The organism is Nitrosomonas communis, from assembly GCF_900114745.1.
GTDB lineage: Bacteria > Pseudomonadota > Gammaproteobacteria > Burkholderiales > Nitrosomonadaceae > Nitrosomonas > Nitrosomonas communis_A.
In genome coordinates this window covers 1-41,909 of sequence record NZ_FOUB01000031.1, presented here as the reverse complement: position 1 = coordinate 41,909, position 41,909 = coordinate 1, and the positions used below count along the sequence as shown (strand labels likewise).

Below are 41,909 nucleotides of genomic sequence, written 5' to 3'. Positions count from 1 at the left end.
CGGGTACATCAAGGCCGTGCCTGGATTGGTGATGTTGAAATTGATGCCCCTGAGCACGCCGAAGCCGAAAATCTTGCCGCGATTGCCTACGTACGGCCGCACGATATTGAAGTCGACCGTGTCATTAATGGTGAATCGGCATTGCCAGCACATGTTGTTCATATTCTCTCGGTGGGTCCGGTCGTCAAACTAGAATTGGCGCAAGAAGATAACCAAAACAAGAATCTCATTCAAGTTGAAATCAGCAAGGAGAGATTCCGGGATTTGCAGTTAGTAAAGGGTGATCAGGTTTTTATCAAACCACGCCGTCTTGATTTGTTCCCCCATCAACTGCATTAATATAGCGCAATTCAATATTAGCAAAGGGATCAGCCATTGAATTTTCAGCAACTTCGTATCATAAGTGAAACCGTTCGTCAGCATTACAATCTGACGGAAGTCGCCAATGCCTTATTTACCTCACAGTCTGGTGTCAGCAAGCATATCAAGGATTTGGAAGATGAATTAGGTATTGAATTATTCATTCGCAAAGGCAAGCGAGTGATTGGGTTAACTGAGCCTGGTAAAGAACTGATCAAGATCGTTGAGCGTATCTTGTTGGATACCCGGAATATCAAACGCTTGGCTGAGCAGTTTAGTCAGCACGATCAGGGTCAGCTAACGATCGCTACTACCCACACCCAGGCACAATATGCCTTGCCCCCCATGGTGCGACAGTTCAAGAAAGCATTTCCCAAGGTGCACCTGATACTGCACCAATCCAGCCCAAGCGAAATCGTATCCATGTTGCTTGACGGCCAGGCAGATATTGGTATCGCAACCGAAGCATTGGAAAGCACAGCTGATTTAATTTCTTTTCCCTACTATACATGGCATCATGTCATTATCGTACCGGCAGGACATCCGCTGCAGTCGGTTCACCCTCTTACGCTCGAAGCCATCGTAGAATTTCCGATCATCACCTATCACCACGGATTTACCGGACGGTCAAAGATCGATCAAGCATTCGCTCAGGCAGGGTTAGAGCCTGATATCGCCATGTCTGCTTTGGATGCCGATGTGATTAAAACCTATGTCGCACTAGGACTGGGTATTGGCATTATTGCATCGGGAGCGTTTGTACCAGAGCGAGACTCCATATTGGTCAAACTAGATGCCTCACATTTATTTGAACAGAATACTACTTACATTTCGATTCGCCAGAACCACTATTTACGTGATTTTGCCTATTACTTCATAGAACTTTGCATTCCCACCGTCAGCGAATCTATTAAGATTCGATCATGCCTTCGTCAGGGTTAAACAAGTATTATATGCAGATTCAACATGATATCCAATTCACCGAATTCAATTGACAGTAAATCTCATAAATGCTACCGTCCTATAGCTGTTTTCCCGGTATTTCTGTTAGTTATTCCATTTCTCAATCAAAATGGACTTTGTCGGCTTCACCTAGCCGTATTATTTATACAGTCTGCGGCTTACCTTCGCGTCATTTTTGATTTGGAAATGAAATTACTAATGATGCGCAGTTATTTGGAACATGAAATCGGATATGCCAAAAAATCATAAACCGGAAATTTGAAGAATATCAAATTTTAGGAGAAGACAGGTTTTAATCTCCTGAATATTGCTCGATCCACTCTTATTTCTTTTCCATGGCAGAACCTTCCGGAACACATGTTTCCCCTTAAAACGCCAGCAAAAAGGAGGTTATAACGCCATGAATGAAGCATTAACTTCTCAAAGCAAAGTCCTGGTTACAGGACCGACCAGTTTTCTCGGTTATCATGTTACTCAATGCTTGAACAAACGGGGTATCCGCCCACGCGTCCTGGTATCCCAAGACGCGGATGCCACTTCCCTGCGCAATCTGAATGTAGATATCGTTCAGGGAACGGTTATGGATGAAGCTTCGCTACGTGCTGCCTGCGAGGGCATCAATATAATATTCCATCTATCCTTTCTGGTCAGTATTGGTGGAGGACTTGAGACGCGCATGCAGGAATTCAATGTAGGCGGTACGCGCCGAGTACTAGATGCGGCTGCCAGCGCAGGCGCGAGCCGCGTAATCATAGCCAGCAGCGCGCTTGCCGTAGGGGTCAACCGCAATCCGCAAGCAATCGACGAAACAGCAGATTGGCGTATTCATCATTTTGACTTGGACTATGCCCTAACCCGGCGGCAAGCCGAAGAGGAAGCACTTGCCCGTTCAAGTCCTGGCTTTGCTGTCATCGCAGTTAATCCTTCTTTTACTATGGGTCCTGAGGATTATGTCGGTGCACCTGCTAATAAGCTATTGCAGGTTGTCAGTGATGAGAAACTACCGATGACCTTTACGGTCGGTTTTGGTTGCCTGGATGTGCGTGATTTTGCGGAAGGGATGGTGCTGGCTGCCGAACGCGGACGTCCCGGACAGCGGTATCTGTTGAATGGTCATAATGTAATGGTGGACGATCTCCTGAAGCAGGTTGCAGCCATTGCCGGCGTTAAACCGCCCCGTTGGCATGCACCAATTTGGGTAGCCTATGTCATAGTTACTTTGCTTCAGATCGTTAAATTCCTGACGAGAAAGCCAGCTGCCATCACTACCAGCGTACTCCAGATTCTAGGCCGCTATGCCTGGTATGACACTAGCCGCGCACAGCAGGAACTCGGCTGGACGCCACGTCCGCTTCGGGAGACACTCGAGGATACCCTGCGCTGGTTACGTGAAAACAAAACTCAATAATGCAAGAATTGCGAAGAGAACGGATTGGATGCAACCGGTATCCAATCCATCATCAGAAACCAATCTGAAGACTTATCGCATACAAATTCTGCTCGTCCATTTTCAGCTCGCTACGTCGCTCCAGCGAACCGAGTCTGAGCATCGCACGTAGCGATTCCTGCATCGTGATCTCCGAAGCATAGCGGCCAAGGCACTTATGCCGCCCATAGCCGTGCTGCAGGTAAACCAAGCTTTGAGGCGCTTCTCGGACACGCTCCTGATCCTGCAAATAAGGCCGCAACTGCTCATCACGAGTGATATCAAAGGCTGTTGGATTCGGCACCACTTCCGGATCCAGCATGGCCGCAGCATAGGCGGCAAAAACGAGTGTCCCTTTACGCAAAGGAACGCCAGCGAGCACATCATTGTCTTTTACGCACATCCGTAATAACACCTCTCCTTGGGGCCTTAGACGTAAGGCTTCCAGGGCATATTTACGGAGCTCCTCCAGACTTTGCGCATAATCTGGTTCATCCGGTTCCACTGCGGCCCAATGTAATGCTTGTTCAAAACTGGTGCTGTCTAACATTTCGTACTTACCTTCCTTCAAGCAAAGCATGGAATCGAGAATACGCGCAGTCGCTTCCTGAGGATTCACTACTGCACCGACCACCGTACCAAACACATTGGATCGGATCATTGAATCTGACAAACGTCGTGTTAACTCACCCGCAGGCAGCGATGCACCCAGTAACATGGCAAATTCCTTTTCCAGCTTATCTGCATCTCGGTTCAACTCAAGCTGCATGCGAAGCAGTCTTGTCAGCATGGTATCAGGTACTGCTTCCCCCTGCTGCAAGCGTGCTTTGTAGTGTTGAATTAAAGCGAATACATAAGCGCTCAGGTATTCGGTCGCAATAATGCCGCGCTCACGGAATTCAGCAAATTTAGGATAAGCTTGATTAAAGTTATTGAAGATATTGCGAAAAGCATCTTTCACCCAGCTGAATAGATCCTCCGCAGTAGGCACCATACCTTCTTTTATCTTCGTAAAGGTAAAAACTTTCTGCAGATTTTCGTCAAGGGGAAAATGATCTCCTCCTCGCAGTCCAGTTAACACTGACGGGGCGCCTGCATCATAATAGTGGATCCCCAGATAATCGCCTACGATACGTAGTGGTACAAACTTAGCGACTGTGGAGACCACATCAATTTTACCTACACCCTCGGCTTGCGCCTGGCGTGTCCAGCGTTCAGCCTCATCACGTGTCAAGCGTAAGAGCGTATCTTTGTCAGCGCGTGACACTGCGCGCCGCAATATCACATCATCCAGCCGGTAAAGATCATCTCGGTCATTACCCAGCATGAAATGCGAATAAGCATCGGGATGCTTCGCCTTGTCATCCGTGGCCCGCGCCATTTCTGCTGCGTATGGATCCACAGTAAAGAGATCTGTGCGCTCCAGGCAACGGATGACTTCCGGATGACGCATAACCACTACAGGGCCAATCGCTGGTTTGAAGATTGGCATGGTATCCCTTGGTTGCGCTAGCAATTCGTGGAACATCGCATAGGGCATAGTAGCTAACCATTGGGAAATCACTTGCGCGACAGCGGTGCCACGTACCTTCGCGGCGGCGGTAAAAGCCGCAGCTGCTGCTTCCGCCGCTTGCTTATCTCTGGTGTAAGCATCAGGATCGTTGACATACTTGGGATCATCTGGACTGGGAAAAACAGGAGGCGGTGAAGGTAAAGGCGAGCCTGCTTCAGATTTCGCAATATCATTTAAAAAGCTTGCACTTTGTATTGGCTGAGGTGGTGAATCCGGCGTTTCCCCTTCCCCACGCAATAGAACACCCTGTTTCTTTCCTAAGGCGATTTTGATCAGCTTGATTATTCTGCAAGCCATACCATAAAACTGATCCTTTATCGTCATCCTATTGGGTTTGGCCATAGCGCCTCCCGTCTTTATAACGTTTTCATGTATTCGATGACAGCACGAACCTGATCATCGTTCCATTCACTGCCATAGGTATGACCAGCATTCGAGTTTCCGCGCAGTGTCGTATCATGTTCAGCAAAATGCACGGTATCGCCAGGGCCATATTCATCGAGCGCCGGTGCCTTGTCCCAAATAAAGCCAACCTTCTCTTCGTCATACCTGATATTTCCGCGAATAAACTTGGCTGGCCGTTCAGCAGGTCGGAACAGATGCCACAAAGTCGGGACCGAACCGTTGTGGAGATAAGGTGCCTGCGCCCAAATACCATGGAGAACATCAGCTTTATAGCCCGATTCGTCACCGCGTGGCGTGATGAAATACGCCTCATCATCAGCAGCGCGGCTACCTCGCTTAGGTAGGCACCAATCACTGCCGTCCTCCTTCTCCACGTAAAGCTCGCAAGCCTCACGAGTCAACTCAAGCAATCCTAGACGTGCTGTTGGCGTGATCTGTGTTGCTCGATTCATGTCAGTACCTACCTTATAGACCTTTTTATTCTGAGAAAAATGGCACGCAGATGCACACTGTTGCTCGAAAAGCGGCTTGCCTTTGGCGGCCAGATTGAGATCTACTGTAAAGGGATAAGGAGCTGGAGGCAAATCATTGATAAATGGATTCATCGCTTCATGAATGCGAACATTTACCTTAGATGGATCACCTACCGAAGAAACACCCGATGCGAGCACCCGAGCCTCGGGTGCCTGATTTGAGTCCCAATTAGCAAAGCCATGGTCACGAGAAAACCATAAGCTCTTAATATCAGAAGCACCTGGATCATGCGGCATCCATTCAGCAGCGGTCTTAAATAATCGCTCGCCAGCTTGCTTGATCCGCTCTTCCTTTGAGAGGTTTTCCAGGCCGGCAAAGAAGGGGTGATCATCCGGCAAGCGCGCAAAGAAGCTGTCTCGTTTTGCATGCAAGGCGACCAAACCAGCAGCAATACCAAATGCATCCATGCGCCCCGGACGAGGGCCAAATACATCGGGTGCTTTTTGTCCATTTTTGTCGGTATACATCAGCTTGGAAGCTAGCGCCAGATACATTAATTCCGTCTTTTTGGCCGAACTAATCAGAATCTGGGCTGCATCTTCCATGCGACTTAATATACGTGCCACCTGAATCTTGGCACGCTCGGCATTTGCCAATCGCTGCTCCGGTGTCTTGCCACCATAAAACCAGGTAGGATCAGCTTCAACTTTACTCTGGAGAAAGGTGGCAATCTTGGCAACCTCATCAGAATTAACCTCTATTTTGCTTGGATCGGAATTAACTTTGATGAGCTTTTTACCGGTCTGATATAGGAGTTTTGCATAAGCTTGCGCATCGATTTCGCTGTTAGGCGCACCTATAAAATGCCGCACACGATCTTTAACGTATACCCTGCCAGTATGACATGCGCTGCATGAGAAAAAGACATTGTCAGTTCGGCTATCTTCCGGCACATCCGTATCTGGCACAGTAAAGAATCCGTAAGGCAGAGGATGACGCTGCTCTGGCGGAAGCAGCTTACCTGACTCAGGATCATAATCGTCCGGATGAGGACCGAACCCCAGCTTACCTAATGAACCTTCACCTTCCCATATATCAGGATACACTTCGATTACAGCACGTAACAGTACAAAAGGCACTCCATTGAAAGCGAGCGGATAGGCTTTGAACCATTCGTAGCCCAACTGATTGCTGTACCAGGGTGTACGGGTTTCGCCGTCAGTTTCGATTCGCTTGATAGTAGTATCTTTTATATAGGTAGCCTGCTGTTGTTCCCGTTGCGCTCGCTCCTCATCCCAGCTACGGACCTGCTGACCGGGTAGCTGGCCATCCCCTGTCTGGGAGTCTTTACACGAAATGAGCACTGCAAGGGTAAACATGATCACTCCGCAGCGGATCATGGTCGAAGTGAAAAAGCTCGGATTCTTCATTAAAGCCTCCCGGCTAGTTAGTGGAAAATTATTCTAACCTACTTTTTCCATAATGACAGTGTCAATTAAATAATGAAAAAACTTGTGGGAATAGCTGTATTTCTAAATTTGATTTTTATTACGTTCATTTCAATTCTGGCGGCCATTGCAAACGTTGAATTCCTTTTTTTTGCCCTCGGTCAGGGCTATCTAGCGCGACATTTGCCAAATAAATACCGCTGGATACAGGCACAGCAGATGCAATCGAGGCAAGTTCAGGACCTTTATAGAAAGCCGAATATAATGGCTTACTTCCATCTGGACTCAATACAACAACACCAGTTCGCTGTGTTTGCGACAATAGCAATGAAGTTGGCAAACGCATCAATAGTGGTTTGATCCAGGCATTCTCATGCATCCACGTCAGCAATGGGCTTCTTTCGGTGAACATTGATAGCCAGATTCGCCCCTTTACATCCCGATCCATTCCATCGGGCATCCCCGGGAGAGTATCAATTACGACTTCGAAATTTCCCGCCTTAGGGCCGTTGACATAAAACCGTGTTACCTGAAAGAGCGATGTTTGGGTGACAATTACCGACTCTTCACGGGCAAGACCTGGATGTGGGTCATAGAGTATGCCATTGATAAAGTGAAAACCTTCAGCAATAAGCCGGGTCGCACCACTCTCGATATCATAACGCCATAAACGGCCATTGGGAGCAAGCGCAATGGCTTCATCAATTGCGTCATCTGCTGAAGCATTCTCATAATAGAAAGGCTCGGAAAAGTAGATACGACGACCATCTTCACTTACTTCCAGATTGTCACAGACAGCAATCTTGCGACTTGGAGCGCCGCTGCCATCGCTCGCTATTTCTGGAGCATTTGTATCGTTATCAGCGTAGACAATGGGCTGCTGGAGATTAATTTTTGTATCCGGGACTTTCAGCACAAGCGGTTCTATTGAACGCGTACTGATATCGAGTCGATATAAACCAGCCACTTCACCAGGCGGTCTATTTTTATAAGAACCGGAAGAACAGAAATAGATATAGGACGGATTGCCTGGAGCCTCATGAATACCCCAAGCCATCAACGGCACATCGACTAGAGGTTCAGCGACAATTCCAGCCAAATCGACTTTCCAGATTTTCCCATCATGCGCAGTAACCAGCGCGGTTATTCCATCATCCAGGAAGACGGCATCATCATATGCCGGAAGTTCCAGAGGAAGCGTTTCTAAACCAGTAGGAAACTTCTCAGATTGGTCTACTGCAACAATCTTTTGAGCAATCGCTGGATTGAAAGCTATGGAACCTGCAATGCAACAACCAATCTCTTCCCGTGGTGCAGCCATATTCCACCATGCTACCAATACACCGACTAATGTTAAAGCAATAATCCATTTTTTCATCTATCCTCCCTCTTATTTCATCCTGGTCAGAAAAATTGCGAAACAAACAATCTAATAACTCGTGGAAAGAATCGGGTCAAATCAATAAATGATCTCTGACGGTTTCTAATATTGCTCTATTACCGGAATATTTTTGTCTGTCATATTTCTATCATACATTTAATTTAATATCTATCTCATAATATTTTATTGTATCCATATCATCAACAATACAGCTCATCTACCAGTACTTATTTTTTACTTACTTAGCAGATATTATTCAATCTAAGAGGTTAGATTTAGCCAAAATTGAATAATGAAACAGGGTTAATGTATTAAAAATAATAACCTTATTATTAATAATCTTAATTATGCTCGATTTTAGGTGATGACGCAGCACACCACGTCTAATCGGTATAACAAGCAAATTAATTACCAATATGTTTCCTGTAAAGAACGTATTCATAATATGGTTATTCTCAACTTCTCAACAAAGTAGCTAAACAATAATTTTTAAAGATCGAAAGGAGTGAAATTTAAGTTGTTTAATGGAGGTATCATTATGAAGGGAAGATTCTTTTTGTTGGCTGGGCTGATGCTTGTGTTTTTGTCTGCTTGCGCACAAATGAGTCCTGTAGGAAGTGTTCAAAATAACGAAATCCGTACTACTCACCGTCTTGCCATAGACCATAGCAATCACGAGTCTTTAGCAAAATATCATGAAAATATAGCTAAAGAGATGCAAGGGAAATTACAAAAGCAAAAGAAACTACTTCAGGAATATGAAGATCATAGCCAATACTATGGCAGAAGGGGTTTAGATCTCAAATCCCATGCCAAGGCCAATATACGCTATTATGAGCAATCATTAAAAGATAACCTAAAAGAGGCCGCAATTCATAGCAAAATGGCAAAAGAGCAAAAAGAGCTCAATTATACTGACGCAGAGAAAAACGCAATTCCGATTCAATTAAAAGAGGAAGCAACAAAACCACTTAAAGCTAAAGCCTCCGAAAAATCTGAAGAATCATTATAGAAATTAAAAATTGAGCAAGCTGCGTTATCAACAGCTGAGCGACATCCGTAGCTTGCTTCATAGTTTTTTATTCTATTTCCGAATAAAACATGACGCGAAGACGAGCCGCAGACAGTAATACGAGAAGAAAAAATCAACAAAGGTAGATTTGATTTAGAAAAAAAAGGGAGCTAAATTTTAATAGTATCTTCTAAGCTTCACATTGAAAAAAAATTATTAAAAAGGCAGTATAAAATCAAGTGAAAATAAAATTTGATCCTTATTGCCAGCAAAAGGTCGATAAGCAGGCGCTTTATAAGCATCGACCCTATCATAGCGTATATTAGGGCTGATATTGAGTTTTTTTAATGCCTTCCATTTAAGTTTCAGTGCCTTAGCCACTTTCCAGTTCATTCCAATAGTAACTGCATAATAATCGGCAGGCGTGACCGTTACGCTGCTAATATCGCCAGCAAAACTGGTTGCTCTCCCCTCAACAATATTAGTAGCAGCCGCGATTCGGAAAGGTGATGGATTACGGAAACCATCAGCATCACGAAACCATTCGCCACGAATACCTACTGATAAATTATCAGTTAGATCATAATACAAATGCATGATGAAACTATACCATTCAGCATCTTTAACGACATTGGTATATTTCAAATTGTTCAGCAAAACCCTGCCAGCATGACCATATACATGATGGAGAACTAGCAAGGTTTTAGGGGTGAGTTTGTGCTGCAACACAATGTTATAGAATCCCCATGGCTCGCTGCTGCGCGTGGAAGTTTCACTATAGGTGCCAGAGAGATGAAGTGACGTAGCGCGATTATCACTGGTCCAGGTAAAACCGCCAATCCCCCCCAGTTACCCAATTCTTTATCCCACCCACCGTCCCACCCACCCATAGCGCTACCAGTAATCCCACCCTCCATAATTAACCAATTCTCATTAAGATTATAGTTTGCCAGAAAACCTGTGTGGGTAAAAGGTTCACCGATATTCAAAGTATAAGCGCGTGAATAAAAAAAGTTGTCGGGTGCTGGAACTGTTTCAAAGCCTGTTGGCGTATAGAAGTGACCTAGCTTGACATTGAGACCATTTCCAATAGGTGCATAAGTCTCTATGTAGGCCTGTGGAAGTGCAATCCCGTAGGTACGTGTAGAAGAGCAGCACAAGTCCAGATCCCAATTACTTCTATTCAATGGTTCCCCTGTATTGACATCAAAAGCCGGCACACCAAAAGCTTGAGTGAAAATGGCGTCTGTACCAAACATGAAGTCGAAGCGCCCGCCAAGATCCCATACATTTCCCGTTGACACCACAGGACGCTGCATAAACACATTAAATTGATTGAGCTGAAACTTGTCGGCTTGATCATTAAAAATGACAGGACCATTATATCCATCAATTTGACTGGGGTTAAAAGTTGCCCCCGCATTAAACCAGCCACCAAATTCTATCCGCTTCTCTTTAAGAAAGTTTATTAGATTATTAGCCCTAAGGTTATCACAGTGCGAAGCGATAAATAGCATACTGGTTGTTAGGACAAATAACAGCCATTTGAGGTGTTTCAGCATGTATTCCAGCTTAACAACTACTCCGAAAAATCAAGGATAAAAAGCTCTGTTACTTAACAAATGAGAGTTGCTCACTCTATTATTGCAAGTGGAGCAACTCATTGGGGCAGGATATTATGGAAATAATTATTAACTGTAGTCAGTCATATAAAGAAACATACCCATTATATTTTATACGGCATTCTCGATTTCACTTTCTTTTCAACCAATGGCCAATGCCGATTAATGAAAAAAGCCAAGCAATGGGCAAGAAATCAATTTAAATACTATACTTAGCTTTATTCTGAGAAAAATTCCCGTGCTTTTTCCATCCATGATTTTGCCCGTGGACTATGACGGGAATCATCCTTCTGGCTAATATCCTCGAGTTCCTGTAATAATTCTTTCTGTCGTGACGTTAGATTGACAGGTGTCTCTACTACGACATGACATAGAAGATCGCCCGCAGCATGGCTACGAACACCTTTTATTCCCTTGCCTCGCAAGCGAAAAATCTTACCGGTTTGCGTTTCTGGAGAAATCTTGATCTTTGCATGACCATCCAGTGTTGGCACCTCAATTTCTCCTCCCAATGCTGCAGCAGTAAAACTGATGGGTATCTCACAATGTAAATCATTACCATCCCGCTGGAATACAGAGTGGCTTGATAAATGAATCACAACATACAAATCCCCTGGCGGACCGCCATTGATCCCTGCTTCACCCTCACCAGATATGCGAATACGATCACCTGTATCAACACCTTCTGGGATTTTAATACTCAAGGTTTTATGCTGCTTGACTCGACCTGCACCATGACACGATGAACATGGCGTACTAATAATTTTACCACTGCCATGGCATTTGGGGCATGTTTGCTGAATAGAGAAAAAGCCTTGTTGCATTCTCACCTGACCATGTCCATCACAAGTCGTACAGGTTTTAGGAGTAGTCCCAGGCTTGGCACCATCACCGTGGCAAGTATCGCAAACCACCATAGTAGGAATACGAATTTTAGTTTCAGCACCGCGAGCGGCTTGCTCCAAGGTGATCTCCAAGTTATAGCGTAAATCAGCGCCGCGCTGAATATTAGATCGCCCACCGCCACCCCGCATACCAAAGATATCAGTGAAAATATCGCTGAATACATCACCAAATCCTTGCGCTCCGGCTCCTGCCGCACTCGCATCTACACCTGCATGACCATACTGGTCATATGCCGCCCGTTTGCTGGAATCAGACAGTATCTCATAGGCTTCTTTAGCTTCTTTAAAACGCTCCTCAGCCTTGGCATCACCAGCATTTCGGTCTGGATGATATTTCATTGCTAGCTTACGATAAGATTTTTTTATTTCACTTTCGTCAGCATCTCTGCTGACACCAAGAACGTCATAGTAATCGCGTTTACTCATAAAAGTTTCCGACTTATCAAGATATAACATCAAAGCAGTAAAATTTATTTATCAAATACTCTGCTAGATACAATAATATCCCGATTTAATTCTGGTTTATAAAGTTAACCATATTTTAATAAACACCAAAACGCAGAGTAAGCAAGGAGTCCTTTTATACCCTTGCATCTCTGCGTCCTGGCACTAATACAACAAACTGGGAAAATTATTTCTTGTCTTTTACTTCTTCAAATTCAGCATCAACCACTTCACCTTCTACTGGCTTCTCCTCTTTTTTTGCAGAGGCTGATTCAGTGGTCGATTGTGTGGACTGTGCCTGTGAATAAATCTTTTCTGCCAGTTTTTGAGAAGCTTCAGTCAGCGCTTGAGTCTTTTTATCAATAACAGCTTGGTCATTCGATTTAAGCGCTTCTTCCGCTTCTTTCAGTGCAGCTTCAATTTTTGATTTTTCATCTGCCGCCAGTTTGTCGCCATATTCTGTCAGAGATTTTCTGACTGAATGGATCATAGCATCACATTGATTACGGCTATTGACAAGCTCCAGCGCTTTCTTGTCTTCTTCAGCATGCGCTTCAGCATCCTTGACCATGCGCTGAATTTCTTCTTCTGCCAAACCCGAGCTTGCCTGTATCTTAATTTTGTTCTCCTTACCGGTCGCCTTGTCTTTAGCTGACACATGCAAAATACCATTTGCATCTATATCGAAAGCCACTTCGATTTGCGGCATACCACGTGGGGCAGGCGGAATATCCGTCAAGTTAAATTGCCCCAGACTTTTGTTGCCAGCCGCCATTTCCCTCTCACCTTGCAACACATGAATTGTCACCGCAGTCTGATTATCATCTGCTGTCGAAAACACTTGTTGCGCCTTGGTCGGGATAGTCGTATTCTTCTGGATCAGCTTGGTCATGACCCCCCCTAGTGTTTCAATACCCAACGACAACGGTGTCACATCGAGCAACAATACATCCTTGACTTCCCCTTGCAAGACGCCACCTTGTATGGCCGCACCAATTGCAACGGCTTCATCGGGATTGACATCCTTCCGTGGTTCTTTACCAAAAATTTCCTTGACTTTATCCTGTACTTTGGGCATACGAGTCTGCCCTCCCACCAGGATCACATCATCAATATCTGAGAAAGACAAGCCTGCATCTTTAATGGCAGTACGGCATGGCGCAATGGTACGTTCAATCAATTCTTCAACCAGGCTTTCCAATTTCGCACGGGTGATCTTTATGGCAAGATGTTTCGGTCCTGAAGCATCCGCTGTGATATAAGGCAAATTGACCTCTGTCTGCTGACTAGAAGACAACTCAATCTTGGCTTTCTCTGCCGCATCTTTCAAACGCTGCAATGCAAGCATGTCTTTTTTCAGATCAATACCGCTTTCTTTCTTGAATTCATCAACCAGATACTCGATGACGCGCGAGTCAAAGTCCTCGCCGCCAAGAAAGGTATCCCCATTGGTAGCAAGCACCTCAAATTGATGTTCACCCTCCACCTCTGCAATTTCGATAATGGAAATATCAAAGGTGCCACCGCCTAAGTCATATACCGCAATCTTACGATCGCCTTCTTTTTTATCCATGCCGAAAGCCAAAGCTGCTGCAGTCGGCTCATTAATAATGCGTTTGACTTCCAAACCAGCGATCCGGCCTGCATCCTTGGTAGCCTGCCGTTGCGAATCATTAAAATAAGCAGGTACCGTGATCACCGCCTCTGTTACCGTTTCTCCCAAATAATCTTCAGCAGTTTTCTTCATTTTCATCAGCACTTGTGCTGAAATCTCAGGTGGTGCAATTTTTCTGCCACGCACTTCAACCCAAGCATCACCATTATCCGCACGAACGATACTGTATGGCACCATCTTAATGTCTTTCTGCACCATCTCTTCGTCAAAACGACGACCAATGAGCCGCTTTACGGCAAATAAAGTATTCTTTGGATTGGTCACAGCTTGACGTTTAGCAGCCGCACCTACAAGAATTTCATTATCATCCGTGTAGGCCACGATGGAAGGAGTTGTGCGTGCACCTTCTGAATTTTCAATCACCTTAGGTTTACCACTCTCCATTACGGCTACACACGAGTTGGTGGTGCCCAAGTCGATCCCAATTATTTTTCCCATACTTACTCGATCCTTTAAGAAGTTAAAACTAACAATTTATTTAAAATCTGGAAATGGAGACTTTTACTGAAATCTCAAGTATCTTTACCCTTTGAAACCGCTACCATTGCCGGGCGAATCACTCGATCATGCAGCATATAGCCTCTTTGTAATACCTGGGTAACCGTATTGGGGGCAAGTTCTGATTCCACCATACACATTGCCTGATGCTGATGAGGATCAAATTTCTCACCCTGTGGATTGATGGTCTTAATATTAAACTTCTCAAAAACAGCAGCCAGCTGCTTCTGTGTCAATTCCACACCATTTTTAAAATTTTCCAGTGTTGCATTCTCAACTGTCAGCGCAGCTTCCAGGCTATCCATAACTGCCAGCAATTCACTCGAAAATTTTTCAATGGCATATTTATGCGCATTAGTAACATCTGACTGAGCACGCTTACGGATATTTTCGGCATCTGCCTTGGCACGTAACCAAGCATCGTAATGTTCCACCGCCTTTAACTCGGCCTCTTTTAATAGCTCCTCCATACTGGGCATGATCTCTGCTTGAGACTCGGTCTCTTGGGCATTTCTCTCTTTGGAAGCTTCAGCTTCATTTACTTCGTCATTTACCGATATCAACTCTTGTTCATCTGTTTGCGATTTGTTTGATTCTTGCATACTTACCTCCCGTTTTTGGGTAGTTAAATTGGGGCAGTTACTCCAATTTCAATCCATTTAATCTATTTAAACATCAAAAAATGACATAACCACGAGTAAAACTGATAAAGCACTATTTATAACATACTGATATTCATTAACAAATAGCGCTCATTAGCTATCGATTCTCGTAGCTAGCCAGGTCGCTAATCCCGTGTAACTTTGTGGGGTTAATTCCAATAAACGTTGCTTGTCAACTAATGGAATATCAAGATGGTCAATGAACTGACGCAAGGTTTCTTGAGTAATCCCTGCTTTTCCGCGTGTCAGTGCCTTAAGCTGCTCATAAGGATTAGCTATCCCATATCGACGCATCACTGTTTGAATAGGTTCAGCCAGCACCTCCCAAGCATTTTGTAAATCTTGTTGCAATCGTATGGGATTAACCTCTAGTTTACTTAATCCTTTAATAGAGGAATCATACGCTAACAAGGTATATCCAAGTGCTACGCCCATATTGCGTAACACGGTCGAATCGCTCAAGTCGCGCTGCCAGCGAGATACCGGGAGCTTATCGCTTAAATGCCTGAATAATGCATTGGCCATCCCTAAATTGCCCTCCGAATTCTCAAAATCGATTGGATTAACCTTGTGCGGCATAGTAGATGAGCCTATTTCTCCTTCCTTGGTTTTTTGTCTGAAATAACCCAATGAAATATACCCCCAGATATCGCGATCCATATCCAGCAAGATCGTATTGACACGTGCATAAGCATCAAACAACTCCGCGATGGTGTCATGCGGCTCAATCTGCGTGGTATAAGGGTTAAAAACCAGACCTAGTTTCTCTACAAAAGTGCGTGCAAATTTTTCCCAGTCCAGCATAGGATAGGCTATCGTGTGTGCATTGTAATTACCTACTGCACCATTGATTTTGCCTAAAATGGACACGCGCGCAAGTTGCTCATAACCACGCTGCAGCCGATACACTACATTGGCAATTTCCTTACCCATAGTTGTTGGGGTAGCAGGCTGGCCATGCGTACGAGCCAGCATGGGAACATCTGCCAGTTGATGCGCCAAATCCGTCAGATTATCGATGATCTTTTTGAGCATTGGCAACATGACCTGATTGCGGCTGACTTGCAGCATCATGCCATACGAGAGATTATTGATATCCTCTGAAGTACAAGCAAAATGAACAAATTCGGTGACTCGGCTAACTTCAACATTTTCTGCCAAAACTTCTTTTAGCCAGTATTCAACTGCCTTGACATCATGGTTGGTACGCGCTTCAATCGCCTTGACTGCTTCTGCATCAGTAATGGAAAAATCGTCTGCGAGATGATTCAGTTGCTCAATCGTGGTAGCAGAAAAAGCAGGCACTTCAGTCAGCGCCGGTTCATTACTCAACGCTTTGAGCCATTCAATTTCTACCCGTACACGATAATGAATCAATGCGAACTCACTGAAATAAGGCCGCAAATCTGCAACCTTACTGTTATAACGACCATCCAGGGGTGAAAGTGCATAAATAGGTGAAAAACTCATTTTTGCGGTATCCTTGTTGTAACAAGTATTTTAACATAGGCCGTTATACCCATAAATGACGCAGACACCTATAATCAGCAATTAAAGCACTGCCAAAGGATAACACTATGAAGCTGATTGGCTCATTGACCTGCCCCTATGTACGCAAAATTCGCATCATTTTGGCTGAAAAACAGATTACCCATGATTTTGATATAGACACGCCCTGGGACACCAATACACACGTTACCTATCACAATCCCCTAGGTAAAATACCCGTGCTAGTCATAGATAATGGAAGAACATTGTTTGATTCACGTGTCATTGCAGAATATTTGGATTCTCTGGAGAATATTGCCTCCACTCTTTTCCTTATTCCAGAATCTGGCCCTCACCGGTGGGAAGTAAAGCGTTGGGAAGCACTGGCAGATGGTATTTGTGATGCGGCAGCAACCATTTTCATGGAACTTAAACGTCCTGATATTCAGCAAAACCATGAATGGATAAGCCGTCAGCAAAAGAAAATTGATCTGGGTTTGGCAGCTGCCGCTATGGAATTAGGCAGTCACGACTGGTGTGAAGGAGAAGCTATGACGCTAGCCGATATTGCACTGGGCTGTGCGATCGGTTACCTGTCCTTCCGCTTCCCACAAATTGAGTGGCGCAACTCTTATTCCAATCTTGCCAAGTTGATTGACAAACTAGAACAACGTGAATCATTTATCAGCACGGCACCGAAGAATTAAGCTAATGAATGCTGAATATTGCCCGGGCACAAAGGTGTGAAAACATAGTTACGCCAAAACGAAGTTTTGTCAAGATATTCCTAACGAGCGCCCCAAGCGCAAAACGGCGGAGATGAAAAAACGAGCTTTGCGAGTTTCGGTGGCATCACATTCAAATCGGTCAAATAGATAGGCGAGGAATGAGTTCCACCTAATACAGCAATAAATCATTCACTACCAGCAATTATCCCTCCACCCAGACATACCTTGCTTTCATACACTACCACAGATTGCCCGGGTGTGACTGCCCACTGTAGCTGCGCAAAGTCAATCTCGCAACTCCCTTGATCAAGGCGCGTAATGGCACAGGGTGCATCAGTCTGCCGATACCGTGTTTTAGCTGCATACACCCAGTTGCGATGAGGCGCCTTGCCGCTGATCCAAGACAAATCGGTGGCCAATAAGGTGGAACGAAGCAATGCAGGATGATCATGCCCCTGCACCACGATCAGCACATTTTTTGCTCTATCCTTCCCTGCAACAAACCATGGCTTGTCATTGCCATCTTTTACTCCACCAATACCTAATCCCTGCCGCTGGCCAATGGTGTAATACATCAAACCGATATGCTTGCCAACCCTTATTCCATCTGGTGTCTGGATTTCACCTGGCTCATGCGGTAAATATCGATTGAGAAATTCGCGGAATGGACGCTCGCCGATAAAACAGATACCGGTACTATCCTTCTTAGAAAAATTGGGTAAATTGTGCGCACGCGCGATTTGACGTACCTCCCGTTTGTAAAGATGTCCGATAGGAAATAATACCTTAGCCAGTTGTGCCTGGTTTAAACGGTAGAGAAAATAGCTCTGATCTTTGTTGCCATCCTCACCTTTCAATAACTGATACGAGCCATGAATGTTACGTACCTGCGCATAATGACCAGTGGCAATAAAATCTGCACCAAGGGTAATAGCATGATCAAGAAATGCCTTGAATTTGATTTCAGCATTGCATAGCACGTCAGGATTAGGCGTTCGCCCCGCCTTATATTCTGCAAGAAATAAATTGAATACACGCTCTTTATACTCAGCCGAGAAATTGATTACTTCCAGCGGAATATTGATGATATCTGCCACCGATACTGCATCAAGAAAATCCTGACGGGAAGAACAATATTCATCAGTATCATCCTCTTCCCAGTTCTTCATGAACAAACCAATGACCTCGTAACCTTGCTCTTTTAATAGTAAGGCAGCAACAGAAGAATCCACTCCACCGGACATACCCACTATAACACGTTGTTTTTTCATATTTTCAATCGTAATGTATTAGAATTTCTAGAGGATAGCGTTTGCCAGCCAAATAATCTTCAATACATTGCATGACGAGCGGGCTGCGATGGCAACTTCTTCGTTCACGAATCTCATTCAAATCAAACCAGTCAGCGCGCAAAATCCCGCTATCCAGCGTTCGATTTGGATCAAAGTCGGTCACTATACCAGACAGCGCGAAGCGCAAAAAAGTCGTATCAGCAGCGCAAGAGTGCCACTGATAAATACCAATCAGCCATTGCGGAATAAAAGTATAAGCGGTTTCTTCTAGAGCCTCCCGAATACTGGCCTGAATAATCGACTCGTTGGGCTCCAAGTGGCCGGCGGGCTGGTTAAGTTGCGCTCCGAGCTCCTGTTGATCTTCCTCTACCAATAGATATTTGCCATTTTGCTCGATAACGGCAGCAACCGTAACATTAGGTTTCCAAATCATGGTGGCTGTACAGATTAATTTAATAAAGAAACATCTCTATAAAACTTGCTATCATCATGCCAGTAATACATTGATGAGAGTATATTTTTCATGCATATTTCAATCATTATTCCAGCTTTCAATGAAGAACGTTTGATTGGCCAGTGCCTACGATCTGTTACTGAAGCGCTTGCCGCCAATCATGATTTTGGTTTTACTCACGAAATCATCGTGGTCGATAACAATTCTACCGACAACACAGCCAAGCTGGCAAAGCAGGCCGGGGCGCGCGTCGTTTTTGAACCCATCAATCATATTGCGCGCGCACGCACTGCTGGCGCTGCCGCCGCTACCGGCGATTGGCTGATATTTCTGGATGCAGATTGCTGGTTGAATACCGGATTATTAACCGACATCTTTCGATTGATCAAGCAAGGCAAACATGTCGGCGCTGGCAGCACGCTGCTGATGAGAGGAATGCCTTGGTGGGCAAATGCCATATTAAAGCTATGGACAATGCTGTCGGTTTTATTCGGCTGGGCGGCGGGTGCATTAATAGCATGTAACAGCAAAGCATTTCATGAAATAGGGGGATTCAATCTGGAATTATATGCAGCAGAGGAGATTGAATTCAGCCAGAAACTCAAGAAATGGGGTCAAGCCCATCATCTCAAATTTGCAATTTTAACAGCACATCCACTTGAAACCTCTGCAAGAAAAATTAAACTTTATAGCAGGCGAGAAGTTTTTGGACAATTTTTGCGTCTTATCCTTCATCCCCACCGATCGTTACAAGACAAAAAATGGTTATCGATGTGGTATGACGGACGACGCTAGCACTTGACCACACATATGAATCCTACGCAAAATACCGATAAAAGAACTGCTCCTATACATTGGACCCATGTACTACTGATTGTGCTATTCACCATTGTCATTACCATCTCTGTCACTTACTGGGTACTTAAAACCTATATTTTCGCTACAGCCTTTACACCAGTGGTACTGAACACCCAGGAAGAAAAAACCCTCCAGGCTAAACTGCATGCTCTCGGTTACGAAGCTGGATTTTTATCACGCCCTACTAATACTACGAAAACTACGAATCTGAAAAAAAACGGCGAAATCGACGAAAGCGGATTCCTGAAACCAGAACCCTACTCCGAAGAAAATGCCCCGCGTGCAATCAGTTTCACCGAACGTGAACTGAACGCGTTACTCGCTAAAAATACCGATCTCGCACAAAAACTAGCTATTGATCTCACTGATGATCTCGTAAGCGCAAAACTACTCATTCCACTTGAAGAGGATTTCCCGGTACTGGGTGGCAAAACATTCCGTTTCAATACTGGCATCGGCATGGCCTATCAGCATGACAAACCTGTCATCATCCTCAAAGGTGTCAGCATCATGGGTGTCCCCATCCCTAATGCTTGGCTGGGTGGAATAAAAAATATCGATCTTGTTAGTGAATTTGGTGTCGATCCAGGATTCTGGAAATCCTTTTCGGAAGGAATCGAGGATATTCAGGTAACAGAAGGCCAAATCAATATCAAACTCAAAGAATAGCCTGCTTTCTTGCAATAAAATTATGGCAAGCTCTATAAACCATGACCCAAAAAAAGAACGACTTTTAGCATTATTGACTCACTTTACTTTTGAACGTGCTAACTGGCAGTATCGGAAAATTGTCTTTATATATATCTTGAACGCTATCTTTTCTTTTCCAAAAATTTAAGGATTACCCGCTATGCTCTGGATTAAATCATTACACATCATTTTTATGGTTACCTGGTTTGCTGGATTGTTTTATTTACCCCGGTTATTTGTTTATCATGCCATGTGTAACGATCAAGCGGGAATTGATCGCTTCAAAGTGATGGAGCGTAAACTTTACTACGGTATAATGACACCTGGTGCACTACTGACACTGATATTTGGAAGTTGGCTATGGCTGGGTTATGGTTTTTCCGGCGCATGGCTACAGGCTAAATTAGCTTTGGTCGTGCTGTTAATCGCCTATCATCTATACTGCGGTAAGCTATTAATCGATTTCAAGCGTAATCGTAATCAACACGGCCATATTTATTATCGCTGGTTCAACGAAATTCCTGTTGCTATCCTATTTGCAGTAGTCATCCTCGTCGTGGTCAAACCTTGATGATCTCTGACGTGATCTAGTCATCCAACACTTCTTGCCCGGGGAACAGCACATCGGTAAAACCGAACGTGCGAAAATCAGTGATCCGCATCGGATAAAGTATACCATGTAGATGATCACATTCATGTTGAACGACGCGTGCATGGAAGCCTTCTACCCTTCGGTCAATTGCATTACCAAGCTGATCGACTCCCTCATAACGAATCCGGATATAGCGCGGTACCATACCGCGCAGACCAGGAACACTTAAACACCCTTCCCAGTCTTCTTCCATTTTTTTCGATAATGGCGTCACAACAGGGTTAATTAAAACAGTAAAAGGAACTGCTTCTGCCTGTGGATAGCGTGGATTATAGTCCACACCAAATATAACTACTTGTTGGTCGACACCAATTTGCGGAGCAGCCAATCCTGCACCATTGAGTGCCGCCATGGTATCCTTCATATCCTGAATGAGCGCATCAAGTTCAGGCGTATTGAATTTATTCACTCTCCTCGCCTCTTGCAGCAGGCGTGGATCTCCCATTTTTAAAACAGCTCTAACCGTCATTTATTTTCACCAAAAATCCCAATATATTTCGCACACTTACCATGGCTTTTTCCAAGACAGCGTAAACCTCTTCTAGCGGAATTGCGCGTACGCTTGTGCCCCGTCCTGCTGCATGGTTCGCCACAGCTGCAATCGCAGCATAAGGTAGTCCTAACTCCTTAGCAAGCGCCGCCTCCGGCATACCTGTCATGCCTACCATATCTACCCCATCCCGCTCCAATCGATTCACTTCTGCTACTGTCTCAAGTCGCGGCCCTTGGGTCACCGCATAAACTCCCCCATCGATAACTTTCTCGTTCGCCTGTTTCGCTGCTAACAGAAGATGACGACGGGTGTCCAAACAAAAAGGATGGGTAAAATCAGTATAAGTAATCGGCCTGTCGGTTTTATCAAAATAAGTACATTTCCGACCATAGGTATAATCAATGATTTGATCCGGGACAACAACTGTGCTTGGTGTCAAATCTGCTCGTATACCTCCTACTGATACGACCGCGATTACTCTTTTTGGTTTAAATAAACTCAATGCCCAAAGATTGGCTTGGTAATTCACTGCATGCGGCGGAATAGTATGACCATGACCATGCCGTGCTAAGAATACAATTTCTTGATTATCTATTTTGCCAAAGGTTAATGGACCAGATGGCTCACCATAAGGTGTTCTCACAATCTGGCGATGTGATATTTCGAGAGAAGCAAGCTTGGTCATTCCGCTCCCACCAATAATTGCAAGCATACTTTTTTACACTTTACTCCATTTCCAAATCAAAAATGACGCGAAAGCGAACCGCAGACAGTATAAATAATACAACAAGGTGAAGCCGACAAAGTCAGTTTTGATTTAGAAATGAAATTACTCCTTCATAGCGAAGATTGCAGGTAAATTTCGCCACAGACCCTTTATATCCATACCATACCCAAATACATATCGGTCTGGTAATGACATACCTATGAAATCAGCACTGATCGGCTTCGTTTTACCGATAGCTTTATCTGCAAGTACAGCGCTATAAAAAGCTTTTGCACCTTCCTCTATAATGCACTGACGGATGGCTGCAAGTGTGAATCCTTCATCAAGAACATCATCCAACACAAGCACAACTCTTCCTTTCAAATTAGCCGGCGGCAATACTTTCCATTCAATAACACCACCTTCAAGCGTTTGATTATAGCGAGTCGGGTGTATATAATCGAAATCCAGGGGAAAATTAAGTAACTGTAACAATTGTCCTGAAAAAACCACGGCACCACTCATCACACAAAGAACCAATGGATATTGCCCTGCTAATACCGTTGTTATGTTTTTAGCCATCTGCTCGACTATTTCCGACAACATATGAGCAGAAGCGATCAATTCTGCATTCTTTAAAAATTGTTTTGCTTTTTTATCAACGAGTACGGCCATATCAATTGCTGACTCCAGAACTGTCTTGCAACAATTTCATTAGTCCTGCTTCATCAAGTATCTTAATACCCAACTTTACCGCTTTGTCATATTTGCCACCTGGATCGGATCCTGCCACTACATAATCAGTTTTTGTAGAAACACTACTCGTGACTTTTCCACCCAAGTGTTCAATTTTTTCTTTGGCCGCATCTCGTGTTATGCTGGGTAAAGTTCCTGTCAGAACAAAGGTCTTGCCATGAAGGAGGCTACTAATCTGTCTTACCTTTCCTGAATGCTCTTCCCATCTGACCCCACAGCTACGTAACTGCTCGATCACCTCCCGATTGTGCTTCTCTGCAAAAAAATCAACAATACTTAGCGCCACTACAGGACCGATATCTGGAACCATCTGTAACTGCTCCACGTTCATAGCCATCAATCGGTCAAGCTGGCCCACATAATACGCCAGATCCTTGGCAGTAGATTCTCCTACATGACGAATGCCCAGTGCGTAAATGAATCGAGCAAGTGTGGTCCGCTTACTTTTTTCAATCGCCACCAGCAAGTTATTCGCTGATTTCTCTGCCATACGCTCCAGATTAGCCATCGCGGAAAGACCGAGCTTATACAGATCAGCAGGAGTGCGCACGATAGAATTTTCCACTAATTGATCTACCAATTTTTCACCCAACCCTTCGATATCCATCGCCCGGCGTGAAGCAAAATGAAGAATGGCTTGTTTGCGCTGTGCAGGACAAAATAGACCACCAGTACACCGCGTGACCTTTTCGCCCGGCAGACGCACTGCTCGAGCGCCACAGATGGGACAGTGATCAGGCATCAAAAAAGATTTTGCATGCGATGGGCGTTGCTCAGGGACAACAGCTACCACCTCCGGAATGACATCCCCCGCTCTGCGTACAATCACTTTATCACCAATCATAATCTGCTTGCGCTTGATTTCATCTTCGTTATGTAAGGTTGCATTGGTGACTGTCACGCCACCAACAAAAACTGGTGCTAATCTTGCAACAGGTGTTAGCGCTCCTGTCCTTCCAACTTGAACATCAATGCCTACCAAATCAGTCACGTCTTCCACTGCAGGGAATTTATGGGCAATGGCAAAACGAGGCTCACGGGAAACAAAGCCAAGCTTTGCCTGCTGCGCTAAATCGTTAACTTTATACACGATACCGTCGATCTCGTAAGGCAGCTTATCACGTGAGGTAGTCATTTCGTGATAGTAAGCGAGTAATGCTTTTACACCAATGGCCACTTTATATTCGCAGGCGATCGGAAAATGCAATGTTTTCAAGTAATCCATCGCTTCACTTTGTCGAGTATAGGGAGGAGCTGTCCCTTCATGGACACCCACGCCGTAGGCAAAAAAGACCAATCTGCGCTTCGCTGTTATAGCTGGATCAAGCTGTTTTACTGAACCTGCTGCAGCATTACGTAAATTAGCAAACGTCTTTTTATTTTTTTTCTGCTGCTCCTGATTGAGTTTCTCAAAATCTGCTTTCAATATAAGCACTTCACCCCGCACCTCAAACAAGGATGGTGGATGCTCTAGTGACAACCGCAAAGGAATCGATTTAATGGTACGCAAATTAAGCGTGATATTTTCCCCTTTCTCACCATCGCCACGCGTGGCACCACTTTTCAATATACCTTTTTCATAAGTCAAATTAACAGCTAATCCATCGAATTTAGGTTCTAGCGTATATTCGACATGATCAATTTTTAGTTCTTTACGGATACGGCGGTCAAATGCTTCTACTTCTCTGTCTTCAAACGCATTTTTCAGTGAAAGCATAGGAGTACGATGCATCACCTGGATAAATTCTTTGAGTGGTGCAGCACCTACACGCTGAGTAGGAGAATCAGAGGTAATGAGCTGAGGATAATGCTGCTCGAGCTGCTGCAATTGGCGGAACAACCGGTCGTATTCTGCATCCGGAATGGTCGGTGCATTCAAGGCGTAATAACGATAATTGTGCATATCAATCGTTTCACGCAATGTCTGAATTTGCTGTTGAATTGTTTTGATGGAATCGTTCATATCAATTTTGAGACATCCACGCGTAATCATAACTCAGGGTGCAAGTCAAGTTATAAATAGTGTTGCGAATTCTATTTATTCTAGATATTTTTCCATCAATAACAATCTTAGAATAGCAATTTTTTCTGAAATACCCAAACCTGAAGAAGTCACCGTTAGACGAGAACGAGATGGAGCGTGCGAGAGACCGCAATGTCATCCCCTGCAGTAAAAAGCAATGCCGTATTCGCGCTTGGAGCAACATATGATACACCTCGAAGCCTCATCACTATTTCTGGTGAATAAGAAAATTTTAAAAATGCCTGTATCATGGACCAACTCCCCAATTAGGCGTTCAATTGCAGAATTAAGCTAAATATTATTTCTTGGAGATTTACACTTTTCCTATCGATTTTATTATCGAAATAAACCATCACTTGACAGCAATTTATTCCGAGAGCATTATTTAAAAAAAGCGATTTATTAGAAAAATAATTTACTTTCAATACCTTAATTTCAGATCGAGAAAAAGTTTATGAGTATATCTTTGACGTTCAAAGAAACCATGTCGGGTTATTTTACCCTCGGAGTAACTGATCCGGCTGAAGGAGCTAAGGTAGGTAAGCAAAACAACACTCAGCTCGCCATGCACGCCAAAGTTAGTTTAGATGACCTGGATCGCTTTTTAAGTGACCCCAACCATCTAGGATGGTTGACCGGCACGATAGATTTTCCACCCTTTGGAACTGGAATCGCGGCGAATTCTGGCATTTTTAACTTGTTCAAACCTACCAATGACCCTGACGTGACCTATATGGTCTATGAATTGGCATTCCAGCATCAAGGACAAGATTATTATTTAGCTGGTCACAAGAACGTCAAGGATGATCCTGCTGGCTTCGATCTCTGGTCTGACACGACCACTTTGTATACCTGCTTATATCAAGGTAAAGACAAGAGTGGTCCGATCGTTGGTGCGGGTATATTGACATTAGGTGTTAAACAACTGGCTGATCTGCTTTCCACCATCCAAGTGCCGGGAGCTACCAGTCTGGCTGAGAAAGCACACGCTATTGAAAAATTTGGCGCGTTTTTTGCCGGAAAACTATGGGATAGTTATATTATTCCTAAATTCGGTAAACAGTTACTCGATAAATCGCATGATGAGACACTGCATTATGACGTGATCGTCATTGGTAGTGGCTTTGGTGGCGCTATAACTGGCTGTAGATTGGCGGAAAAGGGACTGAAAGTCTGTATTCTCGAACGAGGTCGCCGCTGGGAAGTCAAGGATTATCCGCGCGATCCAAAGGATGCTTGGTTGTGGTCCAATGAAAAACCCGCAGAATTGAATGGGTGGATTGATCTGCGCACCTATCCTAACATGGCGGTTGCGCAGTGCAGTGGCGTGGGTGGCGGCTCACTCATTTATGCAAATATTTTTGTTGAAGCGGAGCCATTTGTTTTTGATATGGGCTGGCCCAAGGAGATCACTTACGAATCCTTAAAGCCCTATTATGAAAAGACCGGCAAAATGCTCAACGTCCAGGAAGTTCCTGATAATCAGTGGCCAGCCAAGATGAAGCTGATGAAAGAAGCCGCTGAGAAAAGCGGTTACAGTAGCCGTTTTCGTAAAATGCCACTAGCCGTCAACTTTGACCCTGATTTTAGCTATGATCGTGCCGACCCCTTCGGCAATCAACATTCCAAATATCACATCAATGCATTCGGTCAGGAACAAGGTACCTGTATTCATTGCGGTAACTGTGACATTGGGTGTCCAGTCAAGGCTCGTAATACTCTTGATTTAAATTATATTCCTCTGGCTGAACAGCATGGCGCTGTGGTCAAACCACTGCATTTAGTGCAACGGATCACACCATTACAGAGCGGTACAGGTTATCGTGTTGATTTCAATGTAATCGATATTGATAGAAAAAAACTGGCCCCTGGTTTTCTCAACGCAAAAAAAGTAATTGTTGCAGCCGGCACCATGGGAACTAACGAATTGCTCCTGCGCTGCCGTGATCAATATGGAACCTTACCCAATCTTAGCTCTGTTCTCGGAACAGGATGGAGTTCCAACGGCGATTTCCTGACGCCGGCTATTTTTAACAATCGTGATATTTCACCGACTCAGGGCCCGACGATCACCAGTGCCATTGATTTTCTGGATGGCTCTTTTAAAGGGCAGCGATTCTGGGTACAAGATGGTGGCTTACCCAATCTGATCAAAGACGCCGTTACTGGTTTAAGTACAGATCATCAATATGGTCATTTTTTTAGTGTTCTGCAAACTCTGGTTAAAAACAATACCCCTTTATCTTGTGTCATGCCGTGGTTTGGACAGGCAGTTGATGCTTCTGATGGCGTGCTTAAACTTTCACGCAGCCGGATTCCGCCATTTCGCCACAAGATGGAACTGAATTGGAATATTCAAAAATCAGCAGGTGCCGTGCAAGCTTTAATCGACATGCATATAGAACTCTCAAAAGCGACAGGAGGAGCTGCTGAAGTTCCTTTGACTTGGACTGTTCTGAAAAATTTAATTACCCCGCATCCGTTGGGGGGGTGTCGGATAGGTACGAGTAGTACAGATGGTGTTGTCGATCATAAAGGAGAAGTATTTGGTCATCCTGGTCTTTATATTGCCGATGGGTCCATTATCCCAAAAGCAGTTGGATTAAACCCTTCTCGCACGATCGCCGCCTTAGCAGAACGTATGGCAGAACTTATCAAGCCTTGATTCCAGCTATAACAAATTATATTGAGAGAATAACATCATGAGTCTGAAGGAGCGCATGGTTCCTTTCACGGCTGGCGACGGCATGGCGTTGAACCTGATTAATGTTCGCTCAGCCACACAGCCACCCAAGCAAGGCCCCATTATCCTGGTTCACGGCGCAGGAGTCCGGGCAAATATTTTTCGTGCACCCGAAAAAGAAACAATTGTAAATGCACTTATCGAAGCTGGCTATGATGTCTGGTTAGAAAACTGGCGTGCTAGCATTGATTTTCCTGCCAATACCTGGACGCTCGATCAAGCCGCACTTTACGATCATCCTTACGCAGTGCGCAAAATCTGCGAAGAAACAGGGTACAAAACCATGAAGGCGATTATTCATTGCCAAGGTTCTACCAGCTTTATGATGTCTACCATGGCAGGCCTCCTGCCGCAGGTGACGACCATTGTTGCTAACGCAGTAACCTTGCATCCAGTCGTCCCCGCCTGGTCAGCGTTTAAGCTGAATTTTGTTGTACCACTGGTAAATATGCTGACTCCCTATGTAAATCCTCATTGGGGCGTGGAGGCATCGACCTGGATTGCCAAGATAATGACAGCTTTGGTCAAATTGACTCATCATGAATGTAATAACATAGTCTGCAAGTGGGTGAGCTTCACTTATGGCAGCGGCTTTCCAGCTTTATGGCGGCATGAAAATCTCAGCGAAAATACACATGAGTGGCTTAAGGAAGAATTCGGTAACGTGCCCTTGAGATTTTTTCAACAAATGGCTCGCTGCGTCCATAAGGGTAATCTGGTTTCGGTAGAAGGTTTTCCTGAATTACCATCAGATTATGTTGCGACACCGCCCAAAACGGAAGCGCGTTTTTCATTTTTTTGTGGTGAAAAAAATCGCTGCTTTTTACCGGAAAGCCAAGAAAAATCATGGGCCTATTTCAACAAATTACAACCAAATTTTCATACATTTCATAGACTTCCCGAATATAGTCATTTGGATATCTTCATGGGCAAGAATGCTGCTCGTGACGTATTTCCCATCATGATCGAAGAACTCTCTAAATAATGAGGAGATAACTAACTACATGGGCATTCCAAAGCGAATCAAAGCAATTTCCGGCCAGCATTCCCTGGTCGACGGCATCCCTTTTCAATTACCTGTACAATGCGCGCCTTCCCCCGTTCTCATGGCAGTATTCCCCATCAATGCAGACAAGGCCAAAGCAGTATTGCCAGCAGAAGTCTATCCGCTGCGGCTCCGTAATAACAAGGGATTGCTGGTGATAACCGTCATCAATTACTTAGGTACCAACATTGGTAAATATATCGAATATAGTATCGGCATCGCCTGTACTCATGGACTTAAACCTGCTCCACCATTACTTCCCTTATTACTGATGAATACTTTCGGTACAGGCCAATATGTGCTCGAATTACCAGTCTCTACAAAGATTTCAGTAAAGGGTGGCAAGGGTATCTGGGGCATGCCCAAACATCAAGGTAATCTGAACTTTAATATCAGTGATAAAACAGTTAGCAGTCAATATGATCTGGATGGAAAACTGGTGACTTATATAGAAATCGCTCGCCCCTCATTCTCTTTCCTGCCATTATTGAACATCCCTGCTGTCAATTACTGCGCTTTCCGCGGGATGCTACTCAAATCCAGCATTTACATTAAAGGCACAGCGGGCATGAAGCTGTTTAAGTTTGCCAATGCCAAACTAGTGCTGGGTGATCATCCACGTGCTGATGCCTTGAAAACCCTTGAAATTGAGAATCAACCTTTGATGACTGCATTCATACCGGATGTTATCGGTACGCTTGATGATCACATCGAATCCTGGTTCCTACACCAGGCCACTCCCCCATCAACCTCACCAGAAGGATTTGAAAGCGTTATTGATTTGCCGCTGGATGAAACGTGGCCATCACCGCCAAGTGCACCGATTATTGGTGAAACATTTGGTAACCTCAACCGCTAAAGATCAGTAGCATGAATACAGACGCATTCATCTACCTGGCAGCATCCCAAAAAACCGGTGAACCCAAACGAGCCTTAGTATTGCCGGGTGGTGGCCTGCGCTTATCTTATCAAGCAGGCATCCTGGTTGCACTCGAGGAAGCAGGCATGGCCTTTCAATTCATGGATGGTACCTCAGGTGGTAGCTTGAATTTATCCATGCTGTTATCAGGCATCTCGCCAGAAGAAATATCTGAGCGTTGGCGTACTCTGCGTATGATTGATACCATTTCATTTCTACCACTTGAGGATTATCTCAAAGCTGAGAATTTACAAGGTATGGGTGATGCGGATAGTTTCCGCAACAAAGTATTGCCACATTTTGGGATCAATTTTGCAACCATACATCAGGTGAATACGGTCAGTGCCAACTATAACGTCCTGGATTATGCGAATAAGACCGTTAAGACCATTTCCCATCGAAATATTGATGAAGATATGGTCATTGCTGGCATGTCTTTACCAGGCGTCTTTCCTCCAGTCTATAAGAATGATGGTATTTATCTGGATACCGGTTTTGTCCAGGATGCCAATCTCATCGAAGCAGTCAAGAATGCTGCTGAGGAAATTTGGGTACTTTGGGGGCTGGGCAACACGGGAGTATACCGCGGCGGAGTATTACACCTTTACGTGCAAATGCTGGAAGTCAGCGCCAATACTGCTTTGAATAATCAATTGGAGCTCATACGTGAACTCAATCACCGTATTGAGAAAGGTGATAGCCCTTATGGACAAACTCGCCCAATTCAAGTTCACGTGATCCGGCCTGATTATCCTTTACCATTGGACCCAGATTTGTATCTTGGCAAAATCAATCATGCCACCTTGATCGAAATGGGTTATGCTGATGGCAAGACTTATTTACATAACCTTGCCAAAGCACCCAATCAAATCCCCCCTATCAATCCTTCCCGCATGAAGAATCCGGTGCCAGGGATTCGCTTTTCGCAACAGCTACAGGGCCGCCTAAATTTTCAGGGACAGACACCCTATACAAGTGAGGAGTTGAAACTGAGTCTGACCGTTCACATTAACAATCTGAACGCTTTTATTGATGATTCATTACACAGCGCAAGAGTAACTGGCCATCTGGAAAGCCCCTCTATTGGACCTTTCAGAATGCTCACTAATGGTAATTTTACTCTGGAAAATGTAACAAAAAAAATGCGGAGAATTACCTATTCATTTGATGTTGAAAAAGATAACCAAAATTACAGTTTTATCCTTGAACAAGTCCTCAATGACGATCCTGGCATCGAAATGTGGCGTGATTTATCAAACATGAACCTAAAATTATTCAAAGGACGGGCACAGGATGGGAATCTTTTGGCTAATAGCACGTTGCATCTGCCTTTGACGAGTCTCAAAGACTTAATCAGGGGCTTTCATGCTACGGAAGCGACATCATTCACCGAAGAAATCGCAATCAAAGGGCGTTTTGCCCGCTTTTTCATAGGTGAATTATATGATGTTTATAGTTAATAGCTTGCGAACGAAGATATTTCTTAATTTCATGAAGGTATTGATGTCTACAACACTTCCCTTCTAGAAAGTTTAGCCTTGCTGCGCGATATATTTAATTTATCTGACCCAAATTAGGTCGGCGGCACAAATTGGGTTTGGCTAAATCTATCCAGAAGCGCTTGTTCATCAGCATCTGCATCATGTTCCAGTCTAGCTTATTCCATTTCTAAATCAAAACTGACTCTGTCAGCTTCACCTTGCCGTATGATTTATACTGTCTGCGGCTCGCCTTCGCGTCATGTTTGATTTGGAAATGGAATGAGTGAATTATCCGGAATGATAGCTTGCTGAGATATTTTTAAACAGTAATATTATAAAAATCTTCTCGCTGTTTAATCTATTGGGCTCTACAATAGTCAATAAAGCTCATTAAGTTCTAATCTATTTTCATTATGAATGACCAGCAACTCAAGATTCGCATCAAACTCAATCAGATTCCACAATTCTCCGAAGCCAGCAACTCAGAAGAAACAGTCAATCAAACAAAACCTCCTTTTGACTGGACAAAAATATCTACGGCAGTATTGTTATTTGTGATAATGCTGAGTGGGATTTTATTGTGGTTGTTTGCCGAAGAAAGTGACCAGCCGGTTAATGAAACTTTATCAGCAGAAAATACTCAGTCCAAAAATTTTGAGAGTTTAGCCCTCGATAAGAACATAGAATCAAATGATCTATCAGCTAACAATAGCGACATGAGCGGTGAAATCTCAGCTCCTACCATGAAGTCAATTCCTGCAGACACACGCACTTCAGAGTCTATTAAAGCAACAACAAATCTAGGACATATCATTATTCCCCCTAGAAAGCCTGAAATAGTCAAGAATAAAATAAACAGCCAATCAACCAAGGCAAAAGCAGCTTACACTGATCGATCTCATGTTATCAAAGCTCAATTGACGAGTGCTATTCAGCAACAAGAACCCATTGACAATATCGATCATGTCCGGCTTTCTCAAGGAGCAAGCCGGACAATCTACTTTTTTCTCCACTTACGTGGATTAAAAGATCAAGAAATCAATATAAATTGGTTTCATCAAAATAAAGAAGTTGCGAAAATCCCGCTTGTAATTAAAAATGATGACTGGCGTACACATTCCAATAAATTGCTGAATAAAACCCAATTAGGTCAATGGCGAGTTGAGGTACAGGATCAATTCGGGAATTTGCTTGCCGAACGTGCTTTTACGGTGAGTCATCGCACCCAATAAACAATAGATGAGTATACCGATATCAAAAAATTTACTGTGCTTAAACATTGCTCATCGACTGAAATAAAACCATGAAATTTTGTAGTAGCTGTAGTGCCACAGTCGAGTTATATATACCAGAAGGTGATACGTTACCACGTTTTGTTTGTTCTACTTGTCATACCATTCATTATCAGAACCCAAAAATGATCGTGGGATGCATTCCTGAATGGAAAGACAAGATTTTATTATGCCGCCGTGCGATTGCCCCCCGAGAAGGGAAGTGGACTGTACCGGCAGGCTTTATGGAAAATAACGAAACATTAGCGCAGGCAGCTGCCCGGGAAACGCTGGAAGAAGCCAATGCGCGGGTAGAAATTGGTGATCTATACGCTGTCTATAGCTTACCTCATATCAGCCAGCTCTATCTCCTGTTTCGGGCTCGCTTGTTAGATCTGGATTTTTCTCCTGGCATAGAGAGTCTGGAAGTCAAGCTCTTCGATGAGCGTGAAATTCCATGGAATGAAATAGCTTTTCGCGTCATTCATGATCCTTTGAAACGCTATCTAGAAGAACGGCGTAAAGGGCAAATCATCTTTCATCTGGGTGTTATTGACCAGCCTTCATCGTGATTTCTTTCAATATGTTGAATTGATTACAAAGCAGATAATGAAATCCTCGATAACGCTATTCTTGCATTTGTTTATCAATCAAGGTGTTGCTTTTCAGGAAATGAATACTGTATCTAATCATGTTTGCTCATAACCGCCTCTGATAGCCATCAGCAAGATAGTGCCATCATATCCTATCGAGAAATGCTGGAGCACGCGAGAGGCTGGGAAAAGTACTTTTATACCCATTTTCAATGATGGGTACTTATTGCTTTACCGACCATCTTATATGAAGCAAGCCGGTACTTATGAAGCTTATCTGACACCCAATGCTCTGGATCAATTATGGTCGACAAATAGCAAAACCCTTGAATCTAATTCGATCTTATTCGCAAAAAGGTACAAAAAATAAAGCAGTAAGCATTTTTTCCCAATTTAAAGTATTGAATGCATCAATTACATTCATCGAAATTTATCCCAATCAATATAAATCTACTAAAATAACAGGCAGCTTAAATACAAAAAAGACTATTTCATGGTGCGGCCTTATTCCATTTACAAATCAAAAATGACGCGAAGGCGAGCCGCAGACAGTATTAATAATGCGGCAAGGTGAAGCCGGCAAAGTCAGTTTTGGTTTGGAAATGGAATTAAATAGACTGCTGAACAATTTTTCAATATCGAGGAAATTCAGTCCCTCCTCTCGGTTCAGCAAAAGCTAAAAATGATCCTAAAATGGTCTGATCTTAAAAAAATTAAATGAACGACTGATAACTGATTGCAGCACATCATTCCAACTGCGGAGGCAAGGCCAGTTATTAACATTAATTTATCAAGATGAAACGCATACGCTATCGGCTTGAATCTTTGATTCTCACCAAATTGAAATTAATACTACTATCGCAGCTAACCTTCTTGTCGCTTGCGATAAGTGGAGTTCCCCTCTCTTTCGCAGGGACATTTAACTTCGCTGGGGAAGAACATGGCGTAGATGTTATTACTCATCCCCCAGGTTATAGCGGTGCAGGTGCCAACTTGACCGTAACACTTGGTATCTCACCTTCATCCATTCATGCAGAAGAAATGGTGATTCCTATCCAAAATATCATCAGTACCTGGAATAATTTACTTCCCACGATTAATAATACTGTTAGAGAAGGAAGCAATGTTCCTGCTGACCACTTTGATTTTGAATCAGTTGTCCTGCACGAAGTGGGACATTGTATTGGACTCGGGCATCCCAATCTGGCATCTGAATCAGGTTTGAATGGCGCAAATAGAAACTTCACTCAATCTATCAAGGGAGTTGACAGTCAATTCAATCTTGACAGAGGCCCTGACAGTGTTAGTGGTTCTGGTGATGATTTACGTGGTGACGATATTAATCTTCACTGGTTTCGTAAAAGCAACAATAATCCATTTAATATTGCGACAACGGTGGATATGACAACCTATAGTCGCGAGCTATCTGATCTACCGCCTGGAAACACCTTTGCCATAAATGCTGATCGTAAAGTTGCTGCATTATTCGGTCTTCAGAATACTGAAGCTATTATGCAACAGGGGGCTCATGCTGGTGAAGCACAACGCACATTGGCTGCAGATGATGTGGCCACGCTGCGACTTGCCATGAGTGGCTTAGATAGAGTAGCAGGTACAGCGGACGACTATTCGTTAAAGCTAGAATTTGTCGGGTTCACTGACACGGCAGATATTGTCTTCAGTTTCGATGACAATAGAACATCATTTTCAATTAGTGAAATTATGGCAGAGCAAATTACCCCTACACACTTTGTGATCACTCAGGGACGAACTTACTTTAACAGCAATATTCCATGGTTCTTTAATAATATTCCCTCTCCCTCTCCTCCTCATCATTCAACACCTGTGCCTACTATTTTCGCTAATAATGCAACTGACTCTATAACCTTGTCACAAAATGATAGCTTAACTCTTACCGTATCTCTTAATCCTGGCGCCTATGGTGGAAACCAAGCAGATCACTGGATAGAGGCAATTACTCCGATAGGGACATTCTGGTTAAATGATAAGCTTGAATTTATCCTGTCAGATCAGCCTCTTCGAGTACATGGAGGCGAATTGTTTGCTATTGATCACTCTCCCATTGCGAGTATTCCTGCTAATATGCTGCCTGTTGGTTCTTACACTCTAACTTTTTCTGTTGATGACAATTCGGACGGTATCGTTAATGGCACTTTTAGCAGTTCAGTCACAATCACTATCACTCCTTAATGTAAATCTCACTTTCAGCTGATAATAGGAGGATTAAATCTCAAACAGCTTTAATAAAATTTACACCTAACAACCGCAGTTGGCTACTTGATTGGAGAGTTAAGCCCAGGATATATGAAGGCATTTCCGAAATTTTTTTATTCACTCGAATGGTGAGGCCGTTACAAAGTGAATCCTATGCCGCTTCAGGCGCGATGCGGCGTTGCTCTCCGTTGCAGGGGACGGCCATGCGACTTCATCACGTCTTGCCTCGCACCGGGCTCGCCCTACGCTCCACCCCATTCAATTGAGCTTGTAGGTTAACTCTAGGGTTAACCTTGCAAGAAAAGAATCAGCAATAACTCGCTCATCGGTTAATCTCAATAGGTGTTCCCACTATTACACGATCAAATAGATCCAGCAGATCGCCATTGTGCATACGAATACAACCAATCGAACCAGGTTTACCCATTTCTGCGCTATCGGGGCTGCCATGGATATAAATATAACGAGACATAGTGTCAACCAAGCCTAGCCGATTGAATCCGATTTCACAGCCTGATAACCACATGATACGCGTCAGAATCCAGTCCCGACCAGGATAGCGGGCAGCCAGCTCAGGTGTGTAAATTTCTCCGGTAGGACGGCGTTTGACAAATACTGTATTGATCGGTTGCTTATCACCAATTTTGGCGCGGATAATATGCTTTCCCAGTGGCGTACAAAAACTTCCCCGTTGCTGACCGATACCGTTTCTGGCAGAAGAGATTAAATAGCTTCTGACAATCTTATCTTCATCATTTATCAAGTTGAGTTGTTGTCGAGCAATACTGATATGAATTCTCATAATAAAAGGGCTTTGCCAGAATTTCGCTTTGAGATAAAAAACTGTCTTAGCAGACTGCTTGCTTCAGTTGCCAGCACACCCTTGATGACTTCCAAGTGATGATTAAGTCTTGTCTCTGCTGGCAAATTTAACAAGCTTCCACAGACACCGGTTTTGGGGTCGGCAGCAGCATATACCAAGCGCTTGATCCTGGCATGGAAAAGTGCGCCGATACACATTACACAAGGTTCAAGCGTCACGAATAACGTGCAATCCAATAAACGGTAATTATTCAAATTCTGAGCTGCATCACGTAATGCCACCACTTCTGCATGTGCTGTTGGATCCATGGCTATGATAGAGCGATTATAGCCACGACCTATGATTTCATCATTCCTGACGACTACTGCGCCCACTGGAACCTCTCCGAGTTCCTTCGCCTTGAATGCGAGATCAAGTGCTGCACGCATAAAATATTCTTTATCCATTGATATCATTAATAGTGTTATTTAACCTAAACCGCAATTGGACAGGGTGGAGCGTAGGGTAATCCCGGCGCGAGGCAAGACGTGATGAAGTCGCACGGCCATTCCCTACAACGGAGAGCAACGCCGCATTCACGCCTGGCGCGATATATGATACACCTCGTAGCAGCCTCACCATTCGGGTGAATAAAAAAATTTCGGAAATCCCTTCCTATGTCATGAGCTAATTCCATTTCCAAATCAAAAATGAAGCGAAGGCGAGCCGCAGACAGTATAAATAATACGGCAAGGTGAAGCTTACAAAGTCAGTTTTGATTGGGAAATGGAATTAGCTCTCCAATCAAGGGGATCAGCTGCAGCTTTCAGATTTAATCGAATAATTTGAGCATCAGCGTATCTTTTATGCTACATTCGCTTCATATTCCAATACTCTTCTATTGCCAGATATGGTGATCTCTTCCCGAGAACCTAGAATTTCAATGATCAATCATGCTAGGAACGAACTATGTACTTTGCGTGATCTGTTGCGTTTCGCAGTGAGCTATTTTAATCAAGCTGGCTTATTTTATGGCCATGGATTTCCCACTGCTTATGAGGAAGCTGCTCATCTGATTTTACACACACTACATCTTATTCCTGACCAATTAGACTTGTTTTTGGATGCACATATCACCCAGCCTGAGCGCGAACAAATCATCTATCGCATAGAACAACGTGTTACAGAAAGAATCCCAGTAGCTTATTTGACGAATGAGGCTTGGCTAAGTGATTTCAGTTTTTACGTAGACAAACGCGTTATCATACCGCGCTCGTTTATCGCTGAATTATTGCAAGACCGGCTGGCACCCTGGATTAAACAGCCCGATGCCATTCATGCCACACTGGATCTGTGTACGGGTTCAGGATGTCTAGCCGTATTGCTAGCTCATGCGTTCGAGAATGCAAACGTTGATGCAGTAGATATTTCTGCTGAAGCGTTGGAGGTCACTTTGAAAAATATAGATCGTTATAATCTAGCGCACGCGATCAAGCCGATTCAATCTGATTTATTTAATGAATTAGCTGGGAGACGCTATGATGTAATTATTAGCAATCCACCCTATGTTAATACTGAATCGATAACAGCACTTCCTGAAGAATATAGGCATGAACCAAGAATTGCGCTTGCAGCTGGTCCGGATGGATTGGCCATAATACGAACGATACTGAGTGAAGCTGCCAATTATCTGACCGAAGAAGGACTATTGATTATAGAAATTGGTCATAATCGAGATATCCTTGAGCAATCCTTCCCGCATCTGCCTTTTACCTGGCTGGAAACAAGCGCAGGCGATCAATTTGTTTTCATGTTGAAGCGCAGTGATTTAATTTACCACGTTTTTGAATAACGCCAGGCAAAGAAGTACTATTAACGAGTGCTAACAAATTTGTAGTTTCATTTTCATCCAGTTCATGCCACATGCCGCGCTTCAATCTGGGAGGCAGATGGATCGGACCAAACCGCACGCGAATTAGCCGGCTGACTGTTAAGCCCAATGCTTCAAACAGACGTCTTACCTCCCGATTTCTACCCTCTTTTAATATCACGTGATACCAACGGTTAGCACCTTCCCCACCTTGTTCCGACAAATCACTCACTTTTGCCAACCCATCTTCCAGCTCAATCCCCATTAATAATTGGCTCTTTTGTTCTGGAGTCAAACGACCAATAATTCTAACCGCATATTCACGTTCAACTTGGAAACGTGGATGCATAAGCCGATTTGCCAAGACACCGTTAGTGGTAAATATCAACAATCCACTGGTATTGAAATCCAATCTACCAATAGCAACCCAGCGAGATGATTTCAATTGTGGCAATTTATCAAAAACAGAGGGACGCCCTTCGGGATCATGACGACTCACGATTTCACCTTCTGGCTTATGGTAAAGAATAATGCGCGGTAAACGTTCGTTGGTATTGAGCCGTATAATACGCTTATTCACACGCACCAGATCTCTTGCCCCTACTCGATCTCCCAATTTTGCACTCCTGCCATTGATACTGACCTGACCTGAAGCGATCAGGGCTTCCATCTCACGCCGAGAGCCTAAACCGCTTTGTGCCAAGAGCTTATGGAGCTTATGGGTAACCATTAAATCAGGCTTGATGGCAGTATTGTCACTCAGCGGTGCCGACGCCTGCTTTTTCCTCGCACTGAGAGCTCGTTTGATATACATTTACTTTACTTCGCCATAGGAAATCATCTAATTAAGAAAGGCGCTGAATTTTAATAAACAAAATCAACAATCTAAGGGTTAATTTAATGCATTCGATCTCTTACTCAGAAAGGCAGCTTCATGCCGGGAGGCAATCCCAATCCACCTGTTAAACTCGCCATTTTTTCTTGGGTGGTGGCCTCTACCCGACGCACCGCATCATTCACTGCAGCAGCAATCAAATCTTCCAGCATTTCTTTATCGTCGCCCATCAAACTATTATCGATATGGATACGCTTGACATCATAGCGGCAAGTCATCACCACTTTAACCATACCCGCTCCTGATTGACCTTCAACTTCTATCGTCGCCAGCTGTTCTTGCATTACTTTCATATTTTCTTGCATCTGCTGCGCTTGCTTCATTAAATTGCCTAAATTCGCTTTTATCATTACTCTGTCTCCATTATTCAATTGGTTTAATCGAAGAAATGATGAGTTTCGCATCAAAATTTTTTACTATTTCTCTCACAAAGGGATCTGCTTCCATTGCGGCAATCGTTTCTGACTGCTTTGCCTGTTTTTCACGCTCTTGCATGACTAGTGATGTCATCCCCGTAATAGTTCCGATCGAAAACGTAACTTTAATTGGTTTGTTAAAATAGTGTTCTAATGCAGCTTTTAGTTTATCCTGATAAGCCTTTTCTAACAGATACTTATGTATTTCCGGCACACACAACTCAATCATATCAGTTGTGAAGAGCTTAGCCTCACAATGCTGCGCCAGCATCTTAGTCATCCCATTCAAGCTCAACTGATTTACGATTGATAACCAGCCTTCATTAGAAGAACTAGAAATCTCAGTCTCTTTTTTATGGACCGATTGGCTATTATTTGTCGCCTGATTCATTACTTGGAGAGGTTCTTGCCTAATATTCCTATCTTCTCCAGATTTCTTAGAAATCTCCCCCGAAAATATCTGCTCGGGTATAAATGCCAGCATCCGTATTAAAGTCATGGTAAAACCAGCATATTCGTCCGGCGCCAGATTCAAATCATTACGTCCATGAAGCACGATCTGGTAATACAATTGCACATCTTCAGCTGTAAAATGCTTTGCCAATGCAAAAAGTCGCTCACATTCAGTCAATGTCTCATCAATCGCCTGAGGCGCAATTTGTACTAATGCAACACGATGAAGTATGGCTGCGAGGCCCTGTAAAGCACTATCGAATGATAAGCTGCGCGCTTCCATCTCATCAGCAATTGATAACATTTTTACACTGTCTTTTCTCGCTAGCGCTTCTAACAAATCATATAAATATTCTTGATCTATTACACCCAGCATAGCATGGACATCAGCTTCTTGGACAACACCATTGCCATATGCAATTGCTTGGTCGAGCAAGCTCAGCGCATCTCGCATACTTCCTTGGGCAGCTCTTGCCAAGAATTGCAAGGATGCAGAATCGAATGCAATCTGCTCTTGCGATAATATTTTCCCCAGATGCACTGCAATCAAAGAGGAGGGAATTTGCTTTAAATTGAACTGAAGGCAACGCGATAATACCGTGATAGGAATCTTCTGCAGATCGGTGGTTGCCAGTATGAATTTGACATGTTCGGGAGGCTCTTCCAGAGTTTTGAGCATGGCATTAAAAGCCGATCTGGAAAGCATGTGCACTTCATCAATGAGATAAACTTTATACCGGCCGGCGGTGGGCGCATAACTTGCGCTCTCAAGGAGTTCACGCATGCTATCAACTTGGGTATTGGATGCTGCATCCAATTCTACCAGATCAATAAAATTTCCTTTATCAATAGAAATACAAGCCGGACATGCTCCACAGGGCATGGATGTCACGCCAGCTTCACAATTCAATGATTTAGCTAAGATTCTAGCAATTGTTGTCTTACCGACTCCACGTGTTCCTGTAAACAGATAGGCATGATGCAATCGATTCTGCTCAAGTGAATGAGTAATCGCTTTAACGATATGGTCTTGCCCAGTCAATTCAGAAAAGTTTCTCGGGCGCCATTTCCGGGCAAGAACTTGAGTTTGAGACACGATATTAATCAAACGAAGGAAAAAGAGTAGATCATTATCAATAACCTATCTATCAGTTAGGGTGGCGAGCCGAACCCCCGGCACTTGCAAAAAATAGCTGTGGCTGCTTCCTTCCGGACCTGACCAGGTTCACTACCCTGCAATGCGGGGAGGCCCGCCATAAGACAATTTTACATCAATCAACATTGCTGATTGGTAAATAACAATAGCCCAGTTAAAATTTTTACAAACTATTCAATAGATCTTTTGATAAACCACCGTCACAGCAGAAACGGCGCTAAAAATTCTATTAAAAAGCCCTTTGCCAATATTCAGCAAAGGGCCTGTAAATGCTTGGTGTAATCTTCCGAGTAACTTAAACCAGTAATTCAATGGTTGCGGGAACTCGCTCTAGTCTTGCCCTTCAATCAGGCAATTTTGCCTATTACAAGGAAAAGGAAATCAAGCAACCCATAGTTGCGCGAGTACACAATCATCTAAACCTGCTCTATCCGCAATCGACCTTTCGAAACGCAATATTATCATATAACAAATAGAAATAGGAGATTTTGCTTTAATCGTGTTTTGGCAGCCATTTTTAGATGGGGTGTCTTCCATTTCCAAATCAAAAATGAATGGCGCGAAGACGAGCCGCAGACAGGATAAATAATACTGCAAGGTGAAGCCGACAAAGCCAGTTTTGATTTGGAAATGGAATGACATATTGCCAATGGTTGTATGAATGCAGTAGGCATTATATGCTTGTATATCGACTATAGCAGAATTTCAGGATTGATAAGCCTGCATTGCCTATTAACCATTCGCGTTTCAGGCTGCCAAAGATTAGTTTCCCTTACAGCTTCATAGAACACCCATGCCATATTCTTCAAGCTATTGTTGATATTTATATGCATCGGCTGAAGATCTTTGTGGGTATCAGTTCTTCCGATGAAAATCTAATGTAATATGTTAATAAAGTTGATTAGCCGCATTTGCAAAAAAATGATTTTGTAATAATTGAAAAATATCACTACTGTCCGGTTAACCCTAAACTCTTGAGAGATAAAGCCTGAGTGGGCTTGGGGATGGAGTAAAATTGATGTGTTCGAAACAGCAATTTTCC

Annotated in this window: 34 protein-coding genes, 1 other RNA gene and 1 pseudogene; 16 read left to right on the top strand and 20 right to left on the bottom strand. The window is 43.7% G+C overall.

The window, feature by feature from the left end; all coding sequences use genetic code 11:
- The 3 genes from BM122_RS12140 to BM122_RS12125 all read left to right on the top strand — a co-directional run.
- On the top strand, positions 1 to 339 hold a 339-nt coding region (locus BM122_RS12140; RefSeq protein WP_177198117.1), incomplete at its 5' end, for a TOBE-like domain-containing protein.
- A 36-nt stretch (positions 340 to 375) separates the two neighbouring features.
- Positions 376 to 1,302 carry a CysB family HTH-type transcriptional regulator gene (locus tag BM122_RS12135; protein WP_074905800.1) on the top strand — a complete coding sequence of 309 codons (927 nt, stop codon included), beginning with the start codon at positions 376 to 378 and terminating at the stop codon, positions 1,300 to 1,302.
- Between the two features lie 421 nt (positions 1,303 to 1,723).
- The gene (locus BM122_RS12125) at positions 1,724 to 2,731 is read left to right on the top strand and encodes an NAD-dependent epimerase/dehydratase family protein (protein WP_074905798.1); all 1,008 of its coding nucleotides are present in this window, start codon (positions 1,724 to 1,726) and stop codon (positions 2,729 to 2,731) included.
- Positions 2,732 to 2,783: 52 nt separating this feature from the next.
- Here BM122_RS12125 and BM122_RS12120 read toward each other — a convergent pair whose 3' ends face one another.
- From BM122_RS12120 to BM122_RS12110, 3 genes are all read right to left on the bottom strand, one after another.
- On the bottom strand, positions 2,784 to 4,664 hold the full coding sequence (locus tag BM122_RS12120; protein ID WP_074905797.1) for a cytochrome P450: 1,881 nt from the start codon (positions 4,662 to 4,664) through the stop codon (positions 2,784 to 2,786).
- Between the two features lie 14 nt (positions 4,665 to 4,678).
- The gene (locus BM122_RS12115) at positions 4,679 to 6,631 is read right to left on the bottom strand and encodes a c-type cytochrome (RefSeq protein ID WP_074905796.1); all 1,953 of its coding nucleotides are present in this window, start codon (positions 6,629 to 6,631) and stop codon (positions 4,679 to 4,681) included.
- Between the two features lie 124 nt (positions 6,632 to 6,755).
- Complete coding sequence (locus BM122_RS12110) at positions 6,756 to 8,027, bottom strand: SMP-30/gluconolactonase/LRE family protein (protein ID WP_074905795.1); 1,272 nt, start codon at positions 8,025 to 8,027, stop codon at positions 6,756 to 6,758.
- 541 nt (positions 8,028 to 8,568) lie between these two features.
- Between BM122_RS12110 and BM122_RS12105 the strand changes: the two genes are divergently transcribed.
- Positions 8,569 to 9,042 carry a hypothetical protein gene (locus BM122_RS12105; protein WP_074905794.1) on the top strand — a complete coding sequence of 158 codons (474 nt, stop codon included), beginning with the start codon at positions 8,569 to 8,571 and terminating at the stop codon, positions 9,040 to 9,042.
- Positions 9,043 to 9,258: 216 nt separating this feature from the next.
- On the opposite strand, the pseudogene BM122_RS12100 reads toward BM122_RS12105, so the two are convergent.
- The 5 genes and pseudogenes from BM122_RS12100 to purB all read right to left on the bottom strand — a co-directional run bounded on the left by BM122_RS12100 (position 9,259) and on the right by purB (position 16,318).
- Positions 9,259 to 10,559: pseudogene (locus BM122_RS12100) on the bottom strand (porin).
- 323 nt (positions 10,560 to 10,882) lie between these two features.
- A complete protein-coding gene (gene dnaJ / locus BM122_RS12095; protein ID WP_074905803.1) occupies positions 10,883 to 11,995 on the bottom strand; it encodes a molecular chaperone DnaJ in 1,113 nt (370 codons plus the stop codon).
- 205 nt (positions 11,996 to 12,200) lie between these two features.
- The gene (gene dnaK / locus BM122_RS12090; protein ID WP_074905793.1) at positions 12,201 to 14,126 is read right to left on the bottom strand and encodes a molecular chaperone DnaK; all 1,926 of its coding nucleotides are present in this window, start codon (positions 14,124 to 14,126) and stop codon (positions 12,201 to 12,203) included.
- Between the two features lie 74 nt (positions 14,127 to 14,200).
- Positions 14,201 to 14,788: a nucleotide exchange factor GrpE gene (gene grpE, locus BM122_RS12085; protein WP_074905792.1), complete on the bottom strand. Its 588-nt coding sequence runs from the start codon at positions 14,786 to 14,788 to the stop codon at positions 14,201 to 14,203.
- Between the two features lie 153 nt (positions 14,789 to 14,941).
- Positions 14,942 to 16,318 (bottom strand): adenylosuccinate lyase, encoded by a 1,377-nt coding sequence (purB, locus tag BM122_RS12080; RefSeq protein ID WP_074905791.1) that lies wholly within the window; start codon positions 16,316 to 16,318, stop codon positions 14,942 to 14,944.
- A gap of 107 nt (positions 16,319 to 16,425) precedes the next feature.
- On the opposite strand from purB, the gene BM122_RS12075 reads away from it, so the two are divergent.
- Positions 16,426 to 17,043 carry a glutathione S-transferase gene (locus tag BM122_RS12075; RefSeq protein WP_074905790.1) on the top strand — a complete coding sequence of 206 codons (618 nt, stop codon included), beginning with the start codon at positions 16,426 to 16,428 and terminating at the stop codon, positions 17,041 to 17,043.
- Between the two features lie 206 nt (positions 17,044 to 17,249).
- Here the strand turns inward: BM122_RS12075 and mnmA are convergent, their stop codons facing one another.
- Positions 17,250 to 18,335, bottom strand: a complete 1,086-nt coding sequence (gene mnmA, locus BM122_RS12070) for a tRNA 2-thiouridine(34) synthase MnmA (protein WP_074905789.1) — start codon at positions 18,333 to 18,335, stop codon at positions 17,250 to 17,252.
- A gap of 4 nt (positions 18,336 to 18,339) precedes the next feature.
- The gene (locus BM122_RS12065; protein ID WP_074905788.1) at positions 18,340 to 18,789 is read right to left on the bottom strand and encodes an NUDIX hydrolase; all 450 of its coding nucleotides are present in this window, start codon (positions 18,787 to 18,789) and stop codon (positions 18,340 to 18,342) included.
- Positions 18,790 to 18,879: 90 nt separating this feature from the next.
- Between BM122_RS12065 and BM122_RS12060 the strand changes: the two genes are divergently transcribed.
- The 3 genes from BM122_RS12060 (at position 18,880) to BM122_RS12050 (ending at position 20,929) form a co-directional block, all read left to right on the top strand.
- Positions 18,880 to 19,605: a glycosyltransferase gene (locus BM122_RS12060; RefSeq protein WP_074905787.1), complete on the top strand. Its 726-nt coding sequence runs from the start codon at positions 18,880 to 18,882 to the stop codon at positions 19,603 to 19,605.
- Between the two features lie 15 nt (positions 19,606 to 19,620).
- Entirely contained in the window at positions 19,621 to 20,337 is a 717-nt protein-coding gene (locus BM122_RS12055) for an arginine N-succinyltransferase (RefSeq protein ID WP_074905786.1), read from the top strand.
- Between the two features lie 181 nt (positions 20,338 to 20,518).
- A complete protein-coding gene (locus BM122_RS12050) occupies positions 20,519 to 20,929 on the top strand; it encodes a CopD family protein (RefSeq protein ID WP_074905785.1) in 411 nt (136 codons plus the stop codon).
- 16 nt (positions 20,930 to 20,945) lie between these two features.
- Here BM122_RS12050 and def read toward each other — a convergent pair whose 3' ends face one another.
- The 4 genes from def to ligA all read right to left on the bottom strand — a co-directional run bounded on the left by def (position 20,946) and on the right by ligA (position 24,928).
- Complete coding sequence (gene def / locus BM122_RS12045; RefSeq protein ID WP_074905784.1) at positions 20,946 to 21,479, bottom strand: peptide deformylase; 534 nt, start codon at positions 21,477 to 21,479, stop codon at positions 20,946 to 20,948.
- Positions 21,469 to 22,215, bottom strand: coding sequence for an S-methyl-5'-thioinosine phosphorylase (locus tag BM122_RS12040; protein ID WP_074905783.1), 747 nt, complete (start codon positions 22,213 to 22,215; stop codon positions 21,469 to 21,471). The genes def and BM122_RS12040 overlap by 11 nt, the downstream gene beginning before the upstream one ends.
- Before the next feature lie 117 nt (positions 22,216 to 22,332).
- Positions 22,333 to 22,884: a hypoxanthine-guanine phosphoribosyltransferase gene (locus BM122_RS12035; protein ID WP_074905782.1), complete on the bottom strand. Its 552-nt coding sequence runs from the start codon at positions 22,882 to 22,884 to the stop codon at positions 22,333 to 22,335.
- A gap of 1 nt (position 22,885) precedes the next feature.
- Positions 22,886 to 24,928: an NAD-dependent DNA ligase LigA gene (gene ligA / locus BM122_RS12030; protein ID WP_074905802.1), complete on the bottom strand. Its 2,043-nt coding sequence runs from the start codon at positions 24,926 to 24,928 to the stop codon at positions 22,886 to 22,888.
- A 514-nt stretch (positions 24,929 to 25,442) separates the two neighbouring features.
- On the opposite strand from ligA, the gene BM122_RS12025 reads away from it, so the two are divergent.
- The 7 genes from BM122_RS12025 to BM122_RS11990 all read left to right on the top strand — a co-directional run bounded on the left by BM122_RS12025 (position 25,443) and on the right by BM122_RS11990 (position 35,251).
- Positions 25,443 to 27,653, top strand: a complete 2,211-nt coding sequence (locus BM122_RS12025) for a GMC oxidoreductase (protein WP_218152066.1) — start codon at positions 25,443 to 25,445, stop codon at positions 27,651 to 27,653.
- 37 nt (positions 27,654 to 27,690) lie between these two features.
- Positions 27,691 to 28,716, top strand: a complete 1,026-nt coding sequence (locus tag BM122_RS12020) for a lipase family protein (RefSeq protein ID WP_074905781.1) — start codon at positions 27,691 to 27,693, stop codon at positions 28,714 to 28,716.
- Positions 28,717 to 28,735: 19 nt separating this feature from the next.
- A complete protein-coding gene (locus BM122_RS12015; RefSeq protein WP_074905780.1) occupies positions 28,736 to 29,635 on the top strand; it encodes an acetoacetate decarboxylase family protein in 900 nt (299 codons plus the stop codon).
- An 11-nt stretch (positions 29,636 to 29,646) separates the two neighbouring features.
- Positions 29,647 to 31,155, top strand: coding sequence for a patatin-like phospholipase family protein (locus BM122_RS12010; protein WP_074905779.1), 1,509 nt, complete (start codon positions 29,647 to 29,649; stop codon positions 31,153 to 31,155).
- Positions 31,156 to 31,589: 434 nt separating this feature from the next.
- A complete protein-coding gene (locus BM122_RS12005) occupies positions 31,590 to 32,408 on the top strand; it encodes a DUF2914 domain-containing protein (protein ID WP_074905778.1) in 819 nt (272 codons plus the stop codon).
- A gap of 71 nt (positions 32,409 to 32,479) precedes the next feature.
- Positions 32,480 to 33,019, top strand: coding sequence for an NUDIX hydrolase (locus tag BM122_RS12000; protein WP_074905777.1), 540 nt, complete (start codon positions 32,480 to 32,482; stop codon positions 33,017 to 33,019).
- An 894-nt stretch (positions 33,020 to 33,913) separates the two neighbouring features.
- Positions 33,914 to 35,251 (top strand): hypothetical protein, encoded by a 1,338-nt coding sequence (locus BM122_RS11990; protein WP_143083422.1) that lies wholly within the window; start codon positions 33,914 to 33,916, stop codon positions 35,249 to 35,251.
- A gap of 346 nt (positions 35,252 to 35,597) precedes the next feature.
- Here BM122_RS11990 and BM122_RS11985 read toward each other — a convergent pair whose 3' ends face one another.
- Positions 35,598 to 36,077 carry a L,D-transpeptidase gene (locus BM122_RS11985; RefSeq protein WP_074905774.1) on the bottom strand — a complete coding sequence of 160 codons (480 nt, stop codon included), beginning with the start codon at positions 36,075 to 36,077 and terminating at the stop codon, positions 35,598 to 35,600.
- Positions 36,074 to 36,544: a tRNA adenosine(34) deaminase TadA gene (gene tadA / locus BM122_RS11980; protein WP_143083421.1), complete on the bottom strand. Its 471-nt coding sequence runs from the start codon at positions 36,542 to 36,544 to the stop codon at positions 36,074 to 36,076. The genes BM122_RS11985 and tadA overlap by 4 nt, the downstream gene beginning before the upstream one ends.
- Before the next feature lie 476 nt (positions 36,545 to 37,020).
- Here tadA and prmB point away from each other — a divergent pair, with 476 nt between their 5' ends.
- Positions 37,021 to 37,929, top strand: coding sequence for a 50S ribosomal protein L3 N(5)-glutamine methyltransferase (gene prmB, locus BM122_RS11975; protein WP_074905772.1), 909 nt, complete (start codon positions 37,021 to 37,023; stop codon positions 37,927 to 37,929).
- On the opposite strand, the gene rluB is transcribed toward prmB, so the two are convergent.
- The 4 genes from rluB to ffs all read right to left on the bottom strand — a co-directional run bounded on the left by rluB (position 37,886) and on the right by ffs (position 40,966).
- Entirely contained in the window at positions 37,886 to 38,761 is an 876-nt protein-coding gene (rluB, locus tag BM122_RS11970) for a 23S rRNA pseudouridine(2605) synthase RluB (RefSeq protein WP_083398473.1), read from the bottom strand. The two genes, prmB and rluB, sit on opposite strands and share 44 nt — an antisense overlap.
- Before the next feature lie 104 nt (positions 38,762 to 38,865).
- Entirely contained in the window at positions 38,866 to 39,189 is a 324-nt protein-coding gene (locus BM122_RS11965; RefSeq protein ID WP_177198118.1) for a YbaB/EbfC family nucleoid-associated protein, read from the bottom strand.
- A 16-nt stretch (positions 39,190 to 39,205) separates the two neighbouring features.
- On the bottom strand, positions 39,206 to 40,807 hold the full coding sequence (gene dnaX, locus BM122_RS11960; protein WP_074905770.1) for a DNA polymerase III subunit gamma/tau: 1,602 nt from the start codon (positions 40,805 to 40,807) through the stop codon (positions 39,206 to 39,208).
- 60 nt (positions 40,808 to 40,867) lie between these two features.
- Positions 40,868 to 40,966, bottom strand: an RNA gene (ffs, locus tag BM122_RS11955) — signal recognition particle sRNA small type.
- Positions 40,967 to 41,909 lie beyond the last annotated feature (943 nt).

What these genes read in the sequence shown, in the direction of transcription:
- BM122_RS12125 (WP_074905798.1), top strand. Translation starts at nt 1,724, where the DNA reads ATGAATGAAGCATTAACTTCTCAAAGCAAAGTCCTGGTTACAGGACCG.
- BM122_RS12120 (WP_074905797.1), bottom strand. Translation starts at nt 4,664, where the DNA reads ATGGCCAAACCCAATAGGATGACGATAAAGGATCAGTTTTATGGTATG.
- BM122_RS12115 (WP_074905796.1), bottom strand. Translation starts at nt 6,631, where the DNA reads ATGAAGAATCCGAGCTTTTTCACTTCGACCATGATCCGCTGCGGAGTG.
- BM122_RS12110 (WP_074905795.1), bottom strand. Translation starts at nt 8,027, where the DNA reads ATGAAAAAATGGATTATTGCTTTAACATTAGTCGGTGTATTGGTAGCA.
- BM122_RS12105 (WP_074905794.1), top strand. Translation starts at nt 8,569, where the DNA reads ATGAAGGGAAGATTCTTTTTGTTGGCTGGGCTGATGCTTGTGTTTTTG.
- dnaJ (WP_074905803.1), bottom strand. Translation starts at nt 11,995, where the DNA reads ATGAGTAAACGCGATTACTATGACGTTCTTGGTGTCAGCAGAGATGCT.
- dnaK (WP_074905793.1), bottom strand. Translation starts at nt 14,126, where the DNA reads ATGGGAAAAATAATTGGGATCGACTTGGGCACCACCAACTCGTGTGTA.
- grpE (WP_074905792.1), bottom strand. Translation starts at nt 14,788, where the DNA reads ATGCAAGAATCAAACAAATCGCAAACAGATGAACAAGAGTTGATATCG.
- purB (WP_074905791.1), bottom strand. Translation starts at nt 16,318, where the DNA reads ATGAGTTTTTCACCTATTTATGCACTTTCACCCCTGGATGGTCGTTAT.
- BM122_RS12075 (WP_074905790.1), top strand. Translation starts at nt 16,426, where the DNA reads ATGAAGCTGATTGGCTCATTGACCTGCCCCTATGTACGCAAAATTCGC.
- mnmA (WP_074905789.1), bottom strand. Translation starts at nt 18,335, where the DNA reads ATGAAAAAACAACGTGTTATAGTGGGTATGTCCGGTGGAGTGGATTCT.
- BM122_RS12065 (WP_074905788.1), bottom strand. Translation starts at nt 18,789, where the DNA reads ATGATTTGGAAACCTAATGTTACGGTTGCTGCCGTTATCGAGCAAAAT.
- BM122_RS12060 (WP_074905787.1), top strand. Translation starts at nt 18,880, where the DNA reads ATGCATATTTCAATCATTATTCCAGCTTTCAATGAAGAACGTTTGATT.
- BM122_RS12055 (WP_074905786.1), top strand. Translation starts at nt 19,621, where the DNA reads ATGAATCCTACGCAAAATACCGATAAAAGAACTGCTCCTATACATTGG.
- BM122_RS12050 (WP_074905785.1), top strand. Translation starts at nt 20,519, where the DNA reads ATGCTCTGGATTAAATCATTACACATCATTTTTATGGTTACCTGGTTT.
- def (WP_074905784.1), bottom strand. Translation starts at nt 21,479, where the DNA reads ATGACGGTTAGAGCTGTTTTAAAAATGGGAGATCCACGCCTGCTGCAA.
- BM122_RS12040 (WP_074905783.1), bottom strand. Translation starts at nt 22,215, where the DNA reads ATGCTTGCAATTATTGGTGGGAGCGGAATGACCAAGCTTGCTTCTCTC.
- BM122_RS12035 (WP_074905782.1), bottom strand. Translation starts at nt 22,884, where the DNA reads ATGGCCGTACTCGTTGATAAAAAAGCAAAACAATTTTTAAAGAATGCA.
- ligA (WP_074905802.1), bottom strand. Translation starts at nt 24,928, where the DNA reads ATGAACGATTCCATCAAAACAATTCAACAGCAAATTCAGACATTGCGT.
- BM122_RS12025 (WP_218152066.1), top strand. Translation starts at nt 25,443, where the DNA reads ATGAGTATATCTTTGACGTTCAAAGAAACCATGTCGGGTTATTTTACC.
- BM122_RS12020 (WP_074905781.1), top strand. Translation starts at nt 27,691, where the DNA reads ATGAGTCTGAAGGAGCGCATGGTTCCTTTCACGGCTGGCGACGGCATG.
- BM122_RS12015 (WP_074905780.1), top strand. Translation starts at nt 28,736, where the DNA reads ATGGGCATTCCAAAGCGAATCAAAGCAATTTCCGGCCAGCATTCCCTG.
- BM122_RS12010 (WP_074905779.1), top strand. Translation starts at nt 29,647, where the DNA reads ATGAATACAGACGCATTCATCTACCTGGCAGCATCCCAAAAAACCGGT.
- BM122_RS12005 (WP_074905778.1), top strand. Translation starts at nt 31,590, where the DNA reads ATGAATGACCAGCAACTCAAGATTCGCATCAAACTCAATCAGATTCCA.
- BM122_RS12000 (WP_074905777.1), top strand. Translation starts at nt 32,480, where the DNA reads ATGAAATTTTGTAGTAGCTGTAGTGCCACAGTCGAGTTATATATACCA.
- BM122_RS11985 (WP_074905774.1), bottom strand. Translation starts at nt 36,077, where the DNA reads ATGAGAATTCATATCAGTATTGCTCGACAACAACTCAACTTGATAAAT.
- tadA (WP_143083421.1), bottom strand. Translation starts at nt 36,544, where the DNA reads ATGGATAAAGAATATTTTATGCGTGCAGCACTTGATCTCGCATTCAAG.
- prmB (WP_074905772.1), top strand. Translation starts at nt 37,021, where the DNA reads ATGATCAATCATGCTAGGAACGAACTATGTACTTTGCGTGATCTGTTG.
- rluB (WP_083398473.1), bottom strand. Translation starts at nt 38,761, where the DNA reads ATGTATATCAAACGAGCTCTCAGTGCGAGGAAAAAGCAGGCGTCGGCA.